A 56747-nucleotide genomic window follows, 5' to 3' on the forward strand; every position below is an offset into this window, starting at 1 on the left:
TCCAGTTCAGAACGACAATGGCACTCATCGTACACAAATACGGCGGCACTTCGATGGGCTCGGTCGAGCGCATCAAGAACGTCGCGAAACGCGTCGCAAAATGGCATCAGGCCGGGCACCAGATGGTGGTCGTGCCTTCGGCGATGTCCGGCGAAACCAACCGTCTGCTCGGTCTTGCGAAAGAGATTTCGAGCCAGCCGAGCCCGCGTGAGCTCGACATGATCGCGTCGACCGGCGAGCAGGTCAGCGTCGGCCTGCTGTCGATCGCGCTGCAGGAAATCGGCGTCGAGGCCGTGAGCTATGCCGGCTGGCAAGTGCCGATCAAGACGGACAGCGCGTTTACGAAAGCACGCATTCACTCGATCGACGACGAGCGCGTGAAGGACGATCTGAACGCAGGCAAGGTCGTGATCATCACGGGCTTCCAGGGCGTCGATCCGGACGGTCACATCACGACGCTGGGCCGCGGCGGCTCGGATACCTCGGCGGTGGCGGTGGCGGCTGCGCTGGGTGCCGAGGAGTGCCTGATCTATACCGACGTCGACGGCGTCTACACGACCGATCCGCGTGTCGTCGAAGAGGCGCGCCGCCTCGACCGCGTGACGTTCGAGGAGATGCTGGAAATGGCGAGCCTCGGCTCGAAGGTCCTGCAGATCCGCTCGGTCGAATTCGCCGGCAAATACCAGGTGAAGACGCGTGTGCTGTCGAGCCTGACCGATCCGCTGATTGCGCTCGACGAAGAAATGCGCTCGGGCACCCTGATTACTTTTGAAGAAGACGAGACCATGGAAAAGGCAGTCATTTCCGGCATCGCGTTCCAGCGCGACGAAGCACGCATTGCGGTGATGGGCGTGCCCGACAAGCCGGGTATCGCATATCAGATCCTCGGCCCGGTGGCCGATGCGAACGTCGACGTCGACATGATCATCCAGAACCAGAGCGTCGAAGGCAAAACCGACTTCACGTTCACGGTCGGCCGCGGCGACTACCAGAAGGCGATGGACATCCTCACCAACCAGGTGCAGGGCCATGTGAGCGCCGAGCGCGTGCAGGGCGACCCGAAGGTGTCGAAGGTGTCGGTCGTCGGCGTCGGCATGCGTTCGCACGTGGGCGTCGCGAGCAAGATGTTCCGCACGCTGTCGGAAGAGGGCATCAACATCCAGATGATCTCGACGTCCGAAATCAAGATTTCGGTGCTGATCGACGAGAAATACATGGAGCTGGCCGTCCGCGCGCTGCACAAGGCATTCGAACTCGACCAGGCATGATGAAATTTTCGTGATGTGTTGAAGAAAATGCATCACGGAAATTGACGCGCGGTTCGAAACCCTATATTATCTCGTTCTCGTCGCACTGCCTCCCTGGTGCGAGCGAAAGTTTGGGAGACGTGGCCGAGAGGTCGAAGGCACTCCCCTGCTAAGGGAGCATCTGGGCCAAAACCTGGATCGAGGGTTCGAATCCCTCCGTCTCCGCCAAAAGCGGTGACAAAGCCCCGCAAGTTCTCGGACTTGCGGGGCTTTTTCTATTCCGGCGCCGCCGTGCGGTGTCTGTCGTGCGTCAGCGCCGATGCCGCCGAGCTTATCCGCGAGCGCGCGCGGCCGGAATGGCCAATCGGGCAATGAGCGCTCGACTGGAGCGGCGGTTATGCGCTACATATCGCATATCGTCCGGCGCGACTCGAGGAGATGCTCTTGGCAAATCCGCATTCCGTTCTGACCGTTCTGTCTCATCGACCCGTCGACGGATTGATCGACAACCACGCACGTTACGCGCACCTGCACGGCTACCGGCATGTGACGGCCGACGGCATGCACGTGTATGGCGAGCGCCAGCAGGTGCTGTACAAGTACCACGCGATCGTCGCGCAGCTCGTGGCGATGGAGCAGGATGCGTTGCTGCTCGTGCTCGATCCGTTCTCCGTCGTGTTCGATCCGCATGCGCTGCCGGATGTCGCGCACGGTTACGATGCGATCGTCACGACGCAGACGTCGAAGTCGGCATTGCCCGCCGCGAGCGGCATGATCTTCCGCAACGTGCCCGACGTGCGCGAGCGGCTGCGCCGGCTGGCGCTCGAACTGGGCAAGTGGGCGATGCATCTTCCGGAGCGGCGGCACGCGTGCGAGGCGACGCTGCTCGCGGAGCACTTTCCTCCATTGCCGTTCGACGCACCGCTGGCGAACGGTCATTTCGCATCGGCCCAGACGGTCTGGAGCGATGGCGTGTCGATCGATTCGATCGCCGGCGCGCGGCCGCTCGTGGCGCACCAGGCGCCCGAATGGCGAGACGTGAACGGCGTGTGGGCGCCGGCGCCCGATTACGACTTCCGTTACGTGACGGCGCTCGTCGACGATGCCGAACGGTACCAGCGCGGCGACTGCCCGCGCGCGATGGATGACTGGCGCGCCGCGCAGCAGCGGCCGCGCGAAGCCGAGCGGCATGTGAATCCGCACGCGCGGATTGCATTCGTGAGCCTGCATACGTCGCATATCGCGGGCTACGGCGATCTGCACGAGGAGAATTTTGTCCGCTACTGCACGCGACATGACTATGCGTACCACGCGTATCGCGCCGCCCCCCCATTCCTGCCGGACGGCATCGACGCGAACTGGGCGAAGCTGCATCTGATTCGCGAACATCTGCCGCATCACGCGTTCGTGTTCTGGGTCGATGCGGACATTCTCGCGATCGACCAGCGTCAGCGCATCGACGACACGATCGCGGGGCGCGACTTCGTGATCGGCACGGATCACACGGCCTGGGCGATCAACTCGTGCATGATCGGCGTACGCAACGTGGCGCAGATGCGCGACCTGGTCGATCGCATCTGCGCGCGTATCGAGCGGTTCGACGATCGTTCGTCGATCTATGCGAGTGGCGGAGATCAACAGGCGATCTATGTGGAGTTGCTCGAGTCCGGCATGATCGATGCACGCCATATCGTCGATGCGACGACGCTCGCGTCGTCGCCGGTCTATGCGACGCGCGATAGCCGCTTCGTCCATTTCCCCGCGCAGCACAATCACTATCGCGCGGTGACGATGCGCGTATGGGATCGCTTGAGTCGTCAGCGTTAAGGGCTGTCATCGGACGAGGCGGGCGAGATCGGCCCTCCGGTCGATATCCGCTACACGAGATCGAATGAAATAAAAACGAAAGTATTCGTGTAAGGCAGCGAGCGCCACCCGCGCGCGACACGGTGCAACGTCGAGCATCCGGTTCGGACCCTTCGAAATGACCGGTTGACGTCAAAAATGCGGCGTTGCGTCGATTTTGCCCGCGTAGCGCGCGCATCAATACAAAAAATTACTCATAAAAATCATGGAACTGCGCGGTCGCTAAAAGTCGGTGTCCTGCTGCGCTGCAAAAAATAATCAATCGACTTATGCTGGTTAACCCGATCGCGTTTGAGCGGCATCAAGTTTTCCGGTGATGCCGCTTTACATTTTGCCAACATTGGCGATTCACGAAATCTACCTGTCGGTTTGATTTCGTTCCTTTCGTCGCGCCTGTCCCCGATCCAGGGCGCGACCTCCTCAAGGCGTTGTTGACATGCATGATTTTCCCTTCTTGAGCCTGGCCATCTGGGTTCCGATAGTGTTCGGCGCGGGCCTGCTGCGCGCCGGTTCCGACCAGCATTCAGGGCGGATACGACTGATCGCGCTGGTCGGCGCGGTTGCCGGGCTGGCGGCCGTCGTGCCGCTGGTCGCCGGTTTCGACGCGCATTCGGCGGCGATGCAGTTCGTCGAAAGACGCGACTGGCTGGCGGCGTTCAATGCCGGCTGGCGCGTCGGTATCGACGGCGCGTCGCTGTGGCTCGTCGTGCTGACCGCCTTCACGACGCTCGTGGTGGTGGTCGCGTCGTGGGAAGCGGTCACGGTGCGCGTCGCGCAGTACTACGCGTCGTTCCTGATCCTGTCGGGGCTGATGGTCGGCGTGTTCGTCGCGCAGGACGGGCTGCTGTTCTTCATCTTCTTCGAGGCGACGCTGATCCCGCTGTACCTGCTGATCGGCACGTGGGGGCGCGAGCGCCGCGTGTATGCGGCCGTGAAGTTCTTCTTCATCTCGTTCGCCGGCTCGCTGTTGCTGCTGATGGCGATGCTGTACCTGTACGCGCAGTCGCATACGTTCGACATGGCCGTGTGGCGCACGCTGCAGCTCGGCTTCGCGCCGCAGTTGCTGGTGTTCCTCGGCTTCTTCGCCGCGTTCGCGGTCAAGGTGCCGATGTGGCCGGTGCACACGTGGCTGAGCGACGTGTACACGGACGGTCCGACGGGCGCCGCGCTGATGCTCGCGATGCTCAAGCTCGGCGGTTACGGGTTCCTGCGCTTCGCGCTGCCGATCACGCCCGACGCGAGCCACTTCTTCGCGCCGGCCGTGATCGCGCTGTCGCTGTTCGCGATCGTCTACGCGAGCCTGATCGCGCTCGCGCAGACCGATCTCGGCAAGCTGCTCGCGTATTCGACGGTCGCGCACATGGGGATCGTCACGCTCGGGCTGTTCCTGTTCAACCGGATCGGCGTCGAAGGCGCGATCGTGCAGCTCGTGTCGTACGGCTTCGTGGCAGGCGCGATGCTGTTGTGCGTGAACGTGCTCGTGGATCGCACCAGGCAGCGCGAGATCGCCGCGTACGGCGGCGTGGCAGGCGTGATGCCGCGTTTCGCGACCTTCACGCTGCTGTTCGCGATGGCCAACGTCGGCCTGCCGGGCACGTCGGGATTCGTCGGCGAGTTCATGGTGATCATGGGCGCGATCCGCTTCAACTTCTGGATCGGCGCGATCGCGGCGCTCACGCTGATTCTCAGCGCGTCGTACACGCTGTGGATGCTCAAGCGCGTGGTGTTCGGCAAGGTGTCGAGCCAGCGGATCGCGAAGCTCGCCGACCTGAACCGTCGCGAGATCGTGATGTTCGCGTCGCTCGCGCTGATCGTGCTGGCGGTCGGCATCGACCCGAAGCCGTTCACGGACGCGATCGATCCGACCGTCGGCAAGCTGATCCAGGAAGCGAGCCATTCGAAAGTGCCGGCAGGGGACGGCCCCGCGCAGGCGCTGCCGTCTTACATGGCATCGACGCACGACTGATCGCGGCACCCGCGCCGCGCCCGCGCAAACGTGCCGCATCGCGCGGCAGGCATCGTTGCGCGCGCATCGATCGAGGCCCGGCACGGGAGCGTGCCGGGCCGGTTCGCGGCTGCGTGAAATTGCCCCGCGACAATGTGACTCAGGGCAGATTCTGCAATGATGATTTGCCGCAGGCAGCGGTTTTTCATCGCACTCGCGCGACGTATGATTCGGCCAATTTCGTGAATCGAATGCGCATCGGGCATACGTAAACGGATTCAATGACCCGCGGGGCTGTGTGATGAGAAGAAGGGCTTCAAGAGGCTGGGCGGCGCTGATGTCAATCGGCGCGGCGTTGAGCCTGTCAGGTTGTAATTTAGATGTACTAAATCCGAAAGGAAGCGTGGGTGCGGCAGAAAAGGCACTGATCGCGACATCCACCTGGGCGATGCTGATCGTCGTCGTGCCGGTGATCCTGCTCACGCTATGGTTCGCGTGGCGTTACCGCGCATCGAACCGCAACGCCACGTATGCGCCGAACTGGTCGCACTCGACCGCGATCGAGGTCGTGATCTGGACGGTGCCGACGCTGATCATCCTGTTCCTCGGCGTGCTCACGTGGAAGACCACGCACGAGCTCGATCCGTACAAGCCGCTCGAATCGGCGGTGAAGCCGATCGACGTCGAAGTGGTCGCGCTCGACTGGAAATGGCTGTTCATCTATCCGGAGCTCGGCATCGCGTCGGTGAACCAGCTCGCGATTCCGGTCGGCACGCCGGTGAACTTCCGCATCACGTCCGATTCGGTGATGAACTCGTTCTTCATCCCGCAGCTCGGCGGCCAGGTCTACGCGATGGCCGGCATGCAGACGCGCCTGCACCTGATCGCCGACGAGCCCGGCAATTACGCGGGCACGTCCGCCAATTTCAGCGGCCGCGGTTTCTCCGACATGAAGTTCCGCACGCTCGCCGAGCCGCGCGAGCAGTTCGATGCGTGGGTGCAGAAGGTGAAGGCGTCGCCGGACCGGCTCGACGCGACCATGTACAGCGGCGTCGCGCAGCCGAGCGAGAAGGCGCCGGTGCGCTACTTCTCGTCGGTCGACCCGCGGCTCTTCCACAACATCATCGCGAAATACAACGACGGCCACGTCCTCGACCTGAAGGACGCCGCCTGCGGCACGAAGGGGTAACGCATGTTCGGCAAACTCACACTTTCGGCGATCCCGTTCGATCAGCCCATCATCATGGGGGCAGGCGCCTTCATGGGGCTGGTCGTGCTGGGCATTCTCGCCGCGCTGACGATCACCGGCCGCTGGAAATGGCTGTGGACGGAATGGCTGACCACGGTCGACCACAAGAGGCTCGGCGTGATGTACATCATCGTCGCGCTGATCATGCTGCTGCGCGGCTTCGCCGACGCGATCATGATGCGCATGCAGCTCGCGCTCGCATACAACGCGCCCGGTTACCTGCCGCCGCACCACTATGACCAGATCTTCACGGCGCACGGCGTGATCATGATCTTCTTCATGGCGATGGTGTTCATGGTCGGCCTGATGAACCTGGTCGTGCCGCTGCAGATCGGTGCGCGCGACGTCGCGTTCCCGTTCATCAACTCGCTGTCGTTCTGGATGACGGCGGTCAGCGCGATCCTGATCAACGTGTCGCTCGTGATCGGCGAATTCGCGCAGACGGGCTGGCTCGCGTACCCGCCGCTGTCGGAGCTGCAGTTCAGTCCGGGAGTAGGGGTCGACTACTACCTGTGGGCGCTGCAGATCTCCGGTGTCGGCACGCTGCTGACCGGCGTGAATTTCTTCGTGACGATCATCAAGATGCGCGCGCCGGGCATGACGCTGATGAAGATGCCCGTGTTCACGTGGACGGCCCTCTGCACGAACGTGCTGATCATGGCGTCGTTCCCGATCCTGACCGCGACGCTCGCGCTGCTCGGCCTCGACCGTTACCTCGGCATGCACTTCTTCACGAACGAAGCCGGCGGCAACGCGATGCTGTACCTGAACCTGATCTGGGCGTGGGGCCATCCGGAGGTGTACATCCTGATCCTGCCGGCGTTCGGGATCTTCTCGGAAGTCATCGCGACGTTCGCGAAGAAGCCGCTGTTCGGCTACAAGACGATGGTGTATGCGACCTGCGCGATCATGGTGCTGTCGTTCCTCGTGTGGCTGCATCACTTCTTCACGATGGGCTCCGGCGCGAACGTGAACGCGTTCTTCGGGATCATGACGATGATCATCGCGATTCCGACCGGCGTGAAGGTGTTCAACTGGCTGTTCACGATGTATCGCGGCCGGATCGCGTTCACGACACCCGTGCTGTGGACGATCGGCTTCATGGTCACGTTCACGCTCGGCGGCATGACCGGCGTGATGATGGCGATTCCGGGCGCGGACTTCGTGCTGCACAACAGCCTGTTCCTGATCGCGCACTTCCACAACGTGATCATCGGCGGCGTGCTGTTCGGCTATCTCGCGGGCTTCAACTACTGGTTCCCGAAGGCGTTCGGCTTCAAGCTGAACGAGAAGCTCGGCAAGGCCGCGTTCTGGTTCTGGCAGGTCGGCTTCTACGTCGCGTTCGTGCCGCTCTACGTGCTCGGCTTCATGGGCATGACGCGCCGCCTGAACCACTACGACAACCCGGCCTGGCATCCGTGGCTGCTGGTCGCCGCGTTCGGCGCCGTGCTGATCGCGATCGGCATCGCGTGCCAGCTGCTGCAGCTGGTGGTCAGCATCCGCAACCGCAACCTGCCTGCGTACCGCGACACGACGGGCGACCCGTGGGGCGGCCGCACGCTGGAGTGGGCGACCTCGTCGCCGCCGGCCGACTACAACTTCGCGGTGATCCCGCAGGTACGCACGCTCGACGCGTATGCGGACATGAAGGCGCGCGGCGAAGGCCGGCCGAACCCGGCGGCGATGCGCGACATCCACATGCCGTCGAATACCTGTGCGGGCCTCGTGATCGCGATCTTCAGCCTCGTGCTCGGCTTCGCGCTGGTGTGGCACATCTGGTGGATGGCGATCGGCGGGCTCGTCGGGATCGTCGCGACGCTCGTGATCTACAGCTCGCGCGACAACGACGGCTATTACATCCCTGCGTCGACGGTGCGCAAGACCGAAGACAAGCAGCCGACGCAGCGCACGGCCGCGCGCGTCGACGACGTGGAACTGGAGGCCAACTGATGTTGCAGAAAACCCTGAGCGCGACCCTGCTCGAGCACGACGACCATCCGCCGTCGCATTCAGTGTTCGGGTTCTGGCTGTACCTGATGACCGACTGCGTGATCTTCGCGGCGCTGTTCGCGACGTTCGCGGTGCTGGGCAACCAGTACGCGGGCGGTCCGACCGCGAAGGACCTGTTCGACATTCCGGGTGTCGCGGTCGAAACCGCCGCGCTGCTGTTGTCGAGCATCACCTACGGCTTCGCGATGCTCGCGGCGTACAAGCAGCGGCGCGGTGCGCTGCTCGCATGGCTCGCGGTGACGTTCGTGCTCGGCGCGGCGTTTCTCGCGATGGAACTGCGCGAGTTCTCGCATCTGATCGCGGAAGGCGCCGGCCCGCAGCGCAGCGCGTTCCTGTCGGCGTTCTTCACGCTGGTCGGCACCCACGGGCTGCACGTGACGGCCGGCCTGTTGTGGATGATCGTGCTGGCCGCGCAGATCGTGTTGCGCGGCGGCGACCTGACCGATCGCGACCTGCGACGCCTGACGTGCCTGAGCCTGTTCTGGCACTTCCTCGACATCGTGTGGATCTGCGTGTTTTCCTTTGTCTATCTCGCGAGCGTGATCTAAATGGCCCATTCGCATTCGTCTCAACTCGAAGAAGGGCACGGCAGTGTCGGCGGCTACGTCGCCGGTTTCATCCTGTCGGTGCTGCTCACGGCCGCGTCGTTCGGCCTCGTGATGGGCGGCGTGCTGTCGCCGCATGCGTCGCTGATCGGGCTGGCCGTGCTCGCCTTCGTGCAGATCGTCGTGCACCTCGTGTACTTCCTGCACATGAACGGCTCGTCGGGCCAGCGCTGGAACGTGATGGCGTTCAGCTATACGGTGCTGACCGCGGCGATCCTGATCGTCGGCACGCTGTGGGTGATGCACAACGTCAGCATGAACATGATGTCGCGTTGAGCGGCAGCGTGGCGCAACGGGTTCACATCCGTGCGTGTTCATGAAGAAAAGGCGGCACGCAGGTGCCGCCTTTTCGCTTTTCCGGCTGCATCGGGCCGGACCGTGCGGTCAGCGGTGCGTGCCCGCGTCGGCCGTCAGCGCGTGCGTGCAGTCGGCGCGGTACTCGGCGGCGAGCCGATGCTTCGCGTCGGCGAGATCGTCGGGGTAGTACGGGCTCGCGTGGGCCGGCTCGTAGCCGACCTGTTCGAGTTCGCTCAGTTCGCGCACCAGATCCGCACGCGTGACGCTGCTGCCCGTGTGCACGAACGGGTACGCGTTGCATTCCTGCGGGGTGAGGTGGGGGCCCGCGAGCGCGGCGGTGCTGGCGCATGCGAGCAGCATGCAGACGATGGGGGTCGACAGTTTCATCCGGTAGCTCCTGGGTTTCGCGGCCCGATGCCGCTTGACTGTCAGCGTAGGCGGGCGAGGTCGCAGGGCGCGCGACGTGCGGATGAAGGATGTTTCATGTACGCACGTCGCGATGCCGGATGAAGTTATTTTCATCTGGCGCCGCACGGCGGTCGCGACGCTTACGATAGTGGCGGGCGCATCGTGCGCGCCCGTCTTGACGTTCATTGCGAGGGAACCATGCGAGTACTGACGGTCGAGGACGATACGGTGACCGCGAACGAAATCGTCGGCGAACTGACCGCGCGCGGGTTCGAGGTCGACTGGATCGACAACGGCCGCGAAGGGATGATGCGCGCGATGAGCGCATCGTACGATGCGATCACGCTCGACCGGATGCTGCCGGGCGCGGACGGCCTCGCGATCGTGACCGCGATGCGCACGGTCGGCATCGACACGCCGGTGCTGATGCTGAGCGCGCTCGGCGACGTCGACGAGCGCATCCGCGGGCTGCGCGCGGGCGGCGACGATTACCTGACGAAGCCGTTCGATTCCGGCGAACTGAGCGCGCGCATCGAAGTGCTGCTGCGCCGCCGGCAGGCGGCGGGCGTGCCGCAGCAGGCGCGGCTGAAGGTCGGTGCGCTCGAGCTCGACCTCATTTCGCGCTGCGCGCGCCGCGGCGCCGACGAGATTCCATTGCTGCCGACCGAATTCCGCGTGCTCGAATTCATGATGCGCAACGCGGGCCAGACGATCACGCGCACGATGCTGTTCGAGGCCGTATGGGGCTATCACTTCGATCCCGGCACCAACCTGATCGACGTCCACATGGGCCGGCTGCGCAAGAAGATCGATCCTCCCGGTGCCGAGCCGATGATCCAGACGGTGCGCGGATCGGGTTACGTGCTCGCTTGACGGAGGCGCCGATGGACGCAGCCCGCGCGGCGAACTTCACGCGCCGCTGGCATACGACGACGTTTCGCTGGCTGTGCGCGTACGCGGCGATCTTCTCGGTGTCGCTGCTGCTGCTCGCGGGCGTGATCAGCGTGGCCGCGACGCACACGATGACGCGCGACACCGACGAGGTGCTCGCGTGGCAACTGATCTATTTCGATTCGATTCCCGATGCCGAGCTGCCGCTCGCGATCCATCGGCGGCTCGAGCACGAGCACATGCACACGAACTTCTACGGGCTGTTCGATGCGGGCGGGCGCCGCGTGGCCGGCGACATCGCGGCGCCGCCCGTGCTGCGCACGGATCGCCACGGCCGGACGCTGAACCGCACGCTCGCGCTGCTCGACGGCCAATCGTCGCCGATCGTGCGCGCGATGGCCGTGCGCCGCGACGACGGCATGACGCTCGTGGTCGCGCGCGACCTGTCGCATTTCATCCAGATCCGCGAAGTCGCGATCCGCGGGCTCGTGATCGGCGGCGTGGTGATCCTGATCGCGGGCATCGCCGGCGGCAGCATGCTCGGCATGCGGCAGATGCGCCGCGTCGCCGCGATCCGGCGCGTCACCCGGCAGATCGCCGAAGGCGATCTCGGCAAGCGGCTGCCCGTCGGTCGCTACGACGAACTCGATCTGCTCGCGCATCTCGTGAACCACATGCTCGACGAAGTCGAGCGGCTGATGGGCGAGGTGCGCCATACCTGCGACGGGATCGCGCACGACCTGCGCACGCCGCTCGCACGCGTGCATACGATGCTGGCGCGGCTCGCCGACCAGCCGTTCTGCGCGCACGATTCCGCGTCGGCGGCGCTGCTGGCGTCGGCGCGGGACGAAACCGACCGGCTGCTCGAACGTTTTCGCGCGATGCTGCGCATCTCCGAGATCGGCACGCTGAGCCGGCGCGGCGGCTTCGCCGCGGTGGACGTCGCGGCCTTGCTGCGCGACGTGTGCGAACTTTACGAGCCGCTGGCCGAGGACGTCGACGTGTCGTTCGCGCTCGAGGCGGCCGCGGTCGACGGCATCCATGGCGATCGTGCGTTGCTGTTCGAGGCGTTCAGCAATCTCGCGGACAACGCGATCAAGTTCACGCCGCCGGGCGGCCGCGTGCGCGTCGTGCTCGAGGCGACGCCGCACGGTCCGCTCGTCCGGTTCGAGGACACCGGGCCGGGCATTGCGCCCGGCGAGCGCAACGCGGTGCTCGAACGCTTCTATCGCGGCGAGCGCACGCGCCATGTGCACGGCTCGGGGCTCGGGTTGAGCATCGTGTCGGCGGTGATGCGCGTGCACGGTTTCGCGCTGCGGATCGGCGATGCGCAGCCGGCCGGGGCGGCGATCACGGTCGAATGCTGGCCGCGTTCGCTCGCATGATGCAGAAGGAGAGCAGGCGATGCGCATCCTGCTGATTGCTCCGCCGGGCCCGGACGCGTCGCGGCTCGACAAGGCGTTTCGAGAGAGCATGCACGGCGTCGAGCGTGTCGACGAATGGCGCGATGGCTGTTTCGCGGCGACGCAGGACCGCTTCGACGCAATCGTGATCGTCGCGGTCGAAGGGGCTTCCGTGCCGGCGATTCTCGACGGATTGCCGCGGCTCGCCGCGTCGGCCGGCAACGCGACGATTGCCGCGATCGTCGCCGGCGCCTCGTCCGCCCGCCGTGCGCGGATGCTGAAGGCCGGCTGCGACATCTGCCTGGCCCATCCGTGTTCGTTCGTCGAATTGCACGAGCGGCTGCGCGCGCTGTGGCGCCGCGCGGGCGTCATCGCGATGCGCGAATCGATCCGGCTCGACACGGCGACGCGCGCCCTCGAGGAGCCGGGCCGGCGGCTCGCGCTCAGCGCACGGGAATTTCGCGTCGTCGAATGCCTGTTGCGCGAAGCGGGGCGGCCGGTCGGGCGTGATGCCGTGCTGCGTTATGCGTGGGACGATGCCGACATCGAACCCGAAACGGTCAATGCGCTCGTCGTGCGGTTGCGGCGCAAGCTGGCCGCGCACGCGTTCTCCGCACGGATCGAAACGGTTGCGCGGTTCGGCTTCCGGCTCGACACGGGCGGGTGACGGGCACGGATATCGACGCTCGGGCGGAGGGTCTTGACGAGCCCGAGCGGCTGGTGCAGGGTGCGCGGCGCCGCCTGACGCCGGGCGCGGAGCAGGGTGCGAGCGGTTTCGGGAAAGGGCGCGGACGGGCGAGCGGCGTCGATTGTTACAAGACGTTAGCGCGGGCTTCCCGTTGCGATGCCGCGCATCAGTTCTTACAAACTTGAAATATGCGGAGACGGTGCTTGCCGCTATAGTCGAATCACACATGACACAACCAGAAGAGGAATCCATGAAGACTTTGCGTGTTGCCTCGCTCCTGACCGGTATGACGGCCTTGCTCGTGTCGGGCGCAGCAATGGCGGGAGTCAATGTCGGGATCAACGTCGGCGTGCCGGCACCGGTCTACGTCGCGCCCGCGCCCGTGTATGCGCCGCCGCCTCCGCCGCCGGTCGTCTACCAGCCGGCGCCTGTCTATGCCCCGGCGCCCGTGTACGCACCGGCGCCGGCGATCGTGATCGGCTGGCACGGCGACCGCTACTGGGACGGCCGCCGCTACTGGGGCCGCGACGAGTGGTATCGCCATCATGGCCGCGGCTGGGGCGGCGATCGCGGTCACTGGGATCATGGCCGCCACAACGGCTGGCGCTGATCGACGGGTCGCGCATGCGCGCCGCGTGCGCGACAACGGCTCATGAAGAAACCGCCCGTGTGGCGGTTTTCTTTTGGCTTGACGGATTGAATAGGTAGAATCGTCCCACGTTACTACCCTCATTCGACCGACAGAGCCTCTATGACGAAGGGTTCGCCCCGGGCCGCCGCCGCGCGTGCCCGCTTCGGCGCGCTGCGGGCCGCCGGCCGCATGGCCGCGGTGCTGGCGCTGCACGCGGTGTTCGCCGCGCCGGCGGCACATGCCGCCTATGCGATTGCGCAGTACGGCGAGCCGAAGTATCCGCCCGGCTTCAAGCATTTCGACTACGTGAACCCCGACGCGCCGAAGGGCGGCACGCTCGTGCTCGCGAACCCGAACCGGCTGACGTCGTTCGACAAGTTCAATCCGTTCACGATGCGCGGCAACCCGGCGCCGGGCATCGACATGCTGTTCGAGAGCCTCGCGACCGGCAGCTCCGACGAACCGGCGTCCGCATACGGGCTGCTGGCCGACGACATCGACGTCGCGCCGGACCGCCGTTCGGTCACGTTCCACCTGAATCCGCGCGCGCGCTTCTCCAACGGCGATCGCGTGACCGCCGACGACGTCAAGTTCTCGTTCGACACGCTGAAGAGCAAGCAGGCCGCGCCGCAGTTCGGCGCGTATTTCGCGGAGATCGCGAAGGCCGTGGTTGTCGATCCGGCGACCGTGCGTTTCGAGTTCCGCAGTGCGAATCGCGAGCTGCCGCTGATCGCCGGCGGCGTGCCCGTGTTCTCGCGCAAGTGGGGATTGCGCGCGGACGGCTCGCGCATCCCGTTCGACCAGCTCGCGTTCGAGCAGCCGATCGGCAGCGGCCCGTACCTGATCGAGCGCTACGACAACGGCCGTACGATCACCTACCGGCGCAACCCCGCGTACTGGGGTGCCGACCTGCCGGTGCGGGTCGGCACCCACAACTTCGAGCGCATCGTCTACAAGCTCTACGGCGACGGCGTCGCGCGGCTCGAGGCGTTCAAGGCCGGCGAATACGACGTGCTCGTCGAGTACGTCGCGCGCAACTGGACGCGGCGCGACGTCGGCAAGCGTTTCGACAGCGGCGAGCTCGTCAAGCGCGAATTCCGCCAGCATAACGGCGCCGGCATGCAGGGTTTCTTCATGAACCTGCGCCGGCCGCTGTTCCGCGACGTGCGCGTGCGCCAGGCGCTCGACCTCGCGTTCGACTTCGAATGGCTGAACCGGCAGCTGTTCTACAGTGCCTACACGCGCCTCAACAGTTATTTCGCCGATACCGACCTGCAGGCGACCGGTACGCCGGGCGAGGGCGAGCTGAAGCTGCTGGAGCCGCTGCGCGCGCAGCTCGATCCGGCCGTGTTCGGCCCGATGGTCACGCAGCCGGACACCAACCCGCCGGGTTCGCTGCGCGCGAACCTGCTGAAGGCGCGCGCACTGCTTGCGCAGGCCGGCTGGACCTATCGCGACGGCGCGCTGCGCAATGCGAAGGGCGAGCCGTTCGCGTTCGAGATCCTCGACGATGCGGGCGGCGCGATGGAAGGCGTCGTGACCGCCTACCAGCGCAATCTGGCGAAGCTCGGCATCGCCGTGCGGTTTCGCACGGCCGATTTCGCGCTGCTGCAAAAGCGCCTCGATGCATTCGACTACGACATGACGACGATCCACCTGCCGGGCGTGCAGGTGCCGGGCGCCGAGCAATACTCGCGCTATGCGAGCAAGTTCGCCGACGAGCCGGGCTCCGACAACTTCATCGGACTGAAATCGCCGGCCGTCGACGCGTTGCTGCACGCGCTCGGCGCCGCGCAGACGCGCGAGGAACTGCTCGACGCGACGCACGCGCTCGACCGTGTGCTGATGCACGGCTACTACGCGGTCCCGCAGTGGTACAACACGACGCACCGCGTCGCGTACAAGCGCACGCTCGCCTATCCGCAGACGCTGCCGCTGTACTATTCGGCCGAGGGCTGGGTCGTATCGACCTGGTGGGCCAAGCCCGATCACTGACCCGCGCCGGCCCTTCATCCCATTCCGCCACCCGATCACGAGTCGACGCCCTATGTGGAGCTACATCCTCAAACGCCTGCTGCTGATGATCCCGACGCTCGTCGGCGTGCTGACCCTGACGTTCGCGGTGATCCAGTTCGTGCCGGGCGGCCCCGTCGAACAAGCCGTGCAGGAGCTGCGCAAGGGCGCGACGGAGCAGGGCGCGACGCCGTTCGGGATGCGCGCGCATACCGGCGTCGACGCGCAGCAGCTCGCGCAGCTCAAGGCGCTGTACGGTTTCGACAAGCCGCCGCTCGAACGCTACTGGCTGATGCTCAAGCGCTTCGCGCGCTTCGATCTCGGCGACAGCTACTTCCGCCACCAGAGCGTGTGGTCGCTGGTCGTGCAGAAGCTGCCCGTATCGATCAGCATCGGGCTGTGGACGTTCTTCCTCACGTACCTGATCTCGGTGCCGCTCGGCATCGCGAAGGCCGTGCGCAACGGTTCGCCGTTCGACGTCGCGACGAGCCTCGTCGTGCTCGTCGGCTACGCGATTCCGGGCTTCGTGCTCGGCGTGCTGCTGCTCGTGCTGTTCGGCGGCGGGTCGTTCTGGCAGCTCTTTCCGCTGCGCGGCCTCACGTCGGACAACTTCGCGCAGTTGTCGCTCGTCGGCAAGGTGCTCGACTACCTGTGGCACATCGCGCTGCCGATCACCGCGTCGGTCGTCGGCAGCTTCGCGGTCGTCACGATGCTCACGAAGAACGCGTTCCTCGACCAGATCCGCCGGCAATACGTGCTGACCGCGCGCGCGAAGGGGCTCTCCGAGCGCAGCGTGCTGTGGAAGCACGTGTTCCGCAACGCGATGCTGCCGCTGATCGTCGGCTTTCCGGCCGCGTTCATCGGGGCGTTCTTCACCGGCAGCCTGCTGATCGAGACGCTGTTCTCGCTCGACGGCCTCGGGCTGCTGTCGTACGAGTCGGTCGTGCGGCGCGATTACCCGGTCGTGCTCGGCACGCTGTACCTGTTCACGCTGATCGGGCTCGCGACCAAGCTGATCTCCGATCTTTGCTATGTGTGGGTCGATCCGCGCATTCAATTCGACAACCTGGAGCGCTGACATGAAACGAGCCATCCGCATGCCCGGCGCCAGCGGGCGAGGCGCGCGATGAACCGGGCCGTCGCCTCTTCCCGTATCGACGCCGCGCGCGCGCGCGTGTCGCCTTCGCCCGCCCGCCGCGTGTGGCAGCGCTTCAGGCAGCAGCGCCTCGGCTACTGGAGTTTCGTGATTTTCGTCGTGGCCTTTGCCGCCAGCCTCGCGGCGCCGCTGTGGTCGAACGACAAGCCGCTCGTCGTGCGCTACGACGGCCAGACCTATTTCCCGATCTTCCATGCGTACCCGGAGACGACCTTCGGCGGCGATTTCCCGACCCCGGCCGACTATCTCGATCCGTACGTGCGCAAGCGGCTCGAGGCGCCCGGCAACTTCGTCGTCTATCCGCCGAACCGCTATTACTACGACACGCTGAACTACTTCTCGAACGTGCCGAACCCGGCGCCGCCGTCGCGCGAGAACTGGCTCGGCACCGATGCGCAGGGCCGCGACCTGCTCGCGCGGCTCGTGTACGGGTTCCGCGTGTCGGTCGAGTTCGGGCTGATCCTGACCGTGATCGGCACGCTGCTCGGGATCGCCGCGGGCGCCGTGCAAGGCTTCTTCGGCGGGCGCATCGACATCGTCGGGCAGCGGCTGATCGAGATCTGGAGCTCGCTGCCGGAGCTGTACCTGCTGATCATCTTCGCGTCGATCTTCGAGCCGAGCTTCCTGCTGCTGATCGTGCTGCTGTCGCTGTTCGGCTGGATCGGGCTCGCCGACTACGTGCGCGCGGAATTCCTGCGCAACCGCACCCAGGACTACGTGCGCGCGGCGCGCGCGATGGGGCTCACGAATTGGCAGATCATCTGGCGCCACGTGCTGCCGAACAGCCTCACGCCGGTGATCACGTTCCTGCCGTTCCGGATGAGCGGCTCGATCCTCGCGTTGACGAGCCTCGATTTCCTCGGGCTCGGCGTGCCGCCGCCGACGCCGAGCCTGGGCGAACTGCTCGCGCAGGGCAAGGGCAACCTCGATGCGTGGTGGATCTCGCTGTCGACGTTCGGCGTCCTGGTCGCGACGCTGCTGCTGCTGACCTTCATGGGCGACGCGCTGCGCAACGCGCTCGATACGCGGATCGCCGATTCGGTGCGCGCGGCGGGAGGCCAGCGATGAGCGACGCTGTCGTATCGAAGGCGGAAGAACCGCTGCTGTCGCTCGAGCGTCTGCACGTCCGTTTCGGCGACACGGTCGCGGTGAACGACGTGACGCTCGCGATCGGGCGCGGCGAGCGGGTCGCGCTCGTCGGCGAGTCGGGGTCGGGCAAGAGCGTGACCGCGCTGTCGATCCTGCGGTTGCTGCGCGACGCCGAAGTCACGGGCGCGATCCGCTTCGCGGGGCAGGACCTGGTGGCCAAGAGCGAGCGCGAGATGCGCGGGCTGCGCGGCTCGGATATCGCGATGATCTTCCAGGAGCCGATGACGGCGCTCAACCCGCTGTATACGATCGGCGTGCAGATCGGCGAGACGATCGTGCTGCACGACGGCGTATCGGCTGTCGAGGCGCGCAAGCGGGCGATCGCGTTGCTCGCGCGCACCGGCATCGCGGAGCCGGAGAAGCGCGTCGACAGCTACCCGCACCAGTTGTCGGGCGGCCAGCGGCAGCGCGCGATGATCGCGATGGCGCTCGCGTGCCGGCCGCGCCTGCTGCTGGCCGACGAGCCGACCACCGCGCTCGACGTGACGATCCGCGCGCAGATCGTCGACCTGCTGCTGGAGCTGCAGCGCGAGGAAGCGGAAAAGCGCGGGATGGCGATCCTGCTGATCACGCACGACCTGAATCTCGTGCGGCACTTCGCGCAGCGCGTCGCGGTGATGGAGCACGGCCGGCTCGTCGAGAGCGGGCCCGTCGAGCGGATCTTCGCGGCACCCGAGCATCCGTATACGCAGCGGCTGCTGAACAGCCGGCCGCAACGCGCGGTCATGCCGGTGATGCCGATCGCGCCCGTCGTGCTCGACGCGCGCCACGTGAGCGTGCAGTTCGCGCGCAAGCGGCCGGGCTTCGCGGGCTGGTTCGGCACGGTGCCGGTGACGGCCGTCGCCGACGTGTCGGTGTCGGTGCGGCAGGGCGAAACGCTCGGCATCGTCGGCGAATCGGGATCGGGGAAGTCGACGCTCGCGATGGCGCTGCTCGGGCTGCAGAAGACGGCCGGCGGCGAGATCGAATTCCAGGGGCGCGCGCTGTCGACCTATCGCGGCCGCGAACAGACCGCGCTGCGCTCGAACATGCAGGTGGTCTTTCAGGATCCGTTCAGTTCGCTTTCGCCGCGTCACACGATCGAGCGGATCGTCGGCGAGGGGCTCGAGCTGCATCGCCCGGACATGACGCCGGACGCACGCCGCGCGAAGTCGCTCGCCGTGCTGCGCGAAGTCGGCCTCGACCGCACGGTGCTGCACCGTTATCCGCACGAATTCTCGGGCGGCCAGCGCCAGCGGATCGCGATCGCGCGCGCGCTGGTGCTGGAGCCGCGCATCCTGATCCTCGACGAGCCGACGTCGGCGCTCGACGTGTCGATCCAGCAGCAGGTGCTGAAGCTGCTCGCGAATTTGCAACAGAAATACAACCTCGGCTATGTGTTCATCAGCCACGACCTGGAGGTGATCGGCGCGATGGCGCACCGGGTCGCGGTGATGCAGGACGGCGCCGTCGTGGAGTCGGGGGAGGTGACCGACATCTTCACCCGACCGTCACATCCTTACACACAAAAGCTGTTGAAAGCGGTCTGGAAAGCGTGATAGGCGTCCAATGGTCTGACCATCTCGATTGTATTTATTAATTTGTTTTGACAAACGATTACGCGCTGGCTAGTATCGACCGAAATTTTCCGCCAATCAGCTGATTTTTAAGCACATTCCATCGACCAATGCAGCATCGATCCCTGACCCAGGCATGCGCGCGCACCATCGCCGGGCTGTTCATCGGCGCCCTGTTCGCAGCAGCTCCCGGCGCTTTCGCCGACGAAGTCAGCAGTTTTAACCAGAATGTCAGCAATTCGACTCAGATCGGGTCGGGTTCCTCCCTCCAGCAGACCAGCGCGCAGCCGTCGAGCGGCGGCGCGAAGTCGTTCCTTGCCGGCATGGCGGGCAAGGCAGGCGACGTGGTGGTCGGCGCGCTGAACATGATCGGCGTGCGGTATCGCTGGGGCGGCAACTCGCCGGATTCGGGCCTCGACTGCAGCGGCTTCGTGCGCTACGTGTTCCAGGACACGCTCGGCATGTCGCTGCCGCGTCGCGCGGAAGAAATGAGCCGCGTCGGCGAGAAGGTGAGCATGAGCAACCTGAAGCCGGGCGATCTCGTGTTCTTCAACACGATGCGCCGCACGTTCTCGCACGTCGGCATCTACATCGGCGACAACAAGTTCGTGCACTCGCCGTCGACGGGCAGCACGGTTCGCGTCGACGATCTCGACAGCGGCTACTGGGAAAAGCGGTTCACCGGCGCGCGCCGGATCGAATCGGAATTCCCGATGAAGCCCGAAGACCTGCGTCAGCGTGTGCGCGCGACGATCGGCGACGATTCGGCGAACGGCAACAACTGACGTTTGCCGGTCGGTCGGGCCGGACGATAAAAAACCCTGTCACCGAAAGGCGGCAGGGTTTTTTGTTTTGGCGCCGGCGATGCGCGGCAGTCGTTTCGCCGGCGCGGGGAGGCGCCGCGTGCCGCGGCCTCCCGCCCGTCGCGGCTTACGCGGCGGCAGTCACGCCGCGCGCCGCCGCGAGCTTGCGCTGCAGTTCCGGCATGATGCGCGCGACCGCCTCCTCGCCCGCGAGGATCGCCGCGTTGCGCTGGTTGAAGTCGCTGCCGCCCATCGCCGCGAGGTTCGGGCGAATCACGACGTCCGCGTACTTGTCGAGTTCGTAGGTCTTGATCGTCTGGCCCATGATCGTGAAGGTCTGCAGCAGCATCTCGATCGGGTTGTTGGTGGCCGCGCCGTCGGGCCGCGCGGAGATATCGACCGCGATCACGAAGCTCGCGCCCATCTTGCGCGCGTACGACGCGGGCACCGGGCTCACCAGGCCGCCGTCCACGTATTCGCGATTGCCGATCCTCACCGGCTCGAACACCGACGGCACGCTGCACGACGCGCGCACCGCAAGCCCCGTGTTGCCTTGCTGGAACAGGATCGGCTGGCCGCTTTGCAGGTCCGTCGCGACGATGCCGAGCGGCTTCGCCATCTTCTCGATCGGCCGGTTGTTGAGCGTCTTGTTCAGGAAGTTCTGCAGCGCGACGCCTTGCAGCAGCCCGCGCGAGCGAAACGGCAGCGCCCAGTCGCTGATCGACGCCTGGTCCATGTCGAGGGCGATCTTGTTGATCTGCAGCGCGTTCATGCCCGACGCGTAGAGTGCGCCGACGACCGAACCGGCGCTCGTTCCCGCGACGATCTCGATCGGAATGCCGCGCGCTTCGAGCGCCTTCAGCACGCCGATGTGCGAGAAGCCGCGCGCGGCGCCGCCGCCGAGCGCGATGCCGATCTTGACGGGCTTCTCCTGCGGCAGGGCCGCGCCGGGGCGGGACTTGTCGCCGAAGGATGTACAGGCGGCGAGGCTGGCGGACGCGCACGCGATCGTGAAGTGGCGGCGCGACAGGCGAGGGGACGACATCGAATGGTTCTCCGGCGGCTTGGCGGCGGGTCACACGGCCCGCGGCGGCGATAGGTTTCCGAGCGGCCGCGCAGCGGATGGCGAGCGGCCGGCGCCGCGCCGGCTGGCGGCCGCGGCGCGCACATCATAAAGCAAGCGGTGCGCTTGGCGCGATGTCCGGCGCGAGTATAATTCCGGCTTCTTTCCCGTTCCGGGCGCCGCCGGCTCCGTTGCTGTCCGGGCTGCCGCCGCCGTCCCGCGTCGAATCATTCATGCGCCCCAGGCGTTCGAGTTACCGTTTATGACCCGTCCTGTCCGTACCCGCTTCGCGCCGAGTCCCACCGGCTTCATCCACCTCGGCAACATCCGCTCCGCGCTTTACCCGTGGGCGTTTGCCCGCAAGATGAAAGGCACGTTCGTGCTGCGCATCGAGGATACCGACGTCGAGCGCTCGTCGCAGGAAGCGGTCGATGCGATCCTCGAAGGGATGCAATGGCTCGGGCTGGATTTCGACGAAGGCCCGATCTACCAGATGCGGCGGATGGACCGCTATCGCGAAGTGCTCGCGCAGATGCTCGAGAAGGGCCTCGCGTATCCGTGCTACATGTCGGCCGAGGAGCTCGACGCGTTGCGCGAGCGCCAGCGCGAAGCCGGCCTGAAGCCGCGCTATGACGGCACGTGGCGTCCGGAGCCCGGCAAGGTGCTGCCGGAGCCGCCGGCCGGCGTGAAGCCGGTGCTGCGCTTTCGCAATCCGCTGACGGGCACGGTCGTGTGGGACGACGCGGTGAAGGGGCGTGTCGAGATCTCGAACGAGGAGCTCGACGACCTCGTGATCGCGCGCCCGGACGGCACGCCGATCTACAACTTCTGCGTGGTGGTGGACGACATGGACATGGGCATCACGCACGTGATCCGTGGCGACGATCACGTGAACAACACGCCGCGCCAGATCAACATCCTGAAGGCGCTCGGTGGCGAACCGCCCGTCTATGCGCACCTGCCGACCGTGCTGAACGAGCAGGGCGAGAAGATGAGCAAGCGGCATGGCGCGATGAGCGTGATGGCGTACCGCGACGCGGGCTTCCTGCCCGAGGCCGTCGTCAACTATCTCGCGCGCCTGGGCTGGTCGCACGGCGACGCCGAAATTTTCTCGCGCGAGCAGTTCGTCGAATGGTTCGATCTCGAGCATCTCGGCAAGTCGCCCGCGCAGTACGACCACAGCAAGCTGAGCTGGCTGAACGCGCATTACATCAAGGAAGCCGACAACGCGCGCCTCGCCGAACTCGCGAAGCCGTTCCTCGACGCGCTCGGCATCGACGACGCGGCGATCGCGACGGGCCCCGCGCTCGATGCGGTGGTCGGCCTGATGAAGGATCGCGCGACGACCGTCAAGGAGATCGCGGAAGGTGCGGCGATGTTCTACCGCGTGCCGGCGCCCGATGCAGACGCGCTCGCGCAGCACGTGCCCGATGCGGTGCGCCCGGCGCTGACCGATCTCGTCGCCGCGCTGAAGGCGGCCGACTGGACGAAGGAGGCAGTGTCCGCGGCGCTGAAGGCGACGCTCGCCACGCACAAGCTGAAGATGCCGCAACTGGCGATGCCGGTGCGTCTGCTGGTGGCCGGCACGACGCACACGCCATCGATCGATGCCGTGCTCGTGCTGTTCGGTCGTGATGTCGTGGTGTCGCGCATCGAGGCCGCGCTCGCCTGAGGTTCGTGCGTCGGTGAAGCTGCCCGCGCATGCGCGCGCGGCGGCTTCGCAAAAAAATTCGCGCGAATCGCAAAAAGGGTATTTACAAGTTCAAAGTAGGTCCATATAATCTCATTTCTGTTCTGCAAGGGGGTATAGCTCAGCTGGGAGAGCGCTTGCATGGCATGCAAGAGGTCAGCGGTTCGATCCCGCTTACCTCCACCAACAGAACAAACAGAATTGATTTGCGAAGCAGCGGTAGTAATAAATGCTTCACAAAATGATTCAAAGCAGTTAGAATTTCGGCCTTCGCTGTTGACTGGAAGTGAATAGCGAAAGTCAGACAAATCTGAAAAGATTATGTCCCCTTCGTCTAGAGGCCTAGGACATCACCCTTTCACGGTGAGTACAGGGGTTCGAATCCCCTAGGGGACGCCAAATGCAGCGGCGTTTCGTAGAAGTGTCGCGAGGCTTGCAGGAACGTAACCGACGTCCTGCAGGTTGGGTAAGAAAGCTGGAGCGGTAGTTCAGTCGGTTAGAATACCGGCCTGTCACGCCGGGGGTCGCGGGTTCGAGTCCCGTCCGCTCCGCCAGAACGAAGCCCGTTCAAGACGTCTTTGAGCGGGCTTTTGTATTAAAGATGTAAGCAGTACGTTGTCCCCTTCGTCTAGAGGCCTAGGACATCACCCTTTCACGGTGAGTACAGGGGTTCGAATCCCCTAGGGGACGCCAGATTCAGCGGCGTTTCGTGGAAGTGCCGCAACGCGTGCAGGAACGTGACGAGATCCTGCGGGCGGTGGTAAGAAAGCTGGAGCGGTAGTTCAGTTGGTTAGAATACCGGCCTGTCACGCCGGGGGTCGCGGGTTCGAGCCCCGTCCGCTCCGCCAGAACGAAGCCCGTTCAAAAGCGTCTTTTGAACGGGCTTTCTCGTTAAGGATGTAAGCAGTACGTTGTCCCCTTCGTCTAGAGGCCTAGGACATCACCCTTTCACGGTGAGTACAGGGGTTCGAATCCCCTAGGGGACGCCAGATTTCGGCGTCGTTCGAACAAACGATGCGCCGGCAGGAAGTAACCGACGCCTGCCAGGCAAGCAGCAAGACTGGAGCGGTAGTTCAGTCGGTTAGAATACCGGCCTGTCACGCCGGGGGTCGCGGGTTCGAGTCCCGTCCGCTCCGCCAGAAAATGAAGAAGCCCGCCTCGTGCGGGCTTTTTCATTTGCATCGCTCATTGCGCCCGCTTGCGGGCGCGTGACCGCGGAGTGGAGGAAGCCGCCTGCGCGGCTTCCGGCGGGACTCGAAGGGTTGCGCGTGCACGCGCAACCGCGGCCTGCAGGATGTGGGCGAGTCCCGTCCGCTCCGCCAGAAAATGAAGAAGCCCGCCTCGTGCGGGCTTTTTCATTTGCATGGCTCGTTGCGCCCGCTTGCGGGCGCGTGACCGCGGAGTGGAGGAAGCCGCCTGCGCGGCTTCCGGCGGGACTCGAAGGGTTGCGCGTGCACGCGCAACCGCGGCCTGCGGGATGTAGGCGAGTCCCGTCCGCTCCGCCAGAAAATGAAGAAGCCCGCCTCGGGCTGACCATAGATTTCGTTGGTGCCGTCCGTTCGCATTTCACCCCGCATGCCGCATCGCGCGCCGCGCGCCTACGAGAAATTCGCGATTGCATCCGCCCGCGACTGCGCTATCGTGGCGGGATGCGTTTCCGACTCCTGCGCGATGCTCGATCCGACCGACCTGCGACTCCTGTATCAGCTCCGGCCCGCGGAGCCCGGCGATTTCCCGTATGCCGAAGCGTTGACGCACGGCAACATGGGCGGCTACTACAAGCGCCACGGGCTCGTGTGGCGCAGCGACCTGTTCTATGCGAGCTGGCGCGAATCCGAGAACTTCATCCTCGAGGCCGACGGCGAGCGTATCGGCGTGCTGCGTGTGACCGAGGAGGGCGATTCGTTGCATATCCGCGACGTGCAGATCGCGGCCGGCCATCGCGGGCAGGGCGCCGGCACCTACATGCTCGAAATGTCGCATCGCTGGGCGCGCGCGCGCGGGCTGCACGAACTGCAGTTGCGCGTGTTCGTCGACAACCCCGCCGCGCGCTTGTACTTGCGCATGGGCTACCGGGTCACCGGGCCGCGGCTCGCGCAACTCGGCTCGATTCGCCACATGGTGCGGCCGGTCTGACGCGCCGGCGCGCCGGCGCGTGCAATCAGCGCGCGGTGTCGATCGCGTCGTCGTCCGGCGTTTCGTCGTCCGCGACGCCGCCTTCCGGGCCTCGATGCTCGTAGCCGCGCAGCATGAACGCGCGCGGGCTTTCGCCGAATGCGCGACGGAACATGGCCGAGAACGCACTCTGACTCTGGTAGCCGAGCTCGCGCGCGATATGCGATAGCGGCCGCCCCTGGTTCAGCAGCGGAATCGCTCGCGCGAGCAGCGCCTGCTGGCGCCACTGCGAAAAGCTCACGCCCAGTTCCTGCTTGAAGAGCCGGGAGATCGTGCGCGTGCTCGCGCCGACCTCGCTCGCCCAGTGTTCGAGCGACTCCGCATGCGCGGGGTGTGCGAGTACCGATTCGCACAGCAGGCGCAGCCGTTTTTCGTCGGGCATCGGCACCGCGAGCGGCAGCGGCTCGGCGCGACTCAACTCGTCGAGCACGAGCCCGCACAGCAGGCGCTCGCGCGCGGTGCTCAGGTCGCGCGCATCGAGCGCGACGATCAGCTCGCGCAGCAGCCCCGTCACCTCGACGACGCGGCATGCGTCGAGGCCGTCGGGCACGATCGACTCGTCGATGTACAGCGTGCGCAAATAGGCCTCTTCGACGATCACGACCTCGTGCGTCACGTGCGGCGGCACCCAGATCGCGCGGGACGGCGGCACCATCCACGTCGTGCCGGTCGTCGCGACGCGCAGCACGCCGCGCGACGCGTACGCGAGCTGCGCCCAGGCATGCGTGTGCAGCGGAATGCGGCGGCCGGCGTCGACTTGCCGCGCGCGCACGCGCATCGGATGGGCGGCGGTCGGCGCGAATTCCGGCGGGATATCGATGACATCGTACGGATTCGATACGTCGGCTGAGGCGGGCGGATTCATGAACGATTCGGGCGGCGGCGGCGATGCCGTCATTTTAGAAGGCGCAGCGCTGGCGCATGCGGCGGTTGGTCGGGCCATCATGCCGGATTCAAATGAACTTTGTGTGGGCCGCGGCGAATCCGTGGCGGCCGCCCGCGGCGGCGCACGCCGACGGTTCGAACCATCGGGCGGGTACTACGGTCTATCGATGCGTGCGACATGTCGCGCCGCTCGCGCACCGATCGCACGCCAATACGGCAACACACGAATCGAAGAGGAGAACCACGATGCGCCACGTATTCGTCTATGGCACCTTGAGAGCCGGACAGGCCAACGACATCGGCCATGCGGCCGCCCGCCACGGAATCGCCGCGCCGACGCTGCTGGGCGCGGCCGCGCTGCCGGGCGAACTGTACGATTTCGGCACCTATCCGGGCATGATCGCCGGGCCGGCCGGCAAGTCGCTGGTGTGGGGCGACGTCTACGAGGTGGACGAGCGGCTCGTCCCGGTGCTCGACGAGATCGAGCGCGTCTATCCGGGCGTCGACTCGCTGTTCAAGCCCGAAGAAGTGACCGTCGAGCTCGGCGGCCGGCAGTACGCGTGCCTGTATTATCCGGTCGCCGCGCATGCGGCAGCCGGGCGTCCGCGCATCGCGTCGGGCGACTGGGTCCAGTACCGGCGCGAGCAGGAGGCTGCCTGAGCGTGCCCCGGCTGCTGCCGGATTCGCCGCAAAAGAAAAAAGCGCCCGCGGGCGCTTTTTTCATGCCGGTCGTCGCCGCGACTGCCGACCCGGCGCGAGGCCGGCGACGACCGCAGCGGGCCGCGTCGTCAGATTTCCTCGTACAGCGGCAGCGTCAGGAATTCGGTGAAGCCTTCCGACGTCGACATCTGCTCGAAGATCGCCGCGGCGCGTTCGTACGGCTGCGTGTTGCCGCCGACCGCGCGCTTCACGTTGTCGAGCTCGAGCTTCGCGAATTCGCGCACGAGTTCGGCCGTGACCTTGCGGCCGTCGTCGAGCACGCCCTTCGGCGAGCGGATCCATTGCCACACCTGCGAGCGGGAAATCTCGGCCGTCGCCGCATCTTCCATCAGGTTGTGGATCGGCACGCAGCCGTTGCCGTCGAGCCACGCGCCGAGATAGTGGATCCCGACGTTGATGTTGTTGCGCAGGCCGGCCTCGGTGATCGGCGCTTCGGGCTGGAAGTCGAGCAGGTTCTTGCCTTCGACCTGCACGTCGTCGCGCTGCTTCGCGATCTGGTTCGGCTTGTCGCCGAGCACCTTGACGAATTCTTCCATCGCGATCGGCACGAGGCCCGGGTGCGCGACCCAGCCGCCGTCGTAGCCGTCGGTCGCGTCGCGCTGCTTGTCCGAGCGCACGCCGCCCATTGCCTTGTCGTTCGCTTCCGGATCGTTCTTGATCGGAATCAGCGCGCTCATCCCGCCGATCGCCGGCGCGTTGCGCTTGTGGCAGGTCTTCAGCAGCAGCAGCGCGTACGCACGCATGAACGGCACCGTCATCGTGATCTTGGAACGGTCGGCCAGGCAGAAGTCGCGGTCGTTCTTGAACTTCTTGATCGCCGAGAAGATGTAGTCCCAGCGGCCGGCGTTCAGGCCCGAGCTGTGCTCGCGCAGTTCGTACAGGATCTCGTCCATCTCGAACGCGGCGAGGATCGTCTCGATCAGCACCGTCGCGCGGATCGTGCCGCGCGGCACGCCGACCGCTTCCTGCGCGGCGACGAAGATGTCGTTCCACAGACGCGCCTCGAGGTGGCTTTCCATCTTCGGCAGGTAGAAGTACGGGCCCGAGCCGCGTGCGATCAGCTCCTTCGCGTTGTGGAACAGGAACAGCGCGAAATCGAAGATGCCGCCGGACACGCGCTGGCCGTCGACCGTCACGTGCTTCTCGTCGAGGTGCCAGCCGCGCGGACGCACGATCAGCGTCGCGACCTTGTCGTTCAGCTTGTACGACTTGCCGTTCTGTTCGAGCGAGATCGTGCGGCGCACCGCGTCCTTCAGGTTGATCTGGCCGTCGATCTGGTTCGTCCAGCTCGGCGCGTTCGAATCCTCGAAGTCCGTCATGTACGAATCGGCGCCCGAGTTCAGCGCGTTGATGATCATCTTGCGCTCGACGGGGCCCGTGATCTCGACCCGGCGGCATTGCAGGTCGGCCGGCAGCGGCGCGACCTTCCAGTCGCCTTCGCGAATCGCCTTCGTCTCGGCCAGGAAGTCGGGGCGCTCGCCCGCGTCGAGGCGTTTCGTGCGCTCGACGCGCGCCTGCAACAGCGCCTGGCGGCGCGGCTCGAACGTCCGGTGCAGCGCCGCGACGAGTTCCAGTGCCTCGGGCGTCAGGATCGCTTCGTAGCCCGGCTTGATTTCGCCGGTGATCGTCATGCCTTGCGGCAGCGTGATCGGGGTGCTCATGAGTCTCATCTCCTTGGTCGGTCAGTTGCGGTTTCGGTGAAGGGGGAGGGCGGCAGTCGCGAGCGTCATGCACCCGGGCCGGGGCGCGTGCGGTTCGCGGGTCTGCCGGACGGAGCCGGGGTGGCGAGGAAGGCGAGCAGGTCGGCCATGCCGGTGCCCGTGCCGTCGGGCGGCGCGCCGAGTTCCTCGGCGGGCGCGCCCGTGCGGTTGAGCCAGAACGTCGTGTAGCCGAACCAGGTGGCGCCGGCGACATCCCACGCGTTCGACGACACGAAGACGATGCCCCGCGGGTTCGGCCCGAACGCGGCGGTGCCGAGCGCGTAGGCTGCCGGGCTCGGCTTGTACGCGCGTACGGTGTCGGCCGACAGCACACGATCGAACAGCCCGGACATGCCGGCGCTCTTGATCGCGATGTCGAGCATCTCCGGATTGCCGTTCGACAGGATCGCGAGCGGCGGGCGCGGGTCCAGCGCGCGGAGCTTGCGCAGCGCGGGTACCGTGTCGGGATAGGTGGACAGGCACGCGTATTCGTCCATCAGCCGCTTCTCGGCCGCGCTGTTCAGCGCGAGCCCGAGCCGGCGCGCGGCGAACCGCAGCGCATCGAGCGTGATGTCCCGGAACGGGCGGTAGTGCGCGCCGGCCGGATCGGCGAGCGTGCGCAACTGCGAGTATTCGATCTGCTTGCGTCGCCACAGCTGCGACAACCGTTCCCCGTGACCGGGAAACATCTGCTCAGCCGCGGCCAGCACGGCACGCACGTCGAACAACGTGCCGAATGCGTCGAAGAGGATGGCGTCGGGAGAGGAGAGTGTCGTTGTGGCCGACATAGCCTTGCGCTCCAGTTTCAGAGGTCGGATCGATTCTATTCGTGATCGAAGGGGCTAAAAAAGACGCTAAACATCACTTGATCTTTTACTTTCATATACCTAATCTTGGGCGACTCAAGTTATTCGAAGGGCGGCGATGCCGCCCTCGCGCGTCATGGACCGGTTCAAACAGATCGAAACGTTCGCCGCGGTCGCGGCGAAAGGCAGCCTGTCGGCGGCGGCGCATGCGGAAGGCGTCGCGCCGGCGATCATCGGCCGCCGCCTCGATGCGCTCGAGGAGCGGCTCGGCGTCAAACTGCTGGTGCGCACGACGCGCAAGCTCACGCTGACGTTCGAGGGTTCGGCATTCCTCGAGGATTGCCAGCGCATCATCCACGACATGCAGAACGCGGAAGCGAGCGTGTCCGCGGGCGGCGTCAAGGCGAGCGGCCATCTGCGGATTTCCGCGCCGGCGGGCTTCGGCCGGCGGCACGTCGCGCCGCTCGTGCCCGAATTCAGCGTCGGGCACCCGGACGTGTCGGTCACGCTCGACCTGTCCGACCGGATGGTCGATCTCGTCAACGAAGGGTTCGATTGCGCGGTGCGGCTCGGCGAGCTGCCCGACTCGTCGCTGGTGTCGCTGAAGCTCGGCGAGAATCGCCGCGTGTGCGTCGCGTCGCCCGCGTATCTCGAGCGGCGCGGCACGCCGGCGACGCTCGCGGAGCTGGCGCGGCACAACTGCCTCGCGCTCGCGGCGAATGCGAACCAGCAGCGCGGCTGGACGTTCCAGGAGGACGGCAAGGTCGTGTCGATCCGCGTGAACGGCACGATGGAATGCTCGGACGGCGCGGTGCTGCACGAGTGGTGCCTCGACGGCCACGGGCTCGCGTGGCGCTCGTGGTGGGAGGTCGGCGAGGACATCGCGGCCGGCCGGCTCGTCAGCGTGCTCGACGCGTTCGCCGCACCGCCGATCGGCATTCATGCGGTGTTTCCGCAGCGCCGGCATCTGCCGCTGCGGGTGCGCCTGTTTCTCGATTACCTGAAGCACACGTACGAGCGGCCCGGCTATTGGGGCGCGTAGGCGAGAGCGACGCGCGCCCGCGTGTTTCCGATATGAGGGCGAACCCGCTGGCGGTGCAGCTTGCGCGGTTTCGCACACTACAATCGAAAGACGCACGCGCGCCGTGTCGCGGCCCGCCCGGCTGGCGCCGCGGCGCGCGACGTGCGATTGACGAAGGAGGGCGCGATGTTCCGGCACATCCTCGTTCCAACCGACGGTTCCGAACTGTCGAAAAAGGCGATCGACGGGGCGATCGACCTGGCTCGCGCGGTCGGCGCGCGCGTGACGGCCTACGCGTGCCTGCCGCAATATCCGTACTCGCCGTTTTCCGAAGTGATCATCGAGCCGCCCGCCGATTTCCGCGCGCGCAGCGAGCGCGAGGCGCGTGCGCATCTCGACGAGGTGGAAGCGGCCGCGCAGGCGGCCGGGGTCGCCTGCGACACGTGGACGAGCGTGCACCCGTCGCCGTATCTCGGCATCATCGAGGCAGCCGAACGCGGCGGGTGCGACGTGATCTTCATGGCGTCCCACGGACGCCGCGGCCTCGGCAGCCTGCTGATCGGCAGCGAGACGCAGCGCGTGCTGACCCATACGAAAATTCCGGTGATCGTCTATCGATAGGGCAGCGCCGGCCATGGCCGGCCCGGCTGCGCCGCGGAAAAAGGGCGCGCCGGACGAGGCCGGCGCGCATCGTTGCTGGCGGCCCGCGGGCCGCGTGGCCGGTCGCGCAATGGACTGGCGCGCCTGCCGTCTCCTCCCTGATTGTTGTTCCGGTGGCCGATGCCGCGGCGTCGCGAGACGCGGCGGGCATCGGCGCAGCGCCTGCGCGGGTTACGCGACCTTCTTGCCGTCGAAGAACTGTTCGTCCTCGGTCGAGCCGTGCAGCGCGGTCGTCGACGCCTCGCGTTCGACCGTCTGCGTGACCGCGTCGAAGTAGCCCGTGCCGACCTCGCGCTGGTGCTTGACGGCCGTGAAGCCCTTGTCGGCTGCCGCGAACTCGGCCTGCTGCAGTTCGACGAACGCGCTCATCTGCGTGCGGGCATAGCCGTGCGCGAGGTTGAACATCGAGTAGTTCAGCGCGTGGAAGCCGGCCAGCGTGATGAACTGGAACTTGTAGCCCATCGCGCCGAGCTCCTTCTGGAATTTCGCGATCGTCGCGTCGTCGAGGTTCTTCTTCCAGTTGAACGACGGCGAGCAGTTGTAGGACAGCAGCTTGCCCGGGAACTGCTTGTGGATCGCTTCCGCGAACTTCTTCGCGTACTCGAGATCGGGCTTGCCCGTTTCGCACCAGATCAGGTCGGCGTACGGCGCATACGCGAGGCCGCGCGAGACTGCCTGTTCGAGGCCCGGCTTCGTGCGGAAGAAACCTTCCACCGTGCGCTCGCCCGTCAGGAACGGCTTGTCGTTGTCGTCGATGTCGGACGTGATCAGGTCGGCCGCTTCCGCGTCGGTGCGCGCGACCAGCACGGTCGGCGTGCCCATCACGTCGGCCGCCAGACGCGCGGCCGACAGCTTCGCGACGGCTTCGCGCGTCGGCACGAGCACCTTGCCGCCCATGTGGCCGCACTTCTTCACCGACGCGAGCTGGTCTTCGAAGTGAACGCCCGAGGCGCCGGCCTCGATCATCGCCTTCATCAGCTCGAACGCGTTGAGCACGCCGCCGAATCCGGCTTCCGCATCGGCGACGATCGGCGCGAAGAAGTCGACGTAGCCTTCGTCGCCCGGGTTCTTGCCTTCCGACCACTGGATCTGGTCGGCGCGCGTCAGCGTGTTGTTGATGCGCTTGACGACGAGCGGCACCGAGTTGGCCGGGTACAGCGACTGGTCCGGGTACATTTCGCCCGCGACGTTCGCGTCGCCGGCCACTTGCCAGCCGGACAGGTAGATGGCCTTCAGGCCGGCCTTCACCTGCTGCATCGCCTGGTTGCCGGTGAGCGCGCCGAGTGCGTTGACGAACGGCTCGTTGTTGATGAGGTGCCACAGTTTTTCCGCGCCGCGCTTGGCCAGCGTGTGCTCGACCGGGATCGAGCCGCGCAGGCGGACCACGTCCTCGGCCAAGTAGCTGCGCTTGATGCCCTTCCAGCGCGGATCGGTTTCCCATTGCTGCTGTAGTTCCTGTGCCTGTTGCTGACGCGACATGATGACCTCCTTGATGCGGTGTATGCCTGATGGCCGAATCTGACGGTGGTGGTGCTGTTCACGAAGCAGGGACGCGATGCGTTCCGTTTCGCGAAGTCTTGTATAAGAGTCTAGGCAAATCGGCGGAAGCGAAACAGGGGCCGTCTGGGGAAGTGTGGAATTTTTTAGTTGTTTTTATTCAATGGGTTACTGGCTTGATTTCGAGATAAGAAACGCATTTTCCTATCCCGCAATCGCACGGGTTGTGCCGTGCAGCATGGTTTTTTACGACGCAAAAAATTTTTTCGTATCGTGAAATTTGCAACGAGGCGAAAAAAAACCGGCGCGGATGCGCCGGTTGGCTGGAAGGGCGGGTGCCGATCCGCGGGGCGGCCGAGGCCGCCCGTCTGGGCTTACGATGCCGAATTGCCGCGGCGCGGGCCGCCGCTGCGCTGGCCGTCGCGGCGCGGGCCGCCGTCACGGCTGCCGCCCGGCTTGCCGCTCCAGCCGCCGCCATTGCCGCCGCCGTAGCTGCGGCCGTTGCCGTTGCCACCGTAGCCGCCGCCCGGCTTGCCGCCGAAACGACGACCGCCGTTACCGCCGCCCGGACGGCCGCGACCGCCGTTGCCGCCGTTACGCGGCGGCGCCTTGCGCGGCTCGAAGCCTTCGATCACGTTGACCGGCAGCGGCGAGCGCACGAAGCGCTCGATGCGCTTGAGCGCGCCCTGCTCGGCGTGGTGCACGAGGCTCACCGCGATACCCGAACGGCCCGCGCGGCCGGTCCGGCCGATACGGTGCACGTAGTCTTCCGCGAACTTCGGCAGGTCGTAGTTGAACACGTGCGTGATGCCCGGGATGTCGATGCCGCGTGCCGCGACGTCGGTGGCAACCAGCACGCGCACGCGGCGCTCGCGCAGCGCACGGATCGTGCGGTTACGCGCGCCCTGCGGCAGGTCGCCGTGCAGCGCGGCCGATTCGAAGCCAGCGTCGGCGAGACGGCCGGCGAGCTGGTCGGCGTCGATCTTGGTCGCCGTGAAGATGATCGCCTGGTCGAGCGCGTCGTCGCGCAGCAGGTGATCGAGCAGGCGATCCTTGTGATCGCGGTCGTCGACGTAATGGACGGTCTGCGCGATGTTCGCGCGCGACTCGAGGCGCTGCTGGATCTCGATACGCTCCGGATCCTTCAGCAGGCGGCTCGTCAGCGAACCGATCTTGCCGTCGAGCGTGGCCGAGAACAGCATCGTCTGGCGCGATTCCGGCGTGGCGTCGACGATCGTTTCGATGTCTTCGATGAAGCCCATGTCGAGCATGCGATCGGCTTCGTCGAGCACGAGCATCTTCAGTTCGGACAGGTCGATGCGGCCGCGCTCGAGGTGATCGAGCAGGCGGCCCGGCGTGGCCACCAGGATTTCCGGGTTCTTCGCGAGCAGCATCAGCTGCTGGCCGTAGGCGACGCCGCCGAGGATGCTGACCGTGCGCAGGCGCTTCAGGTGCTTGCCGTAGGTCGATGCGGCCGTCGTGACCTGCATCGCGAGTTCGCGGGTCGGCGTCAGCACGAGCAGGCCCGGGCGCGCGACCGGCTGCGGGCGGCGCGCGCGGCGATCGCCCTGGTTCGGTTCGCGCGGCGCGCGCGGTTGCTGCGCCTGCGCCTTCTGGAGCTGCGCGAAGCGTTCGATCGCGGGCAGCATGAATGCGGCCGTCTTGCCCGAACCGGTCGGGCTCGACACCAGCAGGTCGCGGCCGGCGATGCCGGCCGGAATCGCGCGCTGCTGGACCGGCGTCGGCTTCACGTAGCCGGCGGCCTGCAGCGCGGAGACGATCTCCGGCGACAGCCCGAGCGACGCGAAGCTCGGCTCGTCCGACGCCGGTTCGACCGCGGCCGGTGCGGCGGCGTCGAGACCGAGCGCCTGGTCGGCGATCGCGTTGAGCGGGCTGGTGTTGATGCTCGAAGTCATAACAATCCTTGAAACACAGTGGGTGAAACGTCGGCGCCAATCGCGCATACCCAAGTCGTCGGATTCAGCGAGCAAATCGGGAAACGGGTGCAATCCGCCGAACCTTCGGCGGATGAGGCATTAGAAGCTGTTTTGGGTGCGGCGCGCTTCAGGAGCGGGACCGCCAGCCTAGTTGACGACCGCAAGGGTCGAAGCAGGAGGGGACAGGTTCTAAACCGGATTGGAGCTTAACGCTACGAGGCGTCGGCCGGAACGGCTTGCGGGCCGAGCGCGGAAGATGACGCAGGCAGCATTATAAAGAAATTTGCTGCGCTGCGCCACTGATTTGATTGCCGATTGCCGTGGCCGCGATCCGGTCAGGACGCCGTGCCGTTTTTCAGCGATTCGACGAGTTCGATGTACTGCTGCTTCGCCGCATCCTGCGACGTGCCCTTCAGGGCTTCCCACGCGTCGTACTTGTATTTGCCGACGATGTCGGTGAAGCCGGGCTTGTCGCCGTGCGCATCGCCGTCGGTCGCCTGCTTGAAGAGCGCGTACAGGCGCAGCAGGGTCAGGTTGCCCGGCCGTTCCGTCAGTTGCTTGACGTCGATCTGGGCCTGGTCGAATCGGGCGGCGAGTTCGCTCATCGGGTGTCTCCGTAAGGGTTTCAGATCGGTCGATCTTAACAAGCGGACCGTCGCGCGGGGTCGAGCGATCCTTCCAAACCGCCGCCGCCGCCGCAGGTGCGCACAGATCGGGCCCGATCGCCCGTGGGAGCGGGGCGGCGCATTACAATGTCGGCCATGACGCAAACAGTGCTCCTCGCCATCGATACGTCGACCGAATACTGCTCGGTCGCGCTGCTGCGCTCGGCCCCGGCCGATGACGCCGTTTCCACCCCGCAAACCTGGGTCCGTCACGAGCTGACGGGCGCCGTGTCGAGCACGCGCGTGCTGCCGGCGATCCAGGAACTCTTCGCCGAATCCGGGCTGACGCTCGCCGACTGCGACGCGATCGCGTTCGGCGCGGGTCCCGGCTCGTTCACGGGCCTGCGTACCGCGACGGGCATCACCCAGGGCCTCGCGTTCGGGCGCGGGCTGCCGGTCGTGCCGGTCGGCACGCTGCTCGCGTGCGCCGAGCACGCGCGGCTGCGCGCGCCCGGCACGACCCGCGTGCTCGCCGCGCTCGACGCACGGATGGATGAAGCCTACTGGGCGGATTTCGAATGGGACGACGGTGCCGGCGACTGGCGCACGCTGCACCCGGCGTCGCTCGACGTACCGGGCGCCGTCGGCGTGCCCGACGCGCCGTTCACGCTCGCCGGCAATGCGGCCGCGGCGTTCGGCGCGCAGTTGCCGGCCGCCGCGCGGGCGGCCGCGATCGACGGCGACGCGCTGCCGCATGCGCTGGCGGTCGCGCATGCCGCGCTGCGCGCGTTCCGCGCCGGGCGTGCGGTGCCGGCCGATCAGGCCGCGCCCGAATACGTGCGCGACAAGGTCGCGCAGACGACTGCCGAGCGCATCGCGGCACGGGCCGCGCGGACGGGCGGAGCGAAGGGATGACGGGCGTCCTGCTGAGCGACCGCTATCTGGCGCCGATGACGGATGCCGATCTCGACGAGGTCGTCGCGATCGAGCGTGTCGCGTACGAATTTCCGTGGAGCCGCGGCAACTTCGAGGATTCGTTGCGCAACGGCTATCTGGGCGTGTGCCTGCGGCACGTGACGGGATCGCTCGTCGGCTATTGCGTGCTGATGCCCGTGATCGACGAGATGCATCTGCTGAACCTGTGCGTCGCGCCGGCTGCGCAGCGCGCGGGCGCGGGCCTCGCGCTGCTGCGCGAGGCGGTGCGCATTTCGCGCGCGGAGCGGCTCGACGGCGTGCTGCTCGAAGTGCGGCCGTCCAATCCGCGCGCGATCCATCTGTACGAGCGCTTCGGCTTCGTGACGATCGGCCGGCGCAAGAACTACTATCCGGCGAAGCATCACAGCCGGGAGGACGCGATCGTGATGCGTCTGACGCTGAACAAGGACGAGGGGGATGCGCATGGCGTGGGCTGAAGCGGCGCTCGAGGAACTGGGCCTCGCGCAGATCTGGGTGCGGCGCGGGCAGCGCGCGGACGAAGGCGCGGCAGCCGAAGCGCCGGCTGTCGCGCAGACTGCGGCGGCCGGCGACGGTCCTGTCGTTGCGGCCGAGCGGCCGGGGCGGGCAGCGCGTGCACCGGTGCAGGACGATGCGCCCGCGCCCGTCGCGCGTGGCGCTGCCGGCGGCGTGCCGGCTCGCGAGGCGGGCGCGCCGGCACACGGTATCGTCGATGGCGATCGCCCGCCTGCGCTGCCGGCATCTCCCGCATCTCCCGATACGATGCCGAAGGATGATGCGCCACCGGCAGCGGACGACGATTTCGCTTGGTTCGACGCGGCGCCGCAGGGCGAAACCATGTCCGTGCCGCTTGCCGAATCGCACCCCGCAGGCGCACCGGTCGCCGCGCTCGACTGGGATGCGCTGGCCGCGCGCGTGGCCGACTGCACGCTGTGTCGCCTGTGCGAGAAGCGGACCAACACCGTGTTCGGCGTAGGCGACCGCGAAGCCGACTGGATGCTGATCGGCGAAGCGCCGGGCGAGAACGAGGACAAGCAGGGCGAGCCGTTCGTCGGCCAGGCCGGCAAGCTGCTCGACAACATGCTGCATTCGCTGTCGCTCAAGCGCGGCGACAACGTGTACATCGCGAACGTGATCAAGTGCCGGCCGCCCGGCAACCGCAACCCGGAGCCGGACGAAGTCGCGAGCTGCGAGCCGTATCTGCAGCGCCAGGTCGCGCTCGTGAGGCCGAAGCTGATCGTCGCGCTCGGCCGTTTCGCGGCGCAGACGCTGCTGAAGACGGACGCGAGCATCGCGTCGCTGCGCGGCCGCGTGCATGCGTACGAGGGCGTGCCGGTGATCGTCACCTACCATCCGGCCTATCTGTTGCGCAGCCTGCAGGACAAGTCGAAGGCGTGGGCCGACCTGTGCCTTGCGCGCGACACGTTCAAGCGTGCGCAAGGCGCCGACGCGCACGGCCCGGCCGGGTCATGACGACCGGCGCGGCGTTCGCGTTCGTCGATACGCTGCATGACGCCGCGGTGCGCGATCTGGGCTGGCTGCTGGCCAGCCCGAGCCTGCTCACCGCGGTGCCGGGCGCGCCGCTTGCACACCCGTGGCAGGACGCGGCGGGCCAAGCGGCCGTCGAAGCGTGGCTTGCCGCGCTCGATGCGCAGCCCGGCCCGCTGCATCGCGCGCTCGACGGGGTCCGGCCGACCCGGCTCGGCCGCTACGCCGAATGCCTGCTCGAGTACTTTCTGACGTACGGGCCGTTGCTGCGGCTCGTCGCGGCCAATCTGCCGTTGCGCAGCAACGGCCGCACGCTCGGCGAAGTCGATTTTCTCGTCGATGCGCCGGACGGCCGGCGTTTGCACTGGGAGCTCGCGGTGAAGTGCTATCTGTGCGCGCCGGTGCGCGACGGCGCGTCGCTCGCCGATTTCGTCGGCCCCAACCTCGTCGACCGGTTCGACCGCAAGCGCAGCCGGCTGCTCGACCACCAGCTGCGGCTCGGCGAACACGATGGCTTTGCCCGGCTCGGCTACGGCGCGCCGGCCGCCGCGCAGATGTTCGTCAAAGGCTGGCTGTTCCATCCGTATGGTGCGCCGGTGCCGCCGGTGTCCGCCGAAATCGCGCCGGATCATCCGCGCGGCTTCTGGCTCACGCACGCGCAGTGGCCGGCGTGGGCGGCCGCGCAGCATGGCGGTGCGGCATGGAGCGTGCTGCCGAGACTGGCGTGGCTCGCGCCGCGATGTGCCGCCGCCGGCGCCGGTTTCGAACCCGAGCCGCTGGCGAGCGCACGGGCGCTGCCGGCCGTGCTGGCGACGCGCCAGGCGCCCGATCTGATCGCGATCCATGAAATGAGCGGTGACGGTACGTGGCGCGAGACGGCGCGCGGTTTCGTCGTGCCCGACGACTGGCCGGTGCGTGCGCAGGCATTCGCGGCGCAGGATCGCTGACGCCGCGTCAGCGGCCGCTTACCACCAGCGATGAAAGTGATGGACCGGGCCGACGCCGTGGCCGACGTCGAGGTGCCCGCTCGCGGCGATCGCGCCGCTCAGGTAGGTCTTGGCCTCGCGTACCGCGCTTTCGAGGTCGGGCTGCTGCGGCAGCAGTGCAGCGATCGCCGACGACAGCGTGCAGCCGGTGCCGTGCGTGTTGCTGACCGGCACGCGCGCGCCGTCGAGCCGCACGGTGCCGGTCGCTTCGACGAGCCAGTCGGGGCTCGCGCACGCGTCGGGCAGGTGCCCGCCCTTCATCAGCACGGCGCGCGCGCCCGTCCGCAGCAGGGCTTGGCCTTGCCGCACCATGTCATCCTCGGTGGTGGCGGGCGCGTCGTTCAGCAGTGCGGCCGCTTCGGGCAGGTTCGGCGTAACGACCGTCGCGAGCGGCAGCAGCGTGTCGCGCAGCGCGTCGACGGCATCGGGCGCGAGCAGCGCGTGCGCGCTCTTCGAGATCATCACCGTGTCGAGCACGACGAAGCGCGGCGCGTAACGGCGCAGCGCGTCGGCCACTGCCTGCACGATCGCCGCGTTGGCGAGCATCCCGATCTTGACCGCATCGATGCGGATGTCGTCGAACACCGCGTCGAGCTGCGCGGTCACGAACGCGGCGTCCGGCGCATGCACGCCCGTCACGCCGCGCGTGTTCTGCGCGGTCAGCGCGGTGATCACGCTCGCGCCATACGCGCCGAGCGCGGAAAACGTCTTCAGGTCGGCCTGGATGCCTGCGCCGCCGCCCGAATCGGAGCCGGCGATCGTCAGGAGGTTGGGTATCGGGTGCGTCATGAGGGCAACGCGCCGGTTCGACGACCGGCGCCGGCAGACGGAAACGGACAGTGTAGCGTCAGTGCCGCGATTCGCCGATCAGCGCGACCGAGTCGAACTGACGCTGGTTCGCCTGGTGGCGGCGCATCACGAGCCACATCGTCAGGCAGACGAAAGTGCCGAACAGCACGATCACGACGCCGACCGGCACGTCGAGCCACACGAGCACCGCATACAGGCACAGCATCACGAGCACCGACAGGTTCTCGTTGAAGTTCTGCACCGCGATCGAGTGGCCGGCCGACAGCAGCACGTGGCCGCGATGCTGCAGCAGCGCGTTCATCGGCACGACGAAGTAGCCGGACAGCGCGCCGACGCAGATCAGGAAGATGTACGCGACGATCAGGTAGAACGGCAGGCGCAGATGGCCGAAATGCACGGCCCAGTGCGACGGGAACAGGTCGCGCGTGTAGAACGCCATCAGCATGACAGCGATGCCCATGACGATGCCGACGGGCAGCACGGTCAGCGACTTCTTCAGCGGGATCCGGGCGGCGGCGGCGATCGCGCCGGCCGCGACGCCGACCGCGACCACGGCCTGCAGGATCGCGCCCTCGGACAGCGACATGTTGAGCGACACCTCGGCCCACTTCAGCACGATGAACTGCAGCGTCGCACCCGCGCCCCAGAACAGCGTGGTGACCGCCAGCGAAATCTGGCCGAGCTTGTCGCGCCAGAGCACCATGAAGCAGTCGGCGAAATCGGTGAGCAGCTTGACCGGGCCGCGTTCCTGCTTCGGGTAACGGGCGCCGGTGTCGGGAATGCGCAGGTTGAACAGCGCGGCGACCACGTAGATCGCCATGATGATCGCCATCGCGGCTTCGGCGGGCGTGCCGATCCAGGCCGGGGTGTGCGCGATCACGTGCGACGCGATGTGCGGGCTGATCAGCGCGCCGCCGAGCACGGTGCCGAGGATGATCGGGCTGACGGTCGTGCCTTCGATCCAGCCGTTCGCGGCGACCAGCCGGTCGGCCGGCAGCAGTTCGGTGAGAATCCCGTATTTGGCGGGCGAGTAGGCCGCCGCGCCGAAGCCGACGATCCCGTACGCGATCAGCGGGTGGGCGCCGAACAGCATGATCAGGCAGCCGACCACCTTGATCGAGTTGGTGATGAACATGACGCGGCCCTTCGGGCGCGAATCCGCGAAGGCACCGACATACGCCGCCAACACCACATACGACAACACGAAGAACAGCTTCAGCAGCGGTGTCATCCAGTTGGGGGCGTGGAGGTCTTTCAGCAGGGCGATGGCGGCGATGAGGAGCGCATTGTCGGCCAGCGACGAGAAAAACTGCGCGGCCATGATGGTGTAAAAACCTTTTTTCATCTGATGCGATGCTTTCGTCGCTGCGGCAGGGCCGCGTAGGCCGCCTGGTATGCGATCGGCTTATTCCGTTCGAAATGGGTTGTGCGCACGGCTTTATAACACGAAAATACGGCAATTCGGACTAGCAAGATTCCCCGATCGTTCCGCAAATTGTCGGCTTCGGTGCTCAAAAGGCGCGGTAAGCTGATGATTCGCAAGCGTCTTTACGTAAATTTCCCATGCCGCGCCCGATCTCCGCCACCATCCACACCGCCGCTCTCGCGAACAATCTCTCCGTCGTCCGCCGCCTTGCCGGCCCGTCCAAGGTCTGGGCGGTCGTCAAGGCCAACGCGTACGGCCACGGTCTCGCCCGCGTGTTCCCGGGCCTGCGCGGTACCGACGGCTTCGGCCTGCTCGACCTCGACGAGGCCGTGAAGCTGCGTGAGCTCGGCTGGGCCGGCCCGATCCTGCTGCTCGAAGGCTTCTTCCGGTCGACCGACATCGACGTGATCGACCGCTACAGCCTGACCACGACCGTCCACAACGACGAGCAGATGCGGATGCTGGAAACGGCGCGGCTGTCCAAGCCCGTCAACGTGCAGCTCAAGATGAACAGCGGGATGAACCGGCTGGGTTACACGCCGGAAAAATACCGCGCGGCGTGGGAACGCGCCCGCGCGTGCCCCGGCATCGGCCAGATCACGTTGATGACCCATTTTTCGGACGCGGACAACGAGCGCGGCGTCGCCGAGCAGCTCGCGACGTTCGAGCGCGGCGCGGAAAACATCGCCGGCGCGCGCAGCCTCGCGAATTCGGCGGCCGTGCTGTGGCATCCGGATACGCACTTCGACTGGGTGCGGCCGGGGATCGTGTTGTATGGCGCGTCGCCGTCCGGGCTGTCGTCCGATATCGCGGACACCGGGCTGAAGCCGGCGATGACGCTCGCATCCGAGCTGATCGCGGTGCAGACGATCGCGAAGGGCCAGGCGATCGGCTATGGCTCGACGTTTTCGGCGCAGGCGCCGATGCGGATCGGCGTCGTCGCGTGCGGCTACGCGGACGGCTATCCGCGCGTCGCGCCGGAAGGCACGCCGGTGATCGTCGACGGCATCCGCACGCGGATCGTCGGCCGCGTGTCGATGGACATGATCACCGTCGACCTGACGCCGTGCCCGCAGGCCGGTGTCGGCGCGCGGGTCGAGCTGTGGGGCAATGCGCTGCCGATCGACGACGTCGCGCGCCATTGCGGCACGATCGGCTACGAGCTGATGTGCGCGATTGCCGCGCGCGTGCCGGTGCGGGCGGAATAAGGGCGTCGCGCGTGGCCAAACAGAAAACCGTTTACGTCTGCAGCGAGTGCGGCGGACAGACCCCGAAGTGGCAGGGCCAGTGTCCGTCGTGCCAGGCGTGGAACACCCTCGTCGAATCGGTCGCCGAGTCGCCGGCCGCCCATCGCTTCCAGTCGCTCGCGAAGCGGGCGCCGGTGCAGCGCCTCGTGGACATCGAGGCCGCCGACGTACCGCGCTTCTCCACCGGCATCGGCGAATTCGACCGCGTGCTGGGCGGCGGGCTGGTGCCGGGCGGCGTCGTGCTGATCGGCGGCGATCCGGGCATCGGCAAGTCGACGCTGCTGCTGCAGTCGCTCGCGGATATCGCGAGCGAGCGGCGCGCCCTCTATATCAGCGGCGAGGAATCGGCCGCGCAGATCGCGTTGCGCGCGCAACGGCTCGCGCTGCTCGACGGCGGCGCGCCGGCGGCCGAACTGAAGCTGCTCGCCGAGATCCAGCTCGAGAAGATCCAGGCCGCGATCGATGCGGAGCGGCCGGACGTGGCCGTCATCGACTCGATCCAGACCGTCTATTCCGACGCGCTCACGTCGGCACCCGGTTCGGTCGCGCAGGTGCGCGAATGCGCGGCGCAGCTCACGCGCATCGCGAAACAGTCGGGCACCGCGATCATCATGGTCGGGCACGTGACGAAGGAAGGCAACCTGGCCGGCCCGCGCGTGCTCGAGCACATCGTCGATACGGTGCTGTACTTCGAGGGCGACACGCATTCGTCGTTCCGGCTCGTGCGCGCGTTCAAGAACCGCTTCGGCGCGGTCAACGAGCTCGGCGTGTTCGCGATGACCGAGCGCGGGCTGCGCGGCGTCGCCAACCCGTCCGCACTGTTCCTGTCGCAGCACGAGCAGGTCGTGCCCGGTTCGTGCGTGCTCGTCACGCAGGAAGGCACGCGCCCGCTGCTCGTCGAAATCCAGGCGCTCGTCGATACCGCGCACGTGCCGAACCCGCGCCGGCTCGCGGTCGGCCTCGAGCAGAACCGGCTCGCGATGCTGCTCGCGGTGCTGCACCGGCATGCGGGCATCGCGTGCTTCGACCAGGACGTGTTCCTCAATGCGGTGGGCGGCGTGAAGATCACCGAGCCGGCCGCCGACCTCGCGGTGCTGCTCGCGATTCACTCGTCGATGCGCAACAAGGCGTTGCCGAAAGGACTGATCGTGTTCGGCGAGGTGGGGCTGGCGGGCGAGATCCGGCCGTCCCCGCGCGGGCAGGAGCGGCTGCGCGAAGCGGCGAAGCTCGGCTTCACGTCCGCGCTGATCCCGAAGGCGAATGCGCCGAAACAGGCAATCGAAGGGCTGAACGTGATGGCCGTCGAGCGGCTCGAGCAGGCGATCGACCGCGTGCGCGATCTCGAATGAGCGGCCCCGGTCCGCGCACGGGCTGTGCCGGGCCGGGCGATCTGTCGCGTAATTCGCTGTAAAGAATATGTAGGCCGCTGTAACCCGCCGGACATCGCTTTTCCCTATCCTTTGCCGGATTGTCGAACCGCGCAATGCGAAGGGAACCTATGTTGAAATCGTATGGGGAAGCGCCTGGCGGACGCCTTTACAACCTGCGCGGCTGTCGCGTGTCGGAGCCGATTCGCCAGCCGTGGGGCGGCGGATGCCGGATCGTCGAATGGATCGACGAAGAAGGGCGCCTGGCGCGCAAGGTCGTGTCCGAGGATGTGACGGAAGCCGAAGTCGCTGCTGCGATCCGCCGGCCGATCAAAGGGCGCCGGCATCTGATGGGCGACGACGAGCAGATGCCGCGCGACACGCTGCCGCGCCGCTGAGCGGATGGCGGGGCCGGCATACGGGCGCCGGCCGACGCGGCCACATCGAACGTAGCCATGACGACGAGGCCGGGCCCTGGGCGCCCGGCCTCGTCGTTTCCGGGGCCGGCGCGGCCGGGCAGATTCGTGGGTCGTTGGCGCCCCGACGTGCCGCGCCGCCGATGAAGCGACCATCGGCTGACAGCGCCGGCAGCCGCGTTCAGCCGATCTGCTCGAGTTCCTCCTGCACGGCGAGCCAGTCCGCCTCGACCGTCTCGAGCCGGGTGTTGACTTCGCCGAGCTTGCGGATCGCTTCGGTCAGTTCCGTCTTGCGTGCCGCCTCGTAGCTCGCCGGATCGGCGACGAACGCGTCGAGGCGCGCCTTTTCCGCGTGCAGCGCCTCCATTTCCTTCTCGAGCTTCGTGATGCGGTTCTGCAGCGGCTTCTTCAGCTGCGACAGCCGCTGGCGTTCCTCGGCCGCCTGGCGCTTCTGATCCTTGCGGTTGACACCCGGATCGGCGCCCGCGGCGGCCGCGCTGTCCGCCTTCGCGGCCGCGCGCTGCTCGGCCGCGTGCTGCAGCAGCCAGTCGCGGTAGTCGTCGAGGTCGCCGTCGAACGGCTGCAGCCGGTGCTTCGCGACCAGCATGAACTGGTCGGTGGTCGCGCGCAGCAGGTGACGATCGTGCGACACGAGGATCAGCGTGCCTTCGAATTGCGCGAGCGCCATCGTCAGCGCGTGGCGCGTTTCGAGATCGAGGTGGTTCGTCGGCTCGTCGAGCAGCAGCAGGTTCGGTTTCTGCCAGATGATCAGCGCCAGCGCGAGGCGCGCTTTTTCGCCGCCCGAGAACGGCCCGACCGGGCTCGTCGCCATGTCGCCCGAGAAATTGAAGCCGCCGAGGAAGTCGCGCAATTCCTGTTCGCGCGTGTCGGGCGCAAGCCGCGCCAGATGCGCGAGCGGCGAATCGTCCTCGCGCAGCGTTTCGAGCTGGTGCTGCGCGAAATAGCCGATCGTCAGCCCCTTGCCGTCGCGCACGTGCCCCGACAGCGGCGCGAGCGTGCCGGCCAGCGTCTTGATCAGCGTCGACTTGCCCTGGCCGTTCGCGCCGAGCAGGCCGATGCGCTGGCCGTTCTGGATCGACAGCGTGACGCGCTCGACGATCGGGATTTCCGCTCCGTCGTCGGCGTGGTAGCCGCAGCAGACGTCCTCCATCACCATCATCGGGTTCGGCGCCGCATCGGGCGTGCGGAATTCGAACGTGAACGGCGACGCGATGTGCGCGGGCGCGATCAGCTCCATCTTCTCGAGCGCCTTCATCCGGCTTTGCGCCTGCTTGGCCTTGGTCGCCTTGGCCTTGAAGCGGTCGACGAAGCTCTGCAGGTGCTCGATCGTCTTCTGCTGCTTTTCGTACGCGCTTTGCTGCAGCGCCAGTTGCTGGGCACGCAGCACTTCGAATTGCGAGTAGTTGCCGCCGTAGCGTTTCACCTGGCGGTTTTCAAGATGCAGCGTGACGTTGCAGATCGAATCGAGGAACTCGCGATCGTGCGAGATCACGACGAGCGTGCCGGCGTAGCGGTGCAGCCAGTCTTCGAGCCAGACGATCGCGTCGAGGTCGAGGTGGTTCGTCGGTTCGTCGAGCAGCAGCAGGTCGGAGCGGCACATGAGTGCCTGCGCGAGGTTCAGCCGCATGCGCCAGCCGCCGGAGAAGCTTGCGACGGATTCGCGTGTTTGCGCGAGCGTGAAGCCGAGGCCGAGCAGCAGCGCTTCGGCGCGTGCCGGTGCGGTGTAGCCGTCGGCATCGGCGAACGCCGCATGGGCATCGGCTTCGGCCGCGCCGTCATGCGCGGCCGACGCGGCGGCGATGCGCGCCTCGATCTCGCGCAGCGCGGTGTCGCCGTCGAGCGTGTAGTCGAGCGCCGAGCGGTCGACGGCCGGCGTTTCCTGCGACACGTGGGCGATCCGCCACGACGGCGGCATCGAGAAATCGCCTCCGTCGGAATGCAGCTCGCCGCGCAGCACGGAAAACAGCGTCGACTTGCCGGCGCCGTTCGCGCCGATCAAGCCGGCTTTCTCGCCGGGATTGAGCACGAAGGAGGCCGACTCGAACAGCGGCTTGGTGCCGCGCGCAAGACTGAACTGATTGAAACGGATCACGGCGGAAATGGCTGGCCAAAACCGCTATTCTAGACCGCGCGCCGGTCGTGCCGGGCATCGGCCGCTCGGCCGATGCCGCAACGGCGCAATTTCGCCTAGACTCCACGTCGATCCGGTTTCGTAAAAGGAGTGCCCGATGTCCACCCTGTATTCGTTCAGCGCAGAGACGCTCGCCGGTGCGCCGGTATCGCTCGACGCGTATCGCGGCAAGGTGCTGCTGATCGTCAATACCGCGAGCGAGTGCGGTTTCACGCCGCAGTACGCCGGTCTGCAGAAGCTGTACGACCAGTACGCGGCGCGCGGCTTCTTCGTGCTCGGCTTCCCGTGCAACCAGTTCGGCAAGCAGGAGCCGGGCGACGCCGCGCAGATCGGTGCGTTCTGCGAGCGCAACTACGGCGTCACGTTCCCGATGTTCGCGAAGATCGACGTGAAGGGCGAGCATGCGCATCCGTTGTATCGCTACCTGACCGACGAGGCGCCCGGCATTCTCGGCCTGAAGGCGATCAAGTGGAATTTCACGAAATTCCTGATCGATCGCGAAGGGCGCATCGTGAAGCGCTACGCGCCGTCCACCAAGCCCGACGAAATCGCCGCGGATATCGACAAGCTGCTGTGACGGCGACGCGCGGCGTACGCCGCGCCGGTGCGGATCGTGCGGGCGCGGCCGTCGCTGCGGCGGTTACAGGATCGGCGCGAACAGCCGCGCGACGTGCATCGCGATGCGCCGCCAGGCGGGCGACTTCCGGTATTCGTCCGCATCGACTTCGTACGCCTGTGCGAAGTCGGCATCGAGCATCGTTTCCACTTCATCGGCGAACGCGCGATCGACGGTCATGACCATGACCTCGAAATTGAGGCGGAACGAGCGGTTGTCGAGATTCGCGCTGCCGACCGCCGCCGCGATGCGGTCGATCAGCACGACCTTCTGGTGCAGGAAGCCGGGCCGGTAGCGGAACACCTTCACGCCCGCATCGACGAGGTCGCGCGCGTAAAGCTTGGACGCCTCGAACACGACATAGTGGTCGCGCCGGCTGGGGATCAGGATGCGGACGTCGACGCCGCGCATCACGGCGAGCTTCAGCGCGCAGATCACGGCTTCGTCGGGAACGAGGTACGGCGTGGTGATCCAGACGCGCTCGCGGGCGGCATTGATCGATTCGACGAAGAACAGCGAACCCGTTTCCTGCTTGTCCGCCGGCCCCATCGGCACCGCGAGGCAATGCATGCCGTCGCCGGGCTGCGCGGGCGGCGGCAGCGCGATGGGCGGCAGCTTCTGCGTGGCCCAGTGCCAGTCCTCGGCGAACACGTACTGGATGCTCGCCACCACGGGGCCGCGGATCTCGATGTGGGTGTCGCGCCATGGCGACAGACGCGGCTTCGCGCCGAGATATTCGACGCCGACGTTGTGGCCGCCGACGAACGCGCGATTGCCGTCGACGACGACGATCTTGCGATGGTTGCGGAAGTTCAGCTGGAAACGATTGACGAACTTCCGGTTGGTCGCGAACGGATGGACCTCGACGCCGCCCCGGCGCAATGCGTCGACGTAGCCGCGCGGCAGATCGAAGCTGCCGATGCTGTCGTACAGCAGGCAGCAGCGCACGCCGGCCGCCGCGCGCGCGAGCAGCGAGTCGCGCAGCATGCGGCCGAGCGCGTCGTCGCGCACGATGAAGAACTGGACGAGCACGTAGTCGCGCGCGGTGTCGATCGCCGACAGGATGGCCGAGAACGTCGCGTCGCCGTTCACGAGCGTGCGCACCGAATTGCCGCCGAGGAACGGCATGCCGCCGAGCCGCGTGAGCGCGAGCACGGCGGCCTGGCCCAGCGCGTCGGCGGCCGGCCCGTCGGTCGCGTCGGCGGTGCGCCACGGCGAGCGCGGCGTGTGCGTGCGCAACATGTCGAGCTCGTGGCGCCGGGCGTCGACGTAGCCGGAGAATTTGCTGCGGCCGAGGAACAGGTACGGAACGAGCGTCAGGTACGGCATGGCCGTGAGCGACACGGCCCACGCGATCGCGCCTTGCGACGTGCGCGTGTTCATGATTGCGTGGCATGCCGCAACGATCCCGAGCACGTGGATGGTCAGGATCAGGGTGCCGAGATGTAGCCAGTCGAGGGTCATGGGCGCGTAAAGGACTCCCGAGCGGACTCCCGAGGGGATTCCGGAGGTCGTGCGGCCGGGCGGCCGCCTACGCGCATCTTACCCAACCGTGCGGCGCAACGGTGCGCCGCACGGCAGGCGGCCCGGAAACGCTCAGGCCTTGCGCGGCAGATCCGACGCCTGGATCAGGAACACGGCGTCGTCGCCGGCGCTGGTGGGCAGCCACGTGAGTTCGAGGCCGCCGAACGCCGCTTCGACGTGCTCGCGCTCGTTGCCGATCTCGACGACGAGCACGCCGTCGTCATGCAGCCAGCGGTGTGCGTCGGCGACGATGCGTCGCACGATGTCCATCCCGTCGTCGCCGCCGGCGAGCGCCATCTCCGGCTCGTGCCGGTATTCGGGCGGCAGCGCGGCCATCGACGCGGCGTTCACGTACGGCGGATTCGTCAGGATCACGTCGTAGCGCGAGCCGGGATCGGTGCGGAACGCGGGCAGCGGGGCGTAGAGGTCGCCGCGGTGCAGCCCGATGCGATCTTCGAGGCCGTAGTCGCGCACGTTGATTTCCGCGACTTCGAGCGCCTTGTCCGACAGGTCGACCGCGTCGATCTCGGCGTTCGGGAACGCGCTCGCCGCGAGGATCGCGAGGCAGCCGGAGCCGGTACACAGTTCGAGCACCGCGCCGACCTGCTCGGGATCGGCGACATACGGCTGCAGCCCGTCGTCGAGCAGTTCGCCGATGAACGAGCGCGGCACGATCACGCGTTCGTCGACGTAGAAGCGGTGGCCATGCATCCATGCTTCATGCGTCAGGTACGCGGCCGGCACGCGGTCGGTCGCGCGTCGTTCGATCACCGCGAGCACGGCCGCGATTTCGTCGGGCAAGAGGCGCGCGTCGAGGAACGGCTCGAGCGTGTCGAGCGGCAGATCGAGCGTATGCAGCACGAGGTAGGCCGCCTCGTCGTACGCGTTGTCGGACCCGTGGCCGAACGCGAGCTTCGCTTTCGAGAAGCGCGTGACCGCGTAGCGCAGCAGGTCGCGAACTGTGGCAAAAGGTGTCGTCATGCGAGGCTCCGTCAGGCGATCAGTTGTTCGAGCACGCGTCGGTACACGTTCTTCAGCGGGTCGACGAAGCGCACCTCGATGTGCTCGTCGATCTTGTGGATGCTGCCGTTCGGCGGGCCGAACTCGATCACCTGCGGGCAGATGCGCGCGATGAAGCGGCCGTCCGACGTGCCGCCCGTCGTCGACAGTTCGGTCGTGATGCCGGTTTCGCTGCGGATCGCGTTCTCAAGCGCATTCGACAGTTCGCCGCGCGGCGTGAGGAACGGCAGGCCGCTCACCGACCACTTCAACGTGTACTCGAGGCCGTGCTTGTCGAGGATCGTGTGCACGCGGGCCTGCAGGCCCTCGACGGTGCTCGCCGTCGAGAAGCGGAAATTGAACAGCAGGTCCGCGTGGCCGGGGATCACGTTGGTCGCGCCGGTGCCGGCATGCAGGTTCGACACTTGCCAGGTGGTCGGCGGGAAGTATTCGTTGCCTTCGTCCCATTGCTCGGCGGCGAGCTCGGCGAGCGCCGGCGCGAGCAGATGGATCGGGTTCTTCGCGAGGTGCGGATACGCGATGTGGCCCTGCACGCCCTTGACGACGAGTTCACCGGACATCGACCCGCGGCGGCCGTTCTTGACGACGTCGCCGAGCTCGGCGGTCGACGTCGGCTCGCCGACGATGCAGTAGTCCAGGCGCTCGCCGCGTGCCTGCAGCAATTCGACGACCTTCACGGTGCCGTCGGTGGCCGGGCCTTCCTCGTCGCTCGTGATCAGGAACGCGATCGCGCCGCGGTGGTCGGGATGAGCCGCGACGAATTCCTCGGACGCGACGACGAACGCCGCGAGCGACGTCTTCATGTCGGCCGCGCCGCGGCCGTACAGCTTGCCGTCGCGATGGGCGGGGATGAACGGCGGCGAAGTCCACTGCTCGAGCGGGCCGGTCGGCACGACGTCGGTGTGGCCCGCGAACGCGAGCAGCTTGCCGTCGCGGCCGTCGGTGCCGCGCTTGACGGCCCACAGGTTGGTCACGCCGTGCGACGCGATGGTCTCGCATTCGAAGCCGAGCGCGGCGAGGCGCTCGGTCATGATCTGCTGGCAGTGCTGGTCGTCGGGCGTCACGGACGCGCGGGCGATCAGCTGTTCGGTAAGGGCTAGGGTGGCGGACATGGTTCGGACCACTTTCGATAAAAAATGCCGGCGCGGGGGCCGGCAGCGACAGGGTGTCGGGCGTCGGGCGGCGCCCGCAGGCGCCGCCGGGGCGGCCCTATGCGGCAAACAACGCCGCGTATTGATCGGCCGCGAAGCCGAGCGATTTCACGCGGCCGTTGACGACGAGCACGGGGCGCTTGATGACCGACGGCTTGTGGATCATCAGCGCGACCGCGCCGGTCTTGGTTTCGGCGGCCGCCTTCATCGCGTCGTCCAGGCCGCGCCACGTGGTGCCGCGCTTGTTCACGAGCGCGTCGAGCGACACGTCCTTCAGCCAGTCTTCGATCAGCGGCGCGCTGACGCCGAGCTTCTTGAAATCGTGGAATTCGAATTCGACGCCGTGATCGTCGAGCCACACGCGGGCCTTCTTCACGGTGTCGCAGTTCGGAATGCCGTAGACGACCACGGTGTGCGGCTTCGCCATCAGTCGCCTCGCAGCAGCTCGTTCAGGCCGACCTTCGCACGCGTCTTCGCGTCGACCTTCTTGACGATCACCGCGCAGTACAGGCTGTGCGAGCCGTCCTTCGACGGCAGGTTGCCGGCGACGACGACCGAGCCGGCCGGGATGCGGCCGTAGCTGACTTCACCCGTCTCGCGGTCGTAGATCTTCGTGCTCTGGCCGAGGTACACGCCCATCGAGATCACCGAGTTTTCCTCGACGATCACGCCTTCGACGACTTCCGAGCGCGCGCCGATGAAGCAGTTGTCCTCGATGATGACCGGGTTCGCCTGCAGCGGCTCCAGTACGCCGCCGATGCCGACGCCGCCCGACAGGTGCACGTTCTTGCCGATCTGCGCGCACGAGCCGACCGTCGCCCACGTGTCGACCATCGTGCCTTCGTCGACGTACGCGCCGATGTTGGTGTACGACGGCATCAGCACGACGTTCTTCGCGATGAACGAGCCGCGGCGCGCGATGGCCGGCGGCACGACGCGGAAGCCGCCCGCGGCGAAGTCTTCGGCCGTGTAGTTCGCGAACTTCGACGGCACCTTGTCGTAGAACTGCGAGTAGCCGCCGGCCGGCATCGGCGCGTTGTCCTCCAGGCGGAACGACAGCAGCACGGCCTTCTTCAGCCACTGGTGGACCGTCCAGTTGCCGTCGATCTTCTCGGCGACGCGCAGCGCGCCTTTGTCGAGCTGCTCGATCGCGTGAGCGACGGCTTCGCGGACGTCGGCGGGCGCGGCCTTCGGCGACAGCTCGGCGCGGTTTTCCCAGGCGGTATCGATGATTTGCTGAAGTTGTTGCGACATGTTCGTTTTCGCAGGAGATGAATGGAATTGATCGGGATGGACGATTACCGCGCGAGTGAGCGGCAGAAATCGACGATGCGTTGCGCGCCCTCGACGCATTCGGGGGTGCCCGCGACGAGCGCGATCCGGATGAAATCGCGGCCCGGGTTCGTGCCGTGCGCGTCGCGCGCGAGGTACGAGCCGGGCAGAACCGTCACATTATAGTCGGCGTACAGGCGGCGGGCGAACTCGGTGTCCGACAGGCCGGTGCGCGCGACGTTGGCCCACAGGTAGAACGCGGCATCGGGCAGCTTCACGTCGATCACGTCGGCGAGCATCGGCGTGACCGTGTTGAACTTCTGCAGATACAGCGCGCGGTTCTCGCGCACATGCGCCTCGTCGTTCCACGCGGCGATGCTCGCGTGCTGCCACACCGGCGACAGCGCGGCGCCGTGGTACGTGCGGTACAACAGGAATTGCTTCAGCAGCGCGGCGTCGCCGGCGACGAAGCCCGAACGCATGCCCGGCACGTTCGAGCGCTTCGACAGGCTGGAGAGCATCACGAGCCGCTCGAAGCCGCGGCCGAGGCGGTGTGCGGCCTCGAGGCCGCCGAGCGGCGGCGCCGCTTCGTCGAAATAGATTTCCGAATAGCACTCGTCGGACGCGATCACGAAACCGTGGCGGTCGGACAGCGCGAACAACTCGCGCCAATCGTCGAGCGTCAGCACGGCGCCCGTCGGGTTGCCGGGCGAGCACACGTACAGCAGTTGCGTGCGCGCCCACACGTCGTCGGGCACGGCCGCGTAGTCGCACGCGAAGTTGCGCGCCGGGTCGCTGTTCGCGAAATAGGGTTCGGCACCGGCCAGCAGCGCCGCGCCTTCGTAAATTTGATAGAAAGGATTCGGACAGAGTACGATCGCCTTCTTGCCGTCCGTGCGCGCTCGCGCGTCGATCACCGTCTGCGCGAGCGAGAACAGCGCCTCGCGCGAACCCGACACCGGCAGCACCTGCGTGGCCGGATCGATCGCCGGCAGCCCGTAGCGGCGCTCGAGCCAGTGCGCGATCGACGTGCGCAGCGCGTCCGAGCCGGCGGTGGCCGGGTACGACGCGAGGCCGTCGAGCGCGGCCACCACGGCGTCTCGGATCAGCGCCGGCGTCGCGTGTTTGGGCTCGCCGATGCCGAAGCTGATCGGTTTGAGGGCGCCGGAAGGCGTCACGTCCTTGAACAGGGCGCGCAGCTTTTCGAAGGGATAGGGCTGGAGCGAGTCGAGTCGAGGGTTCACGGGCGAAGCGGCCATCGCGGCCGGTTGGAGCGAAAGAAGCGGCGGGCGCGCCGCGCGGCTGCGAACGGGCGCCGGGGCGCGCGGCTCGCAACGGACGATTATAGCGTGACGGAATGCGGTCACGGCCTGCCGGAACGGCGGCCGGGCCGGTCGAATAAAGGGTATCGAACAAATGCACAACGCGGTACGCGGCAGCCTGCCGACGCTGGCCATCCTGATCGGCGCGTCGGTATGGGGCCTGATCTGGTATCCGCTGCGGATCCTCGCGTCGCTCGGCGTGACGGGCACGCTGGCGAGCGCGCTGACGAGCCTCGTCGCGTTCCTGTTCGTGATCGTCGCGCGGCACCGCGCGATCGCGACGCTGCGCTGGCATTGGGTGCTGCCGGGCATCGCGGTGACGGCCGGCGTGACGAATCTCGGGTTCGTATGGGGCACGATCCACGGCGAGGTGCTGCGCGTGATGCTGCTGTTCTACCTGACGCCGGCCTGGACCGCGATCTACGCGCACTTCCTGCTGCGCGAGCGGCTGACCTGGGCCGGCGCGGGGCTCGCGGCGCTGTCGATCGGCGGCGCGATGCTGATGCTGTGGTCGCCGGCGCTCGGCTTGCCGCTGCCGGCCAACCCGGCCGAATGGGCCGGTCTCGCGGCCGGGCTGAGCTTCGCGATGAGCAACGTGCTGGTGATCAAGGCGAGCCGCGAGCTGCCCGACATGCGCGCGGAAATGCGCACCGCGACGCTGTTCGGCGGCGCGGCCGTGTTCGGCGCGATCGCGTCGCTGGTCGAAGGGCTGCCGGCCGCGCCGGCGAGCGGCCAACTGGGCGTGGCCGCGCTGATCGTCGCGGCGATCGGCGTGACGATGGCGTCGAACAACCTGCTCGTCCAGTACGGCCTCGCGCGCGTGCCGGCGAACCGCGCGTCGATCATCATGCTGTTCGAGATCGTGATCACCGCGCTGTCGGCGTGGGTGTTCGCGAACGAGCTGCCGAGCGCGCGCGAATGGGCGGGCGGCGCGTGCATCGTGCTCGCGACGTTGCTGTCGAGCCGGGTCCATCGTGCCGCGCCCACACCGGACAAACCCGGCGACGGTCGGGACGGCGCACGCGCGATGGTATGATGGAAGCCGTTTGCGGGGCCCAACGCTGTATGCGCGCGGCCCCGTTTTTGAATTCCGGGGCGCGTGGCGCGCAGGGGCTCTCCGGCCCCGCGCCGGGCGGCCCCGTCCGTTTCATACCTTCTTCACATCCGATACCGCCGTGCGTCTGAGCTCGATCAAACTCGCTGGCTTCAAATCCTTCGTCGATCCCACGCATTTCCAGGTTCCGGGCCAGCTCGTCGGCGTGGTCGGCCCGAACGGATGCGGCAAGTCCAACATCATCGACGCCGTGCGCTGGGTGCTCGGCGAATCGCGCGCCTCCGAGCTGCGCGGCGAATCGATGCAGGACGTGATCTTCAACGGTTCGACCGCCCGCAAGCCCGGCAGCCGGGCCAGCGTCGAACTGATCTTCGACAACTCCGACGGCCGCGCGGCCGGGCAGTGGGGCCAGTACGGCGAGATCGCCGTGAAGCGCGTGCTGACGCGCGACGGCACGTCGAGCTACTACATCAACAACCTGCCGGCGCGCCGCCGCGACATCCAGGACATCTTCCTCGGCACGGGCCTCGGCCCGCGGGCGTACGCGATCATCGGGCAGGGCATGATCGCGCGGATCATCGAGGCGAAGCCGGAAGAGCTGCGCGTGTTCCTCGAGGAAGCCGCGGGCGTGTCGAAGTACAAGGAACGCCGCCGCGAAACCGAGAACCGCCTGCACGACACGCGCGAGAACCTGACGCGCGTCGAGGACATCGTGCGCGAGCTCGGCGCGAACCTCGAAAAGCTCGAGGCGCAGGCGGTGGTCGCGACCAAGTACAAGGAACTCGTCGCCGACGGCGAGGAGAAGCAGCGCCTGTTGTGGCTGCTGCGCAAGAACGAGGCCGCCGGCGAGCAGCAGAAGCAGCAGCGCGCGATCGAACAGGCGCAGATCGACCTGGAAGCGCAGACGGCGAAGCTGCGCGAGGTCGAGGCGCAGCTCGAGACGCTGCGGGTCGCGCACTACTCGGCGAGCGACGCGATGCAGGGCGCGCAGGGCGCGCTCTACGAGGCGAACGCCGAGGTGAGCCGTCTCGAAGCCGAGATCAAGTTCATCGTCGAATCGCGCAATCGCGTGCAGGCGCAGATCGCCGCGCTGAACGCGCAGCGCGAGCAGTGGCGCGCGCAGGCCGAGAAGGCGCAGGACGAGCTCGAGGAAGCCGAAGAGGCGCGCGCGATCGCCGACGAGAAGGCCGCGCTCGCCGAAGACAACGCGGCCGCGAAGCACGATGCGCTGCCGGCCCTCGAAGCGAAGTGGCGCGACGCGCAGGCGCAGCTCAACGACGAGCGCGCGCGGATCGCGCAGACCGAACAGTCGCTGAAGCTCGAAGCCGCGCACCAGCGCAACGCCGACCAGCAGCTCCAGCAGCTTCAGCAGCGCCACGAACGCCTGAAGGCGGAGGCGGGCGGGCTCGACGCGCCGGACGAAACGCAGCTCGAAGAGCTGCGCATGCAGCTGGCCGAGCAGGAAGAGATTCTCGCGCAAGCGCAGGCGCGCCTTGCCGATGCACAGGAAACGGTGCCGCGCCTCGACGGCGAGCGCCGCGCCGCGCAGGAGCGCGTGCAGGCCGAAGCCGCGCAGATCCACCAGCTGGAGGCGCGCCTCGCCGCGCTGAAGCAGCTGCAGGACAACGTGCAGACCGAGGGCAAGGTACAGCCGTGGCTCGACAAGCACGAGCTCGGCGCGCTGCCGCGTCTGTGGAAGAAGCTGCACGTCGAGGCCGGCTGGGAAGCGGCGCTCGAGGCAGTGCTGCGCGAGCGTCTCGCCGCGCTCGAAGTGTCGAATCTCGACTGGGTGAAGGCCTTCGCGACCGATGCGCCGCCCGCGAAGCTCGCGTTCTACGCACCGCCCGCGGCCGGCGAGCCGCCTGCCGCGGTGGCCGGGCTGCGGCCGGTGCTGTCGCTCGTGCGCATCGACGACGCGGGCATCCGCGCGGTGCTGAACGACTGGCTCGGCAACGTGTACGTCGCCGACGACGTCGCGCAGGCGCTCGCGACGCGCACGCAGCTGCCGGCGGGCGGCGCGTTCGTCGTCAAGGCCGGCCATATTGTCACGCGCGTCGGCGTACAGCTGTACGCCGCCGATTCGGAGCAGGCCGGGATGCTGGCCCGCCAGCAGGAAATCGAGAACCTGACGCGCCAGGTGCGCGCGCAGGCGTTGCTCGCCGACGAAGCGCGTACCGCCGCCGTTCGTGCGGAAGCCGCGCACACGCAGGCCACGCAGGCGCTGGGCGACGTGCGCGCCCAGGTCGAACGGGCGACGCAGCGCGTGCACGCGCTGCAGATGGACGTGCTGAAGCTCGCGCAGGCGCACGAGCGCTATACGCAGCGCAGCACGCAGATTCGCGAGGAACTCGAGGAAATCGGCGCGCAGATCGAAGAGCAGCGTGCGCTGCGCGCGGAGTCGGAAGCGAATTTCGAGCGCTTCGACGGCGAGCTCGCGGAACTGCAGGCGCGCTTCGAGGACAACCAGCTCGCGTTCGAGTCGCTCGACGAATCGCTGACGCAGGCGCGTCAGGAGGCGCGCGACCTGGAGCGCGGCGCGAACGACGCGCGCTTCGCCGCGCGCAACGCGGTAACCCGGATCGACGAGCTCAAGCGCACGATCCAGGTGGCGCACGAGCAGAGCGAGCGCGTCGCCGCGTCGCTGGAAGACGCGCGCGCCGAACTCGAGACGATCAACGAGCAGACCGCGCACACGGGCCTGCAGGACGCGCTCGAGATTCGCGCGGTGAAGGAAGAGGCGCTGCAGGCCGCGCGCATCGAGCTCGACGACCTGACCGCGAAGCTGCGCGCGTCCGACGAGCAGCGGCTCGTCGCCGAGCGCTCGCTGCAGCCGCTGCGCGACCGCATCACCGAACTGCAACTGAAGGAGCAGGCCGCGCGCCTGTCCGTCGAGCAGTTCGCCGAGCAGCTCGCGGCGGCCGAGGTCGACGAGGCCGCGCTGGCCGCGAAGCTGACGCCGGATCTGAAGCCGTCGTACCTGCAGGGCGAAGTCACGCGCCTGAACAACGCGATCAACGCGCTCGGCCCGGTGAACATGGCCGCGCTCGACGAGCTGAAGGCCGCGAGCGAGCGCAAGGTGTTCCTCGACGCGCAATCGGCCGACCTGATCGACGCGATCACGACGCTCGAGGACGCGATCCACAAGATCGACCAGGAAACCCGCACGCTGCTGCAGGGCACCTTCGACGAGGTCAACCGCCATTTCAGCGACCTGTTCCCGCGCCTGTTCGGCGGCGGCCAGGCGAAGCTGATCATGACGGGCGACG

General features: G+C 67.1%; 48 protein-coding genes and 8 tRNA genes (1 of these 56 only partly in view). 39 read left to right on the top strand and 17 right to left on the bottom strand.

Going from position 1 to position 56747, the window contains the following annotated elements; translation table 11 throughout:
- The first annotated feature begins 17 nt into the window (after positions 1-17).
- The 8 genes from HWX62_RS28170 to cyoD all read left to right on the top strand — a co-directional run bounded on the left by HWX62_RS28170 (position 18) and on the right by cyoD (position 9198).
- A complete protein-coding gene (locus HWX62_RS28170; protein ID WP_175932233.1) occupies positions 18-1268 on the top strand; it encodes an aspartate kinase in 1251 nt (416 codons plus the stop codon).
- A gap of 113 nt (positions 1269-1381) precedes the next feature.
- A tRNA-Ser gene (locus HWX62_RS28175) sits at positions 1382-1475 on the top strand.
- A gap of 210 nt (positions 1476-1685) precedes the next feature.
- Entirely contained in the window at positions 1686-3074 is a 1389-nt protein-coding gene (locus HWX62_RS28180; RefSeq protein ID WP_175932232.1) for a hypothetical protein, read from the top strand.
- Between the two features lie 475 nt (positions 3075-3549).
- Positions 3550-5079 (top strand): NADH-quinone oxidoreductase subunit M, encoded by a 1530-nt coding sequence (locus tag HWX62_RS28185; RefSeq protein WP_175932231.1) that lies wholly within the window; start codon positions 3550-3552, stop codon positions 5077-5079.
- A gap of 280 nt (positions 5080-5359) precedes the next feature.
- On the top strand, positions 5360-6247 hold the full coding sequence (cyoA, locus tag HWX62_RS28190; protein WP_175932230.1) for a ubiquinol oxidase subunit II: 888 nt from the start codon (positions 5360-5362) through the stop codon (positions 6245-6247).
- A 3-nt stretch (positions 6248-6250) separates the two neighbouring features.
- The gene (cyoB, locus tag HWX62_RS28195) at positions 6251-8257 is read left to right on the top strand and encodes a cytochrome o ubiquinol oxidase subunit I (RefSeq protein WP_175985291.1); all 2007 of its coding nucleotides are present in this window, start codon (positions 6251-6253) and stop codon (positions 8255-8257) included.
- Positions 8257-8865, top strand: coding sequence for a cytochrome o ubiquinol oxidase subunit III (gene cyoC, locus HWX62_RS28200; protein ID WP_175932228.1), 609 nt, complete (start codon positions 8257-8259; stop codon positions 8863-8865). The genes cyoB and cyoC overlap by 1 nt, the downstream gene beginning before the upstream one ends.
- Positions 8866-9198, top strand: coding sequence for a cytochrome o ubiquinol oxidase subunit IV (gene cyoD, locus HWX62_RS28205; RefSeq protein ID WP_059573658.1), 333 nt, complete (start codon positions 8866-8868; stop codon positions 9196-9198).
- A gap of 108 nt (positions 9199-9306) precedes the next feature.
- Here cyoD and HWX62_RS28210 read toward each other — a convergent pair whose 3' ends face one another.
- Positions 9307-9606 carry a DUF4148 domain-containing protein gene (locus tag HWX62_RS28210; protein WP_175932227.1) on the bottom strand — a complete coding sequence of 100 codons (300 nt, stop codon included), beginning with the start codon at positions 9604-9606 and terminating at the stop codon, positions 9307-9309.
- A gap of 219 nt (positions 9607-9825) precedes the next feature.
- Here HWX62_RS28210 and HWX62_RS28215 point away from each other — a divergent pair, with 219 nt between their 5' ends.
- The 9 genes from HWX62_RS28215 to HWX62_RS28255 all read left to right on the top strand — a co-directional run bounded on the left by HWX62_RS28215 (position 9826) and on the right by HWX62_RS28255 (position 19899).
- A complete protein-coding gene (locus HWX62_RS28215; protein WP_175932226.1) occupies positions 9826-10500 on the top strand; it encodes a response regulator transcription factor in 675 nt (224 codons plus the stop codon).
- An 11-nt stretch (positions 10501-10511) separates the two neighbouring features.
- Positions 10512-11903 carry a HAMP domain-containing sensor histidine kinase gene (locus tag HWX62_RS28220; protein ID WP_175932225.1) on the top strand — a complete coding sequence of 464 codons (1392 nt, stop codon included), beginning with the start codon at positions 10512-10514 and terminating at the stop codon, positions 11901-11903.
- A gap of 19 nt (positions 11904-11922) precedes the next feature.
- Positions 11923-12588, top strand: coding sequence for a winged helix-turn-helix domain-containing protein (locus HWX62_RS28225; RefSeq protein WP_175932224.1), 666 nt, complete (start codon positions 11923-11925; stop codon positions 12586-12588).
- Between the two features lie 271 nt (positions 12589-12859).
- On the top strand, positions 12860-13219 hold the full coding sequence (locus HWX62_RS28230) for a hypothetical protein (protein ID WP_175932223.1): 360 nt from the start codon (positions 12860-12862) through the stop codon (positions 13217-13219).
- A gap of 141 nt (positions 13220-13360) precedes the next feature.
- Complete coding sequence (locus HWX62_RS28235) at positions 13361-15235, top strand: extracellular solute-binding protein (RefSeq protein ID WP_175932222.1); 1875 nt, start codon at positions 13361-13363, stop codon at positions 15233-15235.
- 52 nt (positions 15236-15287) lie between these two features.
- On the top strand, positions 15288-16331 hold the full coding sequence (locus HWX62_RS28240) for an ABC transporter permease subunit (RefSeq protein WP_006481944.1): 1044 nt from the start codon (positions 15288-15290) through the stop codon (positions 16329-16331).
- Positions 16332-16379: 48 nt separating this feature from the next.
- Entirely contained in the window at positions 16380-17477 is a 1098-nt protein-coding gene (locus HWX62_RS28245; RefSeq protein ID WP_175932221.1) for an ABC transporter permease, read from the top strand.
- Positions 17474-19096, top strand: coding sequence for a dipeptide ABC transporter ATP-binding protein (locus HWX62_RS28250; RefSeq protein WP_175932220.1), 1623 nt, complete (start codon positions 17474-17476; stop codon positions 19094-19096). The genes HWX62_RS28245 and HWX62_RS28250 overlap by 4 nt, the downstream gene beginning before the upstream one ends.
- Positions 19097-19224: 128 nt before the next feature.
- A complete protein-coding gene (locus tag HWX62_RS28255) occupies positions 19225-19899 on the top strand; it encodes a C40 family peptidase (RefSeq protein WP_175932219.1) in 675 nt (224 codons plus the stop codon).
- A 145-nt stretch (positions 19900-20044) separates the two neighbouring features.
- Here HWX62_RS28255 and HWX62_RS28260 read toward each other — a convergent pair whose 3' ends face one another.
- Positions 20045-20962: a patatin-like phospholipase family protein gene (locus HWX62_RS28260; protein ID WP_175932218.1), complete on the bottom strand. Its 918-nt coding sequence runs from the start codon at positions 20960-20962 to the stop codon at positions 20045-20047.
- 280 nt (positions 20963-21242) lie between these two features.
- Between HWX62_RS28260 and gltX the strand changes: the two genes are divergently transcribed.
- The 9 genes from gltX to HWX62_RS28305 all read left to right on the top strand — a co-directional run bounded on the left by gltX (position 21243) and on the right by HWX62_RS28305 (position 24806).
- Complete coding sequence (gene gltX / locus HWX62_RS28265) at positions 21243-22652, top strand: glutamate--tRNA ligase (RefSeq protein ID WP_175932217.1); 1410 nt, start codon at positions 21243-21245, stop codon at positions 22650-22652.
- Between the two features lie 128 nt (positions 22653-22780).
- Positions 22781-22856 (top strand) — tRNA-Ala (locus HWX62_RS28270).
- Positions 22857-22993: 137 nt separating this feature from the next.
- Positions 22994-23069 (top strand) — tRNA-Glu (locus HWX62_RS28275).
- Positions 23070-23147: 78 nt separating this feature from the next.
- A tRNA-Asp gene (locus HWX62_RS28280) sits at positions 23148-23224 on the top strand.
- A gap of 63 nt (positions 23225-23287) precedes the next feature.
- Positions 23288-23363: transfer RNA gene (locus HWX62_RS28285), tRNA-Glu, on the top strand.
- Between the two features lie 78 nt (positions 23364-23441).
- Positions 23442-23518: transfer RNA gene (locus HWX62_RS28290), tRNA-Asp, on the top strand.
- 65 nt (positions 23519-23583) lie between these two features.
- Positions 23584-23659 (top strand) — tRNA-Glu (locus HWX62_RS28295).
- A 73-nt stretch (positions 23660-23732) separates the two neighbouring features.
- Positions 23733-23809, top strand: a tRNA-Asp gene (locus HWX62_RS28300).
- A 532-nt stretch (positions 23810-24341) separates the two neighbouring features.
- Positions 24342-24806 (top strand): GNAT family N-acetyltransferase, encoded by a 465-nt coding sequence (locus tag HWX62_RS28305; protein ID WP_077203695.1) that lies wholly within the window; start codon positions 24342-24344, stop codon positions 24804-24806.
- A 25-nt stretch (positions 24807-24831) separates the two neighbouring features.
- On the opposite strand, the gene HWX62_RS28310 is transcribed toward HWX62_RS28305, so the two are convergent.
- Complete coding sequence (locus HWX62_RS28310; RefSeq protein WP_175932216.1) at positions 24832-25710, bottom strand: helix-turn-helix transcriptional regulator; 879 nt, start codon at positions 25708-25710, stop codon at positions 24832-24834.
- 266 nt (positions 25711-25976) lie between these two features.
- On the opposite strand from HWX62_RS28310, the gene HWX62_RS28315 reads away from it, so the two are divergent.
- Positions 25977-26390 carry a gamma-glutamylcyclotransferase family protein gene (locus tag HWX62_RS28315; protein ID WP_175932215.1) on the top strand — a complete coding sequence of 138 codons (414 nt, stop codon included), beginning with the start codon at positions 25977-25979 and terminating at the stop codon, positions 26388-26390.
- 128 nt (positions 26391-26518) lie between these two features.
- Here HWX62_RS28315 and aceB read toward each other — a convergent pair whose 3' ends face one another.
- Both aceB and HWX62_RS28325 read right to left on the bottom strand, forming a co-directional pair.
- Positions 26519-28111 (bottom strand): malate synthase A, encoded by a 1593-nt coding sequence (aceB, locus tag HWX62_RS28320; protein WP_175932214.1) that lies wholly within the window; start codon positions 28109-28111, stop codon positions 26519-26521.
- A 65-nt stretch (positions 28112-28176) separates the two neighbouring features.
- Positions 28177-28938, bottom strand: coding sequence for a haloacid dehalogenase type II (locus HWX62_RS28325; protein WP_175932213.1), 762 nt, complete (start codon positions 28936-28938; stop codon positions 28177-28179).
- Between the two features lie 154 nt (positions 28939-29092).
- On the opposite strand from HWX62_RS28325, the gene HWX62_RS28330 reads away from it, so the two are divergent.
- Both HWX62_RS28330 and HWX62_RS28335 read left to right on the top strand, forming a co-directional pair.
- Complete coding sequence (locus HWX62_RS28330) at positions 29093-29998, top strand: LysR family transcriptional regulator (protein ID WP_175932212.1); 906 nt, start codon at positions 29093-29095, stop codon at positions 29996-29998.
- Positions 29999-30163: 165 nt separating this feature from the next.
- Positions 30164-30598 (top strand): universal stress protein, encoded by a 435-nt coding sequence (locus HWX62_RS28335; protein WP_175932211.1) that lies wholly within the window; start codon positions 30164-30166, stop codon positions 30596-30598.
- Positions 30599-30808: 210 nt separating this feature from the next.
- Here the strand turns inward: HWX62_RS28335 and aceA are convergent, their stop codons facing one another.
- The 3 genes from aceA to HWX62_RS28350 form a co-directional block, all read right to left on the bottom strand.
- Entirely contained in the window at positions 30809-32116 is a 1308-nt protein-coding gene (gene aceA, locus HWX62_RS28340; protein ID WP_175932210.1) for an isocitrate lyase, read from the bottom strand.
- Between the two features lie 392 nt (positions 32117-32508).
- Positions 32509-34050 (bottom strand): DEAD/DEAH box helicase, encoded by a 1542-nt coding sequence (locus HWX62_RS28345; RefSeq protein WP_175932209.1) that lies wholly within the window; start codon positions 34048-34050, stop codon positions 32509-32511.
- 356 nt (positions 34051-34406) lie between these two features.
- Positions 34407-34676 carry an acyl-CoA-binding protein gene (locus HWX62_RS28350; protein ID WP_175932208.1) on the bottom strand — a complete coding sequence of 90 codons (270 nt, stop codon included), beginning with the start codon at positions 34674-34676 and terminating at the stop codon, positions 34407-34409.
- A 147-nt stretch (positions 34677-34823) separates the two neighbouring features.
- Between HWX62_RS28350 and tsaB the strand changes: the two genes are divergently transcribed.
- Genes tsaB through HWX62_RS28370 form a run of 4 tightly spaced genes read left to right on the top strand, consistent with a single transcriptional unit; the run spans position 34824 to position 38065 of the window.
- On the top strand, positions 34824-35591 hold the full coding sequence (gene tsaB / locus HWX62_RS28355) for a tRNA (adenosine(37)-N6)-threonylcarbamoyltransferase complex dimerization subunit type 1 TsaB (RefSeq protein ID WP_175932207.1): 768 nt from the start codon (positions 34824-34826) through the stop codon (positions 35589-35591).
- Positions 35588-36088 (top strand): ribosomal protein S18-alanine N-acetyltransferase, encoded by a 501-nt coding sequence (gene rimI / locus HWX62_RS28360; protein ID WP_175932206.1) that lies wholly within the window; start codon positions 35588-35590, stop codon positions 36086-36088. The genes tsaB and rimI overlap by 4 nt, the downstream gene beginning before the upstream one ends.
- Positions 36075-37103: a uracil-DNA glycosylase gene (locus tag HWX62_RS28365; protein ID WP_175932205.1), complete on the top strand. Its 1029-nt coding sequence runs from the start codon at positions 36075-36077 to the stop codon at positions 37101-37103. Before rimI ends, HWX62_RS28365 begins: the two co-directional genes overlap by 14 nt.
- Positions 37100-38065 (top strand): DUF1853 family protein, encoded by a 966-nt coding sequence (locus HWX62_RS28370; protein WP_175932204.1) that lies wholly within the window; start codon positions 37100-37102, stop codon positions 38063-38065. The genes HWX62_RS28365 and HWX62_RS28370 overlap by 4 nt, the downstream gene beginning before the upstream one ends.
- An 18-nt stretch (positions 38066-38083) precedes the next feature.
- On the opposite strand, the gene thiD is transcribed toward HWX62_RS28370, so the two are convergent.
- Positions 38084-38893 (bottom strand): bifunctional hydroxymethylpyrimidine kinase/phosphomethylpyrimidine kinase, encoded by an 810-nt coding sequence (thiD, locus tag HWX62_RS28375; protein ID WP_175932203.1) that lies wholly within the window; start codon positions 38891-38893, stop codon positions 38084-38086.
- A gap of 58 nt (positions 38894-38951) precedes the next feature.
- On the bottom strand, positions 38952-40259 hold the full coding sequence (gene lplT / locus HWX62_RS28380; RefSeq protein WP_175985293.1) for a lysophospholipid transporter LplT: 1308 nt from the start codon (positions 40257-40259) through the stop codon (positions 38952-38954).
- Between the two features lie 218 nt (positions 40260-40477).
- Here lplT and alr point away from each other — a divergent pair, with 218 nt between their 5' ends.
- The 3 genes from alr (at position 40478) to HWX62_RS28395 (ending at position 43352) form a co-directional block, all read left to right on the top strand.
- Positions 40478-41548: an alanine racemase gene (gene alr, locus HWX62_RS28385; protein ID WP_175932201.1), complete on the top strand. Its 1071-nt coding sequence runs from the start codon at positions 40478-40480 to the stop codon at positions 41546-41548.
- Between the two features lie 11 nt (positions 41549-41559).
- Positions 41560-42936: a DNA repair protein RadA gene (gene radA, locus HWX62_RS28390; RefSeq protein WP_034207679.1), complete on the top strand. Its 1377-nt coding sequence runs from the start codon at positions 41560-41562 to the stop codon at positions 42934-42936.
- A gap of 149 nt (positions 42937-43085) precedes the next feature.
- Positions 43086-43352 (top strand): DUF2866 domain-containing protein, encoded by a 267-nt coding sequence (locus HWX62_RS28395; protein ID WP_006488228.1) that lies wholly within the window; start codon positions 43086-43088, stop codon positions 43350-43352.
- A 199-nt stretch (positions 43353-43551) separates the two neighbouring features.
- On the opposite strand, the gene HWX62_RS28400 is transcribed toward HWX62_RS28395, so the two are convergent.
- Positions 43552-45483: an ATP-binding cassette domain-containing protein gene (locus tag HWX62_RS28400; RefSeq protein ID WP_175932200.1), complete on the bottom strand. Its 1932-nt coding sequence runs from the start codon at positions 45481-45483 to the stop codon at positions 43552-43554.
- Positions 45484-45619: 136 nt separating this feature from the next.
- On the opposite strand from HWX62_RS28400, the gene HWX62_RS28405 reads away from it, so the two are divergent.
- The gene (locus tag HWX62_RS28405) at positions 45620-46099 is read left to right on the top strand and encodes a glutathione peroxidase (RefSeq protein WP_175932199.1); all 480 of its coding nucleotides are present in this window, start codon (positions 45620-45622) and stop codon (positions 46097-46099) included.
- Positions 46100-46162: 63 nt separating this feature from the next.
- Here HWX62_RS28405 and cls read toward each other — a convergent pair whose 3' ends face one another.
- From cls to dapC, 6 genes are all read right to left on the bottom strand, one after another.
- Positions 46163-47602, bottom strand: coding sequence for a cardiolipin synthase (gene cls, locus HWX62_RS28410; protein WP_175932198.1), 1440 nt, complete (start codon positions 47600-47602; stop codon positions 46163-46165).
- A 132-nt stretch (positions 47603-47734) separates the two neighbouring features.
- The gene (prmB, locus tag HWX62_RS28415; protein WP_175932197.1) at positions 47735-48643 is read right to left on the bottom strand and encodes a 50S ribosomal protein L3 N(5)-glutamine methyltransferase; all 909 of its coding nucleotides are present in this window, start codon (positions 48641-48643) and stop codon (positions 47735-47737) included.
- Positions 48644-48654: 11 nt separating this feature from the next.
- Positions 48655-49794 (bottom strand): succinyl-diaminopimelate desuccinylase, encoded by a 1140-nt coding sequence (gene dapE, locus HWX62_RS28420; RefSeq protein ID WP_175932196.1) that lies wholly within the window; start codon positions 49792-49794, stop codon positions 48655-48657.
- 97 nt (positions 49795-49891) lie between these two features.
- On the bottom strand, positions 49892-50260 hold the full coding sequence (locus tag HWX62_RS28425; RefSeq protein ID WP_034207673.1) for an ArsC family reductase: 369 nt from the start codon (positions 50258-50260) through the stop codon (positions 49892-49894).
- A complete protein-coding gene (gene dapD, locus HWX62_RS28430; protein WP_006478479.1) occupies positions 50260-51087 on the bottom strand; it encodes a 2,3,4,5-tetrahydropyridine-2,6-dicarboxylate N-succinyltransferase in 828 nt (275 codons plus the stop codon). The genes HWX62_RS28425 and dapD overlap by 1 nt, the downstream gene beginning before the upstream one ends.
- Before the next feature lie 44 nt (positions 51088-51131).
- Positions 51132-52364, bottom strand: a complete 1233-nt coding sequence (gene dapC / locus HWX62_RS28435; RefSeq protein ID WP_175932195.1) for a succinyldiaminopimelate transaminase — start codon at positions 52362-52364, stop codon at positions 51132-51134.
- A gap of 157 nt (positions 52365-52521) precedes the next feature.
- Between dapC and HWX62_RS28440 the strand changes: the two genes are divergently transcribed.
- Positions 52522-53463 (top strand): DMT family transporter, encoded by a 942-nt coding sequence (locus tag HWX62_RS28440; protein ID WP_175932194.1) that lies wholly within the window; start codon positions 52522-52524, stop codon positions 53461-53463.
- A gap of 139 nt (positions 53464-53602) precedes the next feature.
- On the top strand, positions 53603-56747 hold the 5' portion of the coding sequence (gene smc, locus HWX62_RS28445; protein ID WP_175932193.1) for a chromosome segregation protein SMC. It continues 368 nt past the right edge of the window; the window shows 3145 of its 3513 coding nt (coding positions 1-3145); it begins with the start codon at positions 53603-53605; its stop codon lies off the right edge, out of view.

Origin of the sequence: Burkholderia sp. BCC0506, from assembly GCF_902833145.1 — a bacterium.
Lineage (GTDB): Bacteria > Pseudomonadota > Gammaproteobacteria > Burkholderiales > Burkholderiaceae > Burkholderia.

Bases quoted from the DNA above. Each gene is read 5' to 3' on its own strand.
- alr (WP_175932201.1), top strand. From the start codon at position 40,478: ATGCCGCGCCCGATCTCCGCCACCATCCACACCGCCGCTCTCGCGAAC.
- aceB (WP_175932214.1), bottom strand. From the start codon at position 28,111: ATGAGCACCCCGATCACGCTGCCGCAAGGCATGACGATCACCGGCGAA.
- dapD (WP_006478479.1), bottom strand. From the start codon at position 51,087: ATGTCGCAACAACTTCAGCAAATCATCGATACCGCCTGGGAAAACCGC.
- HWX62_RS28225 (WP_175932224.1), top strand. From the start codon at position 11,923: ATGCGCATCCTGCTGATTGCTCCGCCGGGCCCGGACGCGTCGCGGCTC.
- HWX62_RS28350 (WP_175932208.1), bottom strand. From the start codon at position 34,676: ATGAGCGAACTCGCCGCCCGATTCGACCAGGCCCAGATCGACGTCAAG.
- HWX62_RS28405 (WP_175932199.1), top strand. From the start codon at position 45,620: ATGTCCACCCTGTATTCGTTCAGCGCAGAGACGCTCGCCGGTGCGCCG.
- HWX62_RS28185 (WP_175932231.1), top strand. From the start codon at position 3,550: ATGCATGATTTTCCCTTCTTGAGCCTGGCCATCTGGGTTCCGATAGTG.
- HWX62_RS28345 (WP_175932209.1), bottom strand. From the start codon at position 34,050: ATGACTTCGAGCATCAACACCAGCCCGCTCAACGCGATCGCCGACCAG.
- prmB (WP_175932197.1), bottom strand. From the start codon at position 48,643: ATGACGACACCTTTTGCCACAGTTCGCGACCTGCTGCGCTACGCGGTC.
- HWX62_RS28315 (WP_175932215.1), top strand. From the start codon at position 25,977: ATGCGCCACGTATTCGTCTATGGCACCTTGAGAGCCGGACAGGCCAAC.
- HWX62_RS28230 (WP_175932223.1), top strand. From the start codon at position 12,860: ATGAAGACTTTGCGTGTTGCCTCGCTCCTGACCGGTATGACGGCCTTG.
- HWX62_RS28215 (WP_175932226.1), top strand. From the start codon at position 9,826: ATGCGAGTACTGACGGTCGAGGACGATACGGTGACCGCGAACGAAATC.
- HWX62_RS28395 (WP_006488228.1), top strand. From the start codon at position 43,086: ATGTTGAAATCGTATGGGGAAGCGCCTGGCGGACGCCTTTACAACCTG.
- HWX62_RS28180 (WP_175932232.1), top strand. From the start codon at position 1,686: ATGCTCTTGGCAAATCCGCATTCCGTTCTGACCGTTCTGTCTCATCGA.
- cyoD (WP_059573658.1), top strand. From the start codon at position 8,866: ATGGCCCATTCGCATTCGTCTCAACTCGAAGAAGGGCACGGCAGTGTC.
- cyoA (WP_175932230.1), top strand. From the start codon at position 5,360: ATGAGAAGAAGGGCTTCAAGAGGCTGGGCGGCGCTGATGTCAATCGGC.
- HWX62_RS28260 (WP_175932218.1), bottom strand. From the start codon at position 20,962: ATGTCGTCCCCTCGCCTGTCGCGCCGCCACTTCACGATCGCGTGCGCG.
- HWX62_RS28310 (WP_175932216.1), bottom strand. From the start codon at position 25,710: ATGAATCCGCCCGCCTCAGCCGACGTATCGAATCCGTACGATGTCATC.
- HWX62_RS28425 (WP_034207673.1), bottom strand. From the start codon at position 50,260: ATGGCGAAGCCGCACACCGTGGTCGTCTACGGCATTCCGAACTGCGAC.
- cyoC (WP_175932228.1), top strand. From the start codon at position 8,257: ATGTTGCAGAAAACCCTGAGCGCGACCCTGCTCGAGCACGACGACCAT.
- cyoB (WP_175985291.1), top strand. From the start codon at position 6,251: ATGTTCGGCAAACTCACACTTTCGGCGATCCCGTTCGATCAGCCCATC.
- lplT (WP_175985293.1), bottom strand. From the start codon at position 40,259: ATGAAAAAAGGTTTTTACACCATCATGGCCGCGCAGTTTTTCTCGTCG.
- HWX62_RS28325 (WP_175932213.1), bottom strand. From the start codon at position 28,938: ATGTCGGCCACAACGACACTCTCCTCTCCCGACGCCATCCTCTTCGAC.
- aceA (WP_175932210.1), bottom strand. From the start codon at position 32,116: ATGTCGCGTCAGCAACAGGCACAGGAACTACAGCAGCAATGGGAAACC.
- HWX62_RS28335 (WP_175932211.1), top strand. From the start codon at position 30,164: ATGTTCCGGCACATCCTCGTTCCAACCGACGGTTCCGAACTGTCGAAA.
- cls (WP_175932198.1), bottom strand. From the start codon at position 47,602: ATGACCCTCGACTGGCTACATCTCGGCACCCTGATCCTGACCATCCAC.
- HWX62_RS28240 (WP_006481944.1), top strand. From the start codon at position 15,288: ATGTGGAGCTACATCCTCAAACGCCTGCTGCTGATGATCCCGACGCTC.
- HWX62_RS28365 (WP_175932205.1), top strand. From the start codon at position 36,075: ATGGCGTGGGCTGAAGCGGCGCTCGAGGAACTGGGCCTCGCGCAGATC.
- HWX62_RS28170 (WP_175932233.1), top strand. From the start codon at position 18: ATGGCACTCATCGTACACAAATACGGCGGCACTTCGATGGGCTCGGTC.
- HWX62_RS28250 (WP_175932220.1), top strand. From the start codon at position 17,474: ATGAGCGACGCTGTCGTATCGAAGGCGGAAGAACCGCTGCTGTCGCTC.
- tsaB (WP_175932207.1), top strand. From the start codon at position 34,824: ATGTCGGCCATGACGCAAACAGTGCTCCTCGCCATCGATACGTCGACC.
- HWX62_RS28305 (WP_077203695.1), top strand. From the start codon at position 24,342: ATGCTCGATCCGACCGACCTGCGACTCCTGTATCAGCTCCGGCCCGCG.
- rimI (WP_175932206.1), top strand. From the start codon at position 35,588: ATGACGGGCGTCCTGCTGAGCGACCGCTATCTGGCGCCGATGACGGAT.
- thiD (WP_175932203.1), bottom strand. From the start codon at position 38,893: ATGACGCACCCGATACCCAACCTCCTGACGATCGCCGGCTCCGATTCG.
- HWX62_RS28220 (WP_175932225.1), top strand. From the start codon at position 10,512: ATGGACGCAGCCCGCGCGGCGAACTTCACGCGCCGCTGGCATACGACG.
- HWX62_RS28255 (WP_175932219.1), top strand. From the start codon at position 19,225: ATGCAGCATCGATCCCTGACCCAGGCATGCGCGCGCACCATCGCCGGG.
- HWX62_RS28245 (WP_175932221.1), top strand. From the start codon at position 16,380: ATGAACCGGGCCGTCGCCTCTTCCCGTATCGACGCCGCGCGCGCGCGC.
- gltX (WP_175932217.1), top strand. From the start codon at position 21,243: ATGACCCGTCCTGTCCGTACCCGCTTCGCGCCGAGTCCCACCGGCTTC.
- HWX62_RS28330 (WP_175932212.1), top strand. From the start codon at position 29,093: ATGGACCGGTTCAAACAGATCGAAACGTTCGCCGCGGTCGCGGCGAAA.
- HWX62_RS28370 (WP_175932204.1), top strand. From the start codon at position 37,100: ATGACGACCGGCGCGGCGTTCGCGTTCGTCGATACGCTGCATGACGCC.
- dapE (WP_175932196.1), bottom strand. From the start codon at position 49,794: ATGTCCGCCACCCTAGCCCTTACCGAACAGCTGATCGCCCGCGCGTCC.
- HWX62_RS28210 (WP_175932227.1), bottom strand. From the start codon at position 9,606: ATGAAACTGTCGACCCCCATCGTCTGCATGCTGCTCGCATGCGCCAGC.
- dapC (WP_175932195.1), bottom strand. From the start codon at position 52,364: ATGGCCGCTTCGCCCGTGAACCCTCGACTCGACTCGCTCCAGCCCTAT.
- HWX62_RS28440 (WP_175932194.1), top strand. From the start codon at position 52,522: ATGCACAACGCGGTACGCGGCAGCCTGCCGACGCTGGCCATCCTGATC.
- HWX62_RS28235 (WP_175932222.1), top strand. From the start codon at position 13,361: ATGACGAAGGGTTCGCCCCGGGCCGCCGCCGCGCGTGCCCGCTTCGGC.